General features: G+C 43.6%; 37 protein-coding genes and 3 pseudogenes. 28 read left to right on the top strand and 12 right to left on the bottom strand.

Annotation, left to right across the window (positions count from 1 at the left end; genetic code table 11):
* Positions 1 to 87 (top strand): annotated as a pseudogene (locus B7360_RS24600) (IS5/IS1182 family transposase); the annotation flags it as partial.
* Positions 88 to 92: 5 nt separating this feature from the next.
* Here B7360_RS24600 and B7360_RS14940 read toward each other — a convergent pair.
* Positions 93 to 1,580, bottom strand: a pseudogene (locus B7360_RS14940) (arylsulfatase); the annotation flags it as partial.
* A 393-nt stretch (positions 1,581 to 1,973) separates the two neighbouring features.
* Between B7360_RS14940 and B7360_RS14935 the strand changes: the two are divergent.
* The gene (locus B7360_RS14935; protein ID WP_085343885.1) at positions 1,974 to 4,295 is read left to right on the top strand and encodes a multiheme c-type cytochrome; all 2,322 of its coding nucleotides are present in this window, start codon (positions 1,974 to 1,976) and stop codon (positions 4,293 to 4,295) included.
* 58 nt (positions 4,296 to 4,353) lie between these two features.
* Here B7360_RS14935 and B7360_RS14930 read toward each other — a convergent pair.
* Positions 4,354 to 5,140 (bottom strand): annotated as a pseudogene (locus tag B7360_RS14930) (formylglycine-generating enzyme family protein).
* A gap of 177 nt (positions 5,141 to 5,317) precedes the next feature.
* Here B7360_RS14930 and B7360_RS14925 point away from each other — a divergent pair.
* The 7 genes from B7360_RS14925 (at position 5,318) to B7360_RS14895 (ending at position 13,177) form a co-directional block, all read left to right on the top strand.
* Positions 5,318 to 6,640 (top strand): anaerobic sulfatase maturase, encoded by a 1,323-nt coding sequence (locus tag B7360_RS14925; protein ID WP_085343884.1) that lies wholly within the window; start codon positions 5,318 to 5,320, stop codon positions 6,638 to 6,640.
* 40 nt (positions 6,641 to 6,680) lie between these two features.
* Positions 6,681 to 7,763, top strand: a complete 1,083-nt coding sequence (locus B7360_RS14920; protein WP_085343883.1) for a HEAT repeat domain-containing protein — start codon at positions 6,681 to 6,683, stop codon at positions 7,761 to 7,763.
* A gap of 159 nt (positions 7,764 to 7,922) precedes the next feature.
* Positions 7,923 to 8,924 (top strand): HAD family phosphatase, encoded by a 1,002-nt coding sequence (locus B7360_RS14915; protein WP_085343882.1) that lies wholly within the window; start codon positions 7,923 to 7,925, stop codon positions 8,922 to 8,924.
* A 187-nt stretch (positions 8,925 to 9,111) separates the two neighbouring features.
* Positions 9,112 to 9,885 (top strand): DeoR/GlpR family DNA-binding transcription regulator, encoded by a 774-nt coding sequence (locus B7360_RS14910; protein WP_085343881.1) that lies wholly within the window; start codon positions 9,112 to 9,114, stop codon positions 9,883 to 9,885.
* Positions 9,886 to 9,896: 11 nt separating this feature from the next.
* On the top strand, positions 9,897 to 10,937 hold the full coding sequence (locus B7360_RS14905; RefSeq protein ID WP_085343880.1) for an oxidoreductase: 1,041 nt from the start codon (positions 9,897 to 9,899) through the stop codon (positions 10,935 to 10,937).
* Positions 10,934 to 11,410 carry a heme-degrading domain-containing protein gene (locus B7360_RS14900; protein ID WP_085343879.1) on the top strand — a complete coding sequence of 159 codons (477 nt, stop codon included), beginning with the start codon at positions 10,934 to 10,936 and terminating at the stop codon, positions 11,408 to 11,410. The genes B7360_RS14905 and B7360_RS14900 overlap by 4 nt, the downstream gene beginning before the upstream one ends.
* A 189-nt stretch (positions 11,411 to 11,599) precedes the next feature.
* Complete coding sequence (locus B7360_RS14895) at positions 11,600 to 13,177, top strand: sensor domain-containing diguanylate cyclase (RefSeq protein ID WP_085343878.1); 1,578 nt, start codon at positions 11,600 to 11,602, stop codon at positions 13,175 to 13,177.
* A gap of 51 nt (positions 13,178 to 13,228) precedes the next feature.
* On the opposite strand, the gene B7360_RS14890 is transcribed toward B7360_RS14895, so the two are convergent.
* A complete protein-coding gene (locus tag B7360_RS14890) occupies positions 13,229 to 13,786 on the bottom strand; it encodes a DUF3750 domain-containing protein (RefSeq protein ID WP_085343877.1) in 558 nt (185 codons plus the stop codon).
* Between the two features lie 479 nt (positions 13,787 to 14,265).
* Between B7360_RS14890 and B7360_RS14885 the strand changes: the two genes are divergently transcribed.
* The 5 genes from B7360_RS14885 to B7360_RS14865 all read left to right on the top strand — a co-directional run bounded on the left by B7360_RS14885 (position 14,266) and on the right by B7360_RS14865 (position 18,600).
* Positions 14,266 to 14,628, top strand: a complete 363-nt coding sequence (locus tag B7360_RS14885) for a hypothetical protein (RefSeq protein ID WP_046875214.1) — start codon at positions 14,266 to 14,268, stop codon at positions 14,626 to 14,628.
* 35 nt (positions 14,629 to 14,663) lie between these two features.
* A complete protein-coding gene (locus B7360_RS14880) occupies positions 14,664 to 15,140 on the top strand; it encodes a GNAT family N-acetyltransferase (protein WP_048626344.1) in 477 nt (158 codons plus the stop codon).
* Between the two features lie 240 nt (positions 15,141 to 15,380).
* A complete protein-coding gene (locus B7360_RS14875) occupies positions 15,381 to 16,799 on the top strand; it encodes a DASS family sodium-coupled anion symporter (protein ID WP_085343876.1) in 1,419 nt (472 codons plus the stop codon).
* A gap of 3 nt (positions 16,800 to 16,802) precedes the next feature.
* Positions 16,803 to 18,140 (top strand): sensor histidine kinase, encoded by a 1,338-nt coding sequence (locus tag B7360_RS14870; RefSeq protein ID WP_053807362.1) that lies wholly within the window; start codon positions 16,803 to 16,805, stop codon positions 18,138 to 18,140.
* Positions 18,127 to 18,600, top strand: coding sequence for a response regulator (locus tag B7360_RS14865; RefSeq protein ID WP_047008729.1), 474 nt, complete (start codon positions 18,127 to 18,129; stop codon positions 18,598 to 18,600). The genes B7360_RS14870 and B7360_RS14865 overlap by 14 nt, the downstream gene beginning before the upstream one ends.
* A gap of 128 nt (positions 18,601 to 18,728) precedes the next feature.
* On the opposite strand, the gene B7360_RS14860 is transcribed toward B7360_RS14865, so the two are convergent.
* Positions 18,729 to 20,432 carry a bifunctional diguanylate cyclase/phosphodiesterase gene (locus B7360_RS14860; RefSeq protein WP_006741581.1) on the bottom strand — a complete coding sequence of 568 codons (1,704 nt, stop codon included), beginning with the start codon at positions 20,430 to 20,432 and terminating at the stop codon, positions 18,729 to 18,731.
* Positions 20,433 to 20,918: 486 nt separating this feature from the next.
* Here B7360_RS14860 and B7360_RS14855 point away from each other — a divergent pair, with 486 nt between their 5' ends.
* The 4 genes from B7360_RS14855 to B7360_RS14840 all read left to right on the top strand — a co-directional run bounded on the left by B7360_RS14855 (position 20,919) and on the right by B7360_RS14840 (position 25,616).
* Positions 20,919 to 22,136 carry an HD-GYP domain-containing protein gene (locus tag B7360_RS14855; RefSeq protein ID WP_005394162.1) on the top strand — a complete coding sequence of 406 codons (1,218 nt, stop codon included), beginning with the start codon at positions 20,919 to 20,921 and terminating at the stop codon, positions 22,134 to 22,136.
* Positions 22,137 to 22,328: 192 nt separating this feature from the next.
* Complete coding sequence (locus tag B7360_RS14850) at positions 22,329 to 22,952, top strand: LysE family translocator (protein WP_085343875.1); 624 nt, start codon at positions 22,329 to 22,331, stop codon at positions 22,950 to 22,952.
* Between the two features lie 214 nt (positions 22,953 to 23,166).
* Positions 23,167 to 24,711 carry a YjjI family glycine radical enzyme gene (locus B7360_RS14845; protein WP_085343874.1) on the top strand — a complete coding sequence of 515 codons (1,545 nt, stop codon included), beginning with the start codon at positions 23,167 to 23,169 and terminating at the stop codon, positions 24,709 to 24,711.
* Between the two features lie 23 nt (positions 24,712 to 24,734).
* Positions 24,735 to 25,616: a YjjW family glycine radical enzyme activase gene (locus tag B7360_RS14840; protein WP_085343873.1), complete on the top strand. Its 882-nt coding sequence runs from the start codon at positions 24,735 to 24,737 to the stop codon at positions 25,614 to 25,616.
* 24 nt (positions 25,617 to 25,640) lie between these two features.
* Here the strand turns inward: B7360_RS14840 and B7360_RS14835 are convergent, their stop codons facing one another.
* Positions 25,641 to 26,579 (bottom strand): LysR family transcriptional regulator, encoded by a 939-nt coding sequence (locus B7360_RS14835; protein ID WP_085343872.1) that lies wholly within the window; start codon positions 26,577 to 26,579, stop codon positions 25,641 to 25,643.
* 415 nt (positions 26,580 to 26,994) lie between these two features.
* Here B7360_RS14835 and B7360_RS14830 point away from each other — a divergent pair, with 415 nt between their 5' ends.
* Both B7360_RS14830 and B7360_RS14825 read left to right on the top strand, forming a co-directional pair.
* Positions 26,995 to 27,765, top strand: a complete 771-nt coding sequence (locus tag B7360_RS14830) for a TerC family protein (RefSeq protein ID WP_085343871.1) — start codon at positions 26,995 to 26,997, stop codon at positions 27,763 to 27,765.
* A 160-nt stretch (positions 27,766 to 27,925) separates the two neighbouring features.
* Positions 27,926 to 28,528 carry a 2OG-Fe(II) oxygenase gene (locus B7360_RS14825; protein ID WP_005394168.1) on the top strand — a complete coding sequence of 201 codons (603 nt, stop codon included), beginning with the start codon at positions 27,926 to 27,928 and terminating at the stop codon, positions 28,526 to 28,528.
* 61 nt (positions 28,529 to 28,589) lie between these two features.
* On the opposite strand, the gene B7360_RS14820 is transcribed toward B7360_RS14825, so the two are convergent.
* Entirely contained in the window at positions 28,590 to 29,855 is a 1,266-nt protein-coding gene (locus tag B7360_RS14820) for an HD domain-containing phosphohydrolase (RefSeq protein ID WP_085343870.1), read from the bottom strand.
* Positions 29,856 to 30,479: 624 nt separating this feature from the next.
* Between B7360_RS14820 and B7360_RS14815 the strand changes: the two genes are divergently transcribed.
* From B7360_RS14815 to B7360_RS14780, 8 genes are all read left to right on the top strand, one after another.
* The gene (locus B7360_RS14815) at positions 30,480 to 31,673 is read left to right on the top strand and encodes an iron-containing alcohol dehydrogenase (protein ID WP_085343869.1); all 1,194 of its coding nucleotides are present in this window, start codon (positions 30,480 to 30,482) and stop codon (positions 31,671 to 31,673) included.
* A gap of 139 nt (positions 31,674 to 31,812) precedes the next feature.
* Positions 31,813 to 33,018: an aromatic amino acid transport family protein gene (locus B7360_RS14810; RefSeq protein ID WP_074191420.1), complete on the top strand. Its 1,206-nt coding sequence runs from the start codon at positions 31,813 to 31,815 to the stop codon at positions 33,016 to 33,018.
* Positions 33,019 to 33,291: 273 nt separating this feature from the next.
* Positions 33,292 to 34,416, top strand: a complete 1,125-nt coding sequence (locus tag B7360_RS14805) for an HD-GYP domain-containing protein (RefSeq protein ID WP_085343868.1) — start codon at positions 33,292 to 33,294, stop codon at positions 34,414 to 34,416.
* A gap of 87 nt (positions 34,417 to 34,503) precedes the next feature.
* Complete coding sequence (locus B7360_RS14800; protein WP_005377723.1) at positions 34,504 to 34,722, top strand: hypothetical protein; 219 nt, start codon at positions 34,504 to 34,506, stop codon at positions 34,720 to 34,722.
* A gap of 325 nt (positions 34,723 to 35,047) precedes the next feature.
* Positions 35,048 to 35,812, top strand: coding sequence for an ABC transporter ATP-binding protein (locus B7360_RS14795; protein ID WP_085343867.1), 765 nt, complete (start codon positions 35,048 to 35,050; stop codon positions 35,810 to 35,812).
* Between the two features lie 11 nt (positions 35,813 to 35,823).
* Complete coding sequence (locus tag B7360_RS14790) at positions 35,824 to 36,708, top strand: ABC transporter substrate-binding protein (RefSeq protein ID WP_085343866.1); 885 nt, start codon at positions 35,824 to 35,826, stop codon at positions 36,706 to 36,708.
* Complete coding sequence (fhuB, locus tag B7360_RS14785; protein ID WP_085343865.1) at positions 36,705 to 38,681, top strand: Fe(3+)-hydroxamate ABC transporter permease FhuB; 1,977 nt, start codon at positions 36,705 to 36,707, stop codon at positions 38,679 to 38,681. The genes B7360_RS14790 and fhuB overlap by 4 nt, the downstream gene beginning before the upstream one ends.
* Before the next feature lie 201 nt (positions 38,682 to 38,882).
* On the top strand, positions 38,883 to 41,105 hold the full coding sequence (locus tag B7360_RS14780; RefSeq protein ID WP_085343864.1) for a TonB-dependent siderophore receptor: 2,223 nt from the start codon (positions 38,883 to 38,885) through the stop codon (positions 41,103 to 41,105).
* A gap of 41 nt (positions 41,106 to 41,146) precedes the next feature.
* Here B7360_RS14780 and B7360_RS14775 read toward each other — a convergent pair whose 3' ends face one another.
* The 6 genes from B7360_RS14775 to B7360_RS14750 form a co-directional block, all read right to left on the bottom strand.
* On the bottom strand, positions 41,147 to 41,695 hold the full coding sequence (locus B7360_RS14775; RefSeq protein WP_012841863.1) for a hypothetical protein: 549 nt from the start codon (positions 41,693 to 41,695) through the stop codon (positions 41,147 to 41,149).
* Between the two features lie 252 nt (positions 41,696 to 41,947).
* Positions 41,948 to 43,723: an ABC transporter transmembrane domain-containing protein gene (locus tag B7360_RS14770; RefSeq protein WP_085343863.1), complete on the bottom strand. Its 1,776-nt coding sequence runs from the start codon at positions 43,721 to 43,723 to the stop codon at positions 41,948 to 41,950.
* A gap of 3 nt (positions 43,724 to 43,726) precedes the next feature.
* Positions 43,727 to 45,466, bottom strand: coding sequence for an ABC transporter transmembrane domain-containing protein (locus tag B7360_RS14765; protein ID WP_085343862.1), 1,740 nt, complete (start codon positions 45,464 to 45,466; stop codon positions 43,727 to 43,729).
* 273 nt (positions 45,467 to 45,739) lie between these two features.
* Positions 45,740 to 46,252, bottom strand: a complete 513-nt coding sequence (locus B7360_RS14760; protein ID WP_065646754.1) for a type II secretion system protein — start codon at positions 46,250 to 46,252, stop codon at positions 45,740 to 45,742.
* A 193-nt stretch (positions 46,253 to 46,445) separates the two neighbouring features.
* Complete coding sequence (locus B7360_RS14755) at positions 46,446 to 47,789, bottom strand: sodium/glutamate symporter (RefSeq protein ID WP_047008748.1); 1,344 nt, start codon at positions 47,787 to 47,789, stop codon at positions 46,446 to 46,448.
* 575 nt (positions 47,790 to 48,364) lie between these two features.
* Entirely contained in the window at positions 48,365 to 49,051 is a 687-nt protein-coding gene (locus B7360_RS14750; protein ID WP_085343861.1) for a DNA-3-methyladenine glycosylase I, read from the bottom strand.
* Between the last annotated feature and the right edge of the window lie 74 nt (positions 49,052 to 49,125).

Below are 49,125 nucleotides of genomic sequence, written 5' to 3'. Positions count from 1 at the left end.
CGTTGGGAAAAGAAAATCGAAAACTACGAGGCCATGTTGCATTTTGCTTGTGGCCTCATTGTTTGGAATAAATCCCTTTTGGGATAGGTTCTTAAAGAAGCAGGGTTCATAGTTGTACCGCGTTGCATTGGGTATTCAGGTAACGTTTTAAAGAAGTCGCCAACAACGTCTTGAATTGGTACAAACAACCACATGTTGTCTGCCATCCAACGTAGGTACATTTGTGACTCGCTAGGACCTTTTTCAAATGGGTCAGCACGTAAGTGAATGATCTTAGGCCAGTTTGGTACAGATCGCACGGCGTCGCTTAGGTTTCCTTCCAGAGTTGCAAAGTGAAGTTTCCAGTCATTCCAGCGTACTGCGTTTAGTTCACCATTTGAGGTGAAGTAGAGCAGAGACTCACGTGGTCCTTTCTCTTCTTTTCCCTCGAAGTATGGCATGAAGTTGTAGCCGTCTATATGGACACGCCAGTCTTTACCATTTGCTTTGTAACCTTCAGCAAGCTTTTCTTTCACGTCAGGAACGCCAGCTGCCGCCAACAATGTTGGCAACCAGTCTTGATGAGCCATCATTTCGTTGATTTTCGTTCCTGGCTTAATGACACCTGGCCAACGCACAAGTTGAGGCACACGCATACCGCCTTCCCAAGTCGTGCCTTTCTCACCGTGGAATGGGGTTGCGCCCCCATCAGGCCAAGTCATGGTCTCTGCGCCGTTATCTGTTGTATAAATAACGATGGTGTTGTCAGCAACGCCTAACTCATCGAGTTTGTCGAGCAATACGCCGACTTGATCGTCATGCTCTAACATGCCATCAGCGTAAATGCTAACACCGGATTTACCTCGGTACTTTTCTTGTAATCGGGTCCACACGTGCATGCGCGTAGAGTTATGCCAGATGAAGAAAGGCTTATCTGCTTTAACAGCTTTCTCCATAAACGATAAAGTGCTTTCGAGGAACTCTTCGTCCGCGTGTTCCATGCGTTTACGCGTCATTGGGCCAGTATCTTCAATCTTACCGTCGGCATAAGATTTAATTACACCACGAGGACCATAGTTTTTACGGAACTCTGGGTCTTTAGGGTAATAGTAGGTTTCGGGCTCTTCTTCTGCATTAAGGTGGTACAAGTTACCAAAGAATTCATCAAAACCATGATTGGTAGGTAGGTGCTTATCTTGATCGCCCAAGTGGTTTTTACCGAACTGAGCTGTCATATAACCTTGGTCTTTTAGTAAGTCAGCAATAGTTGGTGCCCAATCTGGAATCCCATGGTCGGAACCCGGCATACCAATTGTCAGCAAGCCAGTGCGAAATGGTTCTTCGCCAGTAATGAATGCTGCTCGACCCGCAGTACAAGACTGTTGGCCGTAATGGTCTGTAAACAAAGCACCTTCGTTCGCGATACGATCGATGTTAGGGGTTTTGTAACGCATCATACCTTGGTTATATGCGCTGATGTTCCAGTAACCGACATCGTCACCGAAAATTGCGAGTATGTTGGGTTTGTCTGCCGCCATCGCTGCGCTGGACGTTGCTAACAGTCCGACGCCTACTGCGATTTTTCTCAATTGGTTTGCCATAAAAAACTCCAGATGGTTGAGAGTAACGAGAAGCACAAGTAAACCTTGTGCTTAGGTGCTGCATAAGTTAATGATGTGTATAGAAAAATCCTCTTATACTCTTTATAACCATAAGTTATTGAGGGTATTTAACTATTTGTTTCTAAAGAAAAATACTTGTCATTCTGATGGTTTGGGGAGGTTTTAAAAATAGAGATGGGTCACTAATGAATACCAGAGCAGGTTGCTGGTGAGACGAATAAAGTTTCAGCAAAAACACCGAGATACTCCCTAATCGGGGGACGAAGAATGGAGCACTCATTTTGAAAGCCTTTCACTTCTAATTATTTGTATAACCAAGGGGTTAGCGACTATATTGATTCAAGTTGCACCATCTAAATACTAAGGATAGTTATGAGTCAGTGGGCAGGTCGGTTTCGGTGTCTATTTCTGGGTATCGTCATGGTGAGTGGTTCGTTTTTTTCCCAGGCATCAGTGATAGAGAGTTCCCAAAATACCACGAAGCTTGGGTTGGAATATGTTGGCACGCAAACGTGCACGGAATGTCACCAACAAGAGGTGGAGGCTTGGAAGGGCTCTCATCACGATATGGCAATGAAACATGCAAACTCAGAATCTGTTCAAGGTGATTTTGATAACCGCACAGTGACGCATGATGGGCAACCCAACCGTTTTTTTAGACGAGGCGAGGAGTATTGGGTCAATATTCAAGGCCCTGATGGTCAATGGCATGATTATAAAATTAGCTACACATTTGGTTGGGAACCGTTACAGCAATATATGGTGGAGTTTGAAGACGGTCGTGTACAGCTCATTCCTTTTGCGTGGGATTCAAGGACGAAATCGGAAGGTGGTCAGCGCTGGTTTCACCTTTATCCAGAGACAGCAACGACAGATGAGTTTTACTGGACTAGCACTGGGCAAAATTGGAATTTCATGTGTGCAGACTGTCATTCGACCAATGTAAAGAAGAACTATGACGCAATCAAAAATACCTACAACACGTCTTGGTCCGAGATCAATGTTGGTTGTGAAGCGTGTCATGGCCCTGCAAGTGGACACATCGAGTTGGCGAAAAAATCCGCATCTACAGGAGGCTCTTTCGATACAGATAGTCACTATGGTTTTGACCGAAATTTATCTAAAGCGGTAACCGAGTGGGTATTTGAGAAGGGCCACAGAACGTTACAACCAAAAGCAATCGCAGAAACAAATCAAGTTCAGACGTGCGCACAATGTCACAGCCGTCGAACGCAGTTAAATGAGACTGGTGATCACATTCAAGGCTCATTTTTCGATAAATATCGGTTAAGCCTGATCACTCCAGAACTCTACTACCACGATGGCCAAATTTACGATGAAGACTATGTTTACGGTTCATTTCTTCAGTCTGAAATGGCTGAAAAAGGCGTAACATGCACCAATTGCCACGATCCTCATTCGGCAAAGCTAAACATCCCAGAAGAGGCGGTATGTTCACAATGTCATATTGCGTCAGAATATACCCCAGAAAACCACACCTTCCATGAAGCGGGATCCAAAGCGTCACAATGTACGACTTGTCACATGCCAGAAACGACTTATATGCAAGTCGATCCTCGTAGAGACCACAGTTGGCACGTACCTAGACCTGACTTGAGCAAACACATCGATACGCCCAATGTATGTACGTCTTGTCATGAGGATAAGAGTAACCAGTGGGCGGATGCGCAGATAGCCGAATGGTTTCCTCACTCTCAATACCGCAATCAACAACACTTTGCTGTCGCGTTTTATGCCGATGCAATTGGGCACAAAGGGGCGGCGAATGCTCTGGCTTACTCTGCTCAGGATTCATCATTAAAAGACATCATACGAGCTTCTGCATTAGAGCGAATGGGCGGCAATACTGACCAAAATACGACTGTTTCGCTCGCAAGGGCCGTTAAAAATGAGAATGAAATGATTCGGCTCGGCGCAGTCGCGGGCTCGTCTGGTTATGAGTTTCATGATCGATGGCGAATTTTAGAACCACTGCTGGATGATCCCGTACTTTCAGTGAGGGCGGAGGCGGCTTCGGTATTAGTGACCAGCTATGCGCAAATGACGCCGTTACAAAAAGATAGGATTCAACCATCGCTTGAAGAGTACATGGACATTCAAAAGTTTAACGCCGATCGTGGTTTTGGTAGAACCAATTTGGCAAATGTATACCGCAGCTTAGGCGAAATCGATAAGGCAATTGCGTTATACCAAGAAGCGATAAGTATCGAGCCTTATTTCGAAAATAGTTACGTGAATTTATCGGACCTGTATCGACGCCTTGGGAAAGAAAAAGCTGCGCTCTGGGTGTTACAACAAGGGATGAAAGCTCAGCCTAAATCCAGCTCATTACCTTACAGTGCCGGTCTTTCTTTGTTACGCCAAGGCAAGGAAGATGAGGCCAAAGCTCTACTTAAACATGCCGCAGAACTAGGAAAGACTAACGCTCACTACTGGTATGTTTATGGTCTAGCTTTGGAAAAAAGTGACGTTCTGGAAGCCAGTAAGGCATTGCAGACTGCGTTTAAAGTTGGTGGGAACCCTCAACATTTATATGCTCAATGCGAAGTTCTAGCGAGAAATCATAAAAAAGGCGCTGTCGCTTTTGCTTTCGATAGGTGTCTAAAAGAGCTGAGTAATTATGCTCCTAAGCAGGCTATTGATCAGCTGAAAGCACCTGTTACGAATCTGTAGAGATTAAACACCAATAGTAAAAAGTGGAGCCTTTATCGCGCCACTTTCTCTACTTAGTTTAGTCTACGTCTTTCGCTAGTCTAAGGCCCATGTCAGACATAATGACGGATTGGCTGGCAAAATCGCGGCGATAGTTTTCAGATTCGTCTGCGTCATAAGCAAAGCTGCCGCCACGTACAGACTTGTGTGCAAGGCTTTCTTTTTCCTCTTTTGCGTTTACCGGATTATCACTGGGCGCTGTTTTGTAATAACCTTCGTCAAAAGCATCAATCACAAACTCGCCTACGTTACCTGTCATATCGTACAACCCGAGCTCGTTTGGTTGCTTTTGACCTACCTTATGAGCCTTATTGTGCGAGTTATTCGCATACCAAGCCACATCGTCAATATTGTTTGATCCAGAAAAAGTGAAGCCTTTACTTAAAATTCCGCCTTTAGCGGCAAACTCCCATTCTGCTTCTGTTGGTAGACGGTAATGCTCTCCCGTTTTTTCATTCAATTTCTTAATGAAATAATTGGCTTGTTGCCAACTAATATTATTGACGGGTGTATTTGGATCTCGAAAGTAGCTCAGAGAGGAGCCAGTGACAGCTTCAAAAAGCGATTGAGTTACCTCAAATTTTGACAAATAGAATCCATCAACGTTAACAGTGCGAGCTGGGCCCTCTGACTTTTTGGCTGATGGATTATCTGCGCCCATCGTAAACTGCCACCTTCGACAAGAACCATATCTTGATCGATTTTCTGAGCGAGAGAGTTTGGTGGGGTTGTTGCACACCCATTAATTATCAGCGTGACCGATATGGCTGGACAAAGGAAATAATTTTACTTTTGGGATGCTTCATTCGGCAACTCCATCAACGACTTTGGTCAAAAAGTCTAGCAAGCAAAACCATAACAAACGGTTATACACACTATAACAAGCGCCGAGAATAATTGAACATTATCATCACACTAGGCGATTAACTCGATGATTAGGTTTGACATCATTGGGGACAGGTTAGCAACTAAGAAGGTGATGAATGCACATAACTCAAGGGCCGCAGTTCAACGGAAAAGCATCTAAGCGTTTACATGTGATGGCAAAGCCCATTGGTGCTGCTTGCAACATCGATTGCACTTATTGTTATTACTTAAGCAAACAAGATTTGTTGGAATATAAGCAGGGCTGCTCGCCAATAATGGATGACGAAACCTTAGAGAGCTATATCCGCCAATACATAGAAGGGCAGAACACACCTGAAATTATCTTCTCTTGGCAAGGTGGAGAGCCAACCATGCTGGGGTTGGATTACTTCAAGAGAATTGTTGAATTACAAGATCAATACCGCCCTCATGGTATTATGATCTCTAATGATCTTCAGACTAATGGCACGCTTCTTAATGATGAGTGGTGCGAGTTTCTAAAAGCGAACCACTTTCTTGTCGGTTTAAGTATCGATGGCCCTGAGATGATGCACAACGCTTACCGAACAAATCGAGCGGGAAGAGGCACATTTAAACAAGTGATGAACGCCGTTGAGCTATTACATAAGCATGAAGTGAAGTTTGCAACGCTCACGTGTGTGAACAACTTGACCAGCCGTAACCCATTGGAAGTGTATCGCTTCTTACGAGATGAAGTACGTTCCCCTCAAATGCAGTTTATTCCGATTGTTGAGCAGAAAACTTTCAGAATAATAGCGCCACAAACTTGGAAGCCCAATGAGCAACTAATGCAAGGTGATAAACGTCTGATTCCCGGCCACAAGGATTCGGTTGTCGAGCCATTTTGTGTGGCGGATGAAGCATGGGGTAACTTCCTTATCGCGATATTCAATGAGTGGGTCGTGCATGATATTGGTAACGTTTTTGTACAGTATTTTGAAGCGAGTTTGGAAACATGGATGGGAAGAAAAAACCCACTATGCACGCTAGGTGAAATCTGTGGCAAAGGTTTAGCAATGGAACCAAACGGTGATGTCTTTGCGTGTGACCACTATGTTTACCCGGAATACAAGATCGGAAATATTCACCACGAAAAACTCGATACTCTCGCTTATAGCCCTGACCAGCAGAAATTCGGGTTTGCTAAAAGTCGTACACTGCCTCAGCAGTGTGTTAATTGCGATTATCAGTTTGCATGTTTTGGAGAATGCCCTAAAAACCGCTTTATTCGCACCAGAAAAGGTGAGCCTGGCCTTAACTATCTATGTGCAGGTTGGAAGAAGTTTTTTGCGCATGTTGACAAATCAATGGCGTACATTTTACGGGCGATGGGCAACCCTGTGGTACACGGCAAATACAGTGATAAGGCTTTGCACCTGAAAGCGTCTAATCAACCTGTTTTTGACACTAAGTTCTAAGATTCAACTGGTCCAGTTTTATAAAAGTAAGGTCTAATCAATGCAAAAGATAACGCATTTTACGAAGTCACTTTTAACGTTCACGATGAGTGTAGCGTTAAGCCAAGGCGTTTGGGCTCAAGATAAACCTCTGCTCAATTCAGATAAAGTTTCACCCGTTGAGATAGCATCTCAAGAAGAACCTATGACGCCAGCACAGCAAGTCGAAAAGTTGTCTTATGATGCACAAAACAAAAAGTTGTCTTCAGAAAAGCGTATTGATGCTTTACGTGAACTGGCCAACTACCCCAGCCAAAACGCTTTGGTTGCCGTTGCTCGTGGTTTGAAAGATGCAGATGCTGGAATTCGTGAAGCGGCAATTGTAGGAGCTCAACCCTATATGATAGAGCATCGCTGGCGTCTGGTTTCCCCGTTGCTAAGTGATGACGATGCAATGGTTCGAATTACCGCAGCGATAAACTTGGTTCGAGATTACGCTAGTTTAAGTTCGGAGCAGCAACAGTCACTCGAAGGCGCGGTGACTGATTTAACATCCTACTTGTCGCAGAAAACTGACAACGTTTCTAGATTACTCCTTGCCGATGTATATCGTTGGCATCGAGAGTGGGACAAAGCGGCATTGATTTATCCAGAGCTAACCAAGCTGATGCCAAGTAACCCGCAAGTCTGGTTAAGCTATGCGGACAATTTTCGAGCGCAACAAAAAGATCGACAAGCTATCAAAGTACTTGATGAAGCAATCACACTTTTTCCTGATAACGCTGCTTTGCATTACTCGAAGTCGTTGGCGCTAGTAAGACTTAGTGAGAAGCATGATGCCGCTAGCGAAATTGAAAAGGCCGCTAATATGGCGAAGAACAACAGTTATTTTTGGTACTTGAATGGTGTTCTGCAAGAAGAGTTAAATCTTAAAAAATCTGTGCACGCTTTTGAAAAAGCTTATTTGATCTCTGGCGCGCCGGAGCAGCTTTATGCAGTGTGTGATATCTACATTCGGTACGATAACCCCAAGTCTGAACAGTGTTTAGCGGAACTTAAGAAAGTGGCTCCGGATTACGTGATTGATGAGCTTAATCAGAAAAAGGGACGTCAAAGTACTTCAGAGCAGGTTGACGCCAGCTAACTAAACACTTTATCAGTAAGCTTCTTTAATTAAAGTGCGTTTCTAGTTACAAGGTCACTTTCTGGTGTCGTTGCATATGTTGCTCTGAATTGCGCTTGTTAATCGTGAACTATACTTTCATTTGGATTTGCATCCCGTACCTCAATATAAGGAATTAAAATGGCTATAAAGTTAAAGGTGATTGTCCTTGCGACAAGTTTTGCTCTGTCTAGCTATAGCATTGCTGCTGATGTGCAAGATCCTCTGCCGTCATGGAACAACACCGGTGCGAAGCAAGCTATTGTGGCGTTTGTTACTAAAACGACGACTCAAGGCTCGGACGCTTATATTCCTGAAAGCCAAAGGATCGCTACGTTTGATAATGACGGGACGCTGTGGGCAGAAAAACCCGTTTATCTACAGCTGTTTTTTGCGATCGATAAAGTGAAAGAGATGTCCTCTGATCATCCTGATTGGAAAACAACAGAACCTTTTGCTTCGGCAATAAAAGGTGACTTGGAGGGGGTTGGCAAGCAAGGCCTTGAAGGTGTGATGCAGCTTGTTATGGCGACTCACTCTGGAATGTCGACTGATCAGTTCCATCAAGAAGTGAAGGAGTGGATGAAAACGGCCGTTCATCCTTCGACAGGAAAGCCATACACTGAAATGGTTTATCAACCGATGCTTGAGTTACTCGACTATTTGAGAGCAAATGACTACCAGACCTATATAATTTCTGGAGGTGGTATTGATTTCATGCGTGTTTGGGCACCAGAAGTATACGGGATCCCAACGCAAAATATCGTTGGGACGACATTAAAAGCGGAGTATCAGGTCGTTGATGGACAGCCAACTATTCAACGCTTGCCAGAAATTGATTTTGTGAATGATAAAGCGGTGAAGCCTGTCACGATCCAGAACTTCATTGGTAAGCGCCCGGTGATGGCATTTGGTAATTCTGACGGTGACTTACAAATGCTAGAGTGGACTAAAGCGGGGTCTGGCCCACGATTTTCAGCGGTTATCCATCACACGGATGACAAGCGTGAATGGGCGTATGATAAAGACTCTCACGTGGGGAAATTAGACAAATCATTTAAAGTGGGTGAAGAGCAAGGTTGGCTGTTTGTCGATATGAAACAAGATTGGAATCAAGTTTTTAAAGAAGCGATGAAAAAATAGCGACCCAGCCAACGTAAACACTACACCAAACATTTTGTGATAGGGGGTGATGAGCAAAACGCTCTTCATCTCCTCAACTTAACAATTCTGTTTGGTATCAGCATAAGCAAATATTGCGTGCGTCCGTATTGGTTATTTGATTGCTGTGTGGCATCATTGCTTAAAACCACTTAAGTGAATTTAAGTAATGACGCAAGAAGAGCGATTGATAGAACTCAGAGCCAAGCTAGAGCTACAAAACAAAATAACGTTATCGGAAGTTTGCGAGTATTTTGGCATTTCGCGAGATTCAGCGCGTCGAGACTTAGTCAAGTTGAGCCAACTACCGGGATTACAAAGAATCCGAGGTGGCGTTATGCTTGCCCCGATATCTTCCTCTACAGAGGCGTACTCTAATCGACCAATTAGTGACACTAAGCATCGCCTCGCTAAAGCGGCCGCTAAGCTTTTGGATGAGCGTGACCACCTTGTTATTGATACCAGTACTATCTTATCTCTGCTCCCACTTTACGTAGAAAAAGCACGCTGTGAAGAAGATAAGCTCAACGTGGTCACCAACAGTATTGACGTACTGCTCGCTGCTGAAAAAAGTGAATCAATGGACGTCCATTTCTTAGGTGGACACTTTGACCCCTACGCCAGAGCGATCTTGGGTGCACAAGCAGAACAGCAAATGAAGCAATATCATGTGAATAAGGCGTTTATTGGTGTGTGCGCGTTGTCATCCCGAGGGTTGACGACAAATAATGAGCTAGAAGCAACCATGAAACAAACTATGATAGAGCAAGCTCAACAAGTCATTGTCGTTTGTGAATCCCGCAAAATTGGAAGCGACAATTTTCACCATGTATGTGATTTGTCAAAGATCGACATCGTTATTACCGATCATGCTCCTCAATCAGATTTTCAACAACTTCTCGACCACAATGATATTGAATGTATTGTTGTTTCACCGAAATAAGGAATCTTAGTATGGCTTACGATCCCGTAAAGACCGCCGTGATTGGTTACGGATATTCAGCAAAAACTTTCCACTTACCCTTCATTAAAGCACTGCCAAACTTGACGTTGAGCGCAATAAGTTCTCGTCAACAGGAAGCGGTCCAAAATGATTGGCCAGATGCTCAGTGGTTTGCTGATGCCAATACTTTACTCGATGACAGTGACGCTGAGCTTGTGATCATCACTGCGCCAAATGACGTGCACTACGAGCTCGCAAAGCGCGCGTTGAACAATGGGAAACATGTCATTGTTGAAAAACCGTTTGTAACGCGCATAGAAGATGGGAATGAGTTGATCGCCTTAGCAGAAGAAAAAGGATTGGTTCTGAGCGTTTTTCATAATAGGCGTTGGGACGGCGACTTTCTCACCGTTAAATCGCTTATCGAACAAGGTAAGTTAGGTGGTGTGAGGTTGTTTGAGTCGCACTTTGATCGCTACCGTCCTGAAGTTCGTCAACGCTGGCGAGAGCAGGCTCAAGATGGCGGTGGTATTTTATTCGATCTTGCTCCCCATCTTCTCGATCAGGCCTTGGTGTTATTTGGTTTGCCAGATGCGATAGACGCACAGTGTCGAATGATGCGTCCGGGCGCGACGACGATTGATTACTACAACTTAGTGCTTCATTACCCAGACCATATTGTGCATTTACATTCAAACTTATACAGCCCAGAACCAAACCTGCGTTATAAAGTATTGGGTACTGAGGCTAAATATGAAAAGTTCGGATTAGATCCTCAAGAAGGTTACTTAAAAGAAGGCCGATTACCGGAGAACGATGCTTGGTCGGAAGAGGACGAGGCGTTATACGGTGTCCGCTACGACGAAGACGGTGCGCAAACCATCAAAACGGAGAGAGGTGCGTATCAAGCTTATTTTGTTGGTGTAGCAGATGCCATTCGTTTGGGTACTGATAACCCGGTTCCTGCCGTTCAAGCAGTACAGAATATCGCTCTGATTGAGATGGCATTGGAAAGCAGCAAAACGGGAAAAACGATTCAGGTGAAATCATGAGCTTAACGCTTGAGCTCGTCGCTCAACAAGAGCATGAGCTTCAATTGAAAGAGTTTAACCACCAAGTTGCGTGGTCTATTGGTTTAGCTTTAAAAGAAGCGGCGGAAGCCTGTGACGCGGCTGTGGCTATTGAGGTCTACGGTTTTGGACAAACGTTATTTCAATACGCGATGACAGGAACGTGCGCTGACCATTTGGATTGGGTTCGTAGAAAGCGAAACTCAGTATTGAGATATGGTCACAGCTCTTACTACCTCTCGCTGTACAATAAGCAAAAGCAGCGTGATTTTGAAAATCAGCCACATCTCGATGCGCGTGAGTATTGTGCTCATGGCGGCGCGTTCCCAATTCGAATCTTGGGTTCTGGTTTAATTGGTGTTGTCACGGTATCGGGTTTACCGCAGTTAGATGATCATCAGCTTGTTGTCGATGTATTAAAGACAATGGTAATGACCAGCACAGAGCTTGCTTAAAGTTGTGCGATATTACAGTGGCACGGCATTTATTTTGTGTCACTGAATTCTCTTATTAGCTCATTTTGTGTTCTATTATGTGAGAAAATATTTAACACTGCTCCCAACTTCCTACCTGAAAATTAAATCAATTTCATATAACCTATACGCTCATTCATACAAAAAGCCATCGAAGCTGGCAGTTGGCAAATGTCCTTTAGAAGAAAAGAAAAACTTAATCTTAGAAACCTTATTGTAATCCTGTGTGTTTTCAGTGTGCTTGTCACTTTGATCAATGCGTTTTATTCGATCTATCGAGTGCAACGAGATCTCATCATCAATAACACGTTAGAGTCCAACCGCGTTTATGCGCAAAAAATGTCAGAAATGACGGACTCTTTCATAGAAAGCTCAATGTCGCAGCTAAAATACAGTGCGAACTTGCTACAAGATAAGATGCACGATGCTCAGTTTCTTGACGAAGAGGCGGAGAGGCTGAGAAAGCAAACCAAATCATTCAACTCTGTGGTTGTCGTTAATGCGAAAGGCGTCATTATTTCTGTATCACCAGAGACACTTCAGGTGAAAGGTGTAAAGCTCGTTGGTGAAAGAAAACGTCAATCTTTAAATGCTCAAGCGCCCGTTGTCACTGAGCCATTCATCTCACCCGCAGGTAATTATCTGTTAACGATCTCATACCCTATATTTTCTCACTCCAATGAATATTTAGGCTATATCGGCGGTACTATCTATTTAGAGAAGGACAATATTCTTGCGGAATTACTTAGCCAGCATGCTTACAAAGATGGCTCTTTCCTTTACGTTGTGGACGAAAGCAATACGCTGATCTACCACCCAGATAAATCGCGGGTTGGCGAAGTGATCAACGATAATATGGCAATTAACGCCGTGACAATGGGTCAGCGTGGTAACAAAGAAATTGTGAACTCTCGCGGTGTTGAAATGCTTGCAGGGTATGCACCAGTTGAATCATCAGGGTGGGGAATTGTCGCTCAGCGCCCGAAATCAATGACGTTAATGGTGCTAGATGAGCAGATGTGGAGTGTATTTTTCAAATCGATTCCAATTGGTTTATTAACTCTGCTGTTAATCTGGTTCTTCTCTCTACTTATTTCAAGACCATTATGGCAACTGGCTGGCGCTGTTCGAGGAGTGGAAGAACACTCTTCATCCATCGATGATTTGAAGCTGGTTAAGTCTTGGTATTTTGAGGCCTCACATTTGAAGCTCAGTTTCCTCAAAGCGTTTGGTATCGTTTCAAAAACCATTGATAAGCTGCAACTGGATACGCTAACAGACGCGATGACTGGGTTGTTAAATCGACGCGGCTTAGACAAAGTTCTAGGCTTGTTTAAGCAAGAAAACACCGCTTTTTCTATTTTAGCTTTGGATATTGATCATTTTAAGAGCGTCAATGATAACTATGGTCATGATGTGGGTGACAATCTACTCAAAGAATTCGCTCAGTTGATGAAAGAGCAAGCCCGAGCGAATGATCATCTTTGCCGTTCCGGTGGGGAAGAGTTCATGATGTTCCTTGAAGCGACGGATGTTCATCACGCGGTTGATGTCGCAGAGCGGATTAGGCATAACGTAGAAAAACACGATTTCCTGGTCGTTGGTAAGGTAACGGTATCACTTGGAGTTTCTCACTGGAAAGGCAACGATATGCCAATTGAAGCGGTAATGAAAGACGCTGACAACGCTCTGTATAAAGCAAAGCGCAATGGAAGAAACAGAACCGAGTTAGGTGAAGACGCACAATAGGTATAGTGCTATGCGCTGAACGTAAAACGCGCCAGTTACCAAGCTTTTGTTTTACTCGTTGGCGTAGCCGCTACCAATTGCTCTAAATGGCAAGTCGAGTTCTAACTCCGGAATTTGCTTGCCCACCCAAGCCGGGAATGTATTGCTATTTGGTCCTGGAAACAACGTGTATTCTTCAGCCCAAGGGTATTGGTTGATAACGCTTTGTATTTTTGGGATAAGTTTATCGGCTTTTTCACCTTGTATTGAGAGTATTTTTTCTGGCTTCGCACCATACCAGTAGCGATCTGGTGTGCCCGTTTGGTATTGATACAGAGCGGGTTGTCCACGATTCACGCGCCACCCGACCACTTCATACACGGTATATTCGTTCGCATTTTCAGGCTTTATCGCAAACCAAGTGTGCACCGCAAACCAGCCTCGCCAACCAAATGCATCTGCGGCATAAAACTCAATTACGGCATGTTTCACATTGGAAGGGTCTGGCGCGATACCGGCAGGTTCTCTGCTTGCGGTACGCCAATCTCCTTGAGTGCATCCACCCATGAAAGCTGCGATTGATATCAAGCCAACTTTTAATAGATGAGTAAAACTGAGAGAGTTTTTCATTGATCGCTCCTAGACCAACCGATGTTGGAAATGCTTTATTGATTTTAGCTATAAAATAGGTGCAAGCCTTATTGTTAAATCTTCCCTTCGTTAAAAAGAAGGGAAGGCTAGCGCCACAATATCGGATCATACGTAATAATGAGGTAAGCAGATTTGTAACATGTGGCATAGAAAATATTGTCTTTCTCTATTAACTTGCTTAGTTGCGTATGAAAAAGTAAGAGCTTGTACGTATATTGCTTACACTATTTAGTAATTTAAAATTAAATAAAAACAATTGCTTGGGTGTTATTGGGGGCGATTAAATAGGCTGGTTTATCCTCAACTGCATTGTGATTCCCCCATTTTTAGCGGAATTTCATCGTACATCCTTTTACTGTATTTAGAGACTTGCGTACACCTGTGGCACAATGGGCGATTATTGAGAGTGCTGTTTGGTAATGCAAATGGCAGAAAAATAACTAGAAATTGAATAACCAATGTTTAAATCAAAAAGTATACTTGCATTATGCACCTTCGCATTTGGCTGTTTTGCCAATCAAGATAGTGAACCAACGTCCGTTGTACTTAACTATGGTGACTCTTCACTCAGCGCTGATATTCAAGCAAATCGAAAATTTCATGTGGTCCAAGATAATGAAAGTGAACATGTGGAGTTTTCTGGAGGAGTCACGAAGGAATATTCCGATTACATTGTTAATATACATATCATCAGAAAAAGCAAAATACGCAGATCAAGTCGAGAGCTGAATACCACCGTATTGATGAACAGCGATCAGCTTGAAAAGCCTTTAGTGGTTGGTATTGAAAATGATGAATTCACCAGTATTACTTTGCGTTAATACTTGGTATTTATCGAATAGGAATGGTTGAACCGATGCTCTCAATACGCCGCTATCGCACAGAGGATGCTCCAATATTGTGGACACTTTTTTACCACACTGTACGAGTCATTAATCGTCGCGATTATACCGAATCACAAGTTTCAGCTTGGGCCCCATCAGATTTTGATCTCAATTCATGGCAACGCACAATGGATGCTATTCAACCCTATATCGCGGAAATAGAAGGGCAGGTCGTTGGCTATTGTGATTTGCAAAGTGACGGCTTGATTGACCATTTCTTTTGTCACCATGAATATCAAGGCCAAGGTATTGGTCGTGATTTGATGTCTTTTCTATTTTCACAGGCGAAAGTACAGGGGATAGAGCGACTGTACTCTGAGGTGAGTATCACTGCACGACCTTTCTACGAGAAAATGGGGTTCACAGTTAAGGTTCAGCAACGTGCTGAAGTTAGGGGAGAAACCTTAACTAACTTTATGATGGAAAAGTATATTTCACTGAAATCGTGAGCATTTAGTGAGCTTGAACACAGATATAAAATGTTTTCCAATGTGAAAACAAGTTCATTGATCTCGCACCAAAGTTTTGTTTGAAAACAGTGTGCATAATCTTCTCTGGAACAAGCCATTACTGCATTTTTCGTCTCTGAAGGCTTAGTCAGAGCCTAAAAGCCTCGGTATTGCGGTGGGTAATGGCGTTCCAAACGCCAAACGTGTCTGGCTAACCATCTCAGGAAGAGAAGTAGTACTATGCGCCCTTATCTCAAATACATTATTCCAACATTGATACCATTGCTTATTTGGTTAATGCCCCTCTCTGCATTCCCATTTGATGGCATTACTATCGTCCAGCAGAGAGTGATCGCAATCTTCTTGCTTGCTGCACTCTGCTGGGTGTTTGAACCTATTCCAATCTACGCGACTTCGGTCGTTATCATTGTGCTCGAATTATTGCTTGTTTCGAATAAAAGCATCGTACTTTTTCGCTTGCAAGAAGGGCAGCCACATTTTGGTGAGCTGTTGCAATATAACGAGATAATGGCGACTTTCGCTAGCCCGATTATTATGCTGTTCCTCGGCGGGTTCTTCTTAGCTATGGCGGCGACAAAGTACAGACTGGATGTCAACTTAGCGCGCGTGTTGCTAAAACCATTTGGGCAAAACCCAAAGTTCGTTATGTTGGGTTTGATGTTGATCACCGCTGTCTTTTCCATGTTTATGTCAAACACCGCAACAACAGCGATGATGTTGTCGATTCTAACCCCTGTGATTGCGGTATTTGGACCTAAAGATCCCGGTCGAATTGCATTTGCCTTGTGTATTCCTGTTGCTGCCAACATTGGTGGTATTGGTACACCAATCGGCACGCCCCCGAATGCTATCGCGCTGAAATATTTGGTTGGTGACAACTTAATTACGTTTGGTGAATGGATGGTATTTGGCGTGCCATTCGTCATTGTGATGATGGCGCTAGCGTGGTTTCTGATTGGCTTTTTATATAAAGCCGAGCAAACCACCATCGATCTGAATATTAAGAGCAAGTTTTTGAAAACACCAAAAGCGATGATTGTCTATGTCACCTTCGCAGGTACGATTATTCTCTGGTTGATGGGTTCAGCACATGGAATGAACTCTTACACAGTGGCATTAATTCCGGTCGCGGTATTCTCATTGACGGGCATTATCAACAAGGAAGATTTGAAGAAAATTTCTTGGGACGTGCTTTGGTTGGTGTCAGGTGGTATCGCTCTGGGTCTTGCTCTGGATAAAACAGGGCTTGCGAAGCTGGTGGTACACAGTATTCCGTTTGATCAGTTCTCGCCATATGTGGTCTTGCTTGGTGCGGCGTTCTTGTGCTTGTTAATGGCAAACTTTATGTCGCATACGGCCACTGCAAACTTACTTATGCCGATTATGGCTGCGCTAGGTACCTCGATGACTTCGTTAACGCCATTGGGTGGAGAAGTGACGCTGATCTTAGTCGTGACATTTGCTGCTTCACTCGGTATGTCGTTACCAATCAGTACGCCACCAAACGCGTTAGCTCATGCTACTGGGCATGTCGAAAGCAGCCAAATGGCTCGTATCGGTGCAGTGCTGGGCGTGATTGGTGTATTACTTAGTTTTGTTATGGTTTGGATTTTACATACCGTTGGGCATATTGGGTAACCCATGTACGAAACGAAACTAGATGCGTTAGTACAACGCTATTTTAACCATCTTGAACGCCGATTAACGGTCCTATCCGGATCGGTACTGATCGAGCAAGCTGGCTACAACGATCGGTTGTACTACGTGCTTTCAGGAGAGTTGGCTGGCTATTATGCGGAAGACGACAAGAAGCCAATTCAGGTATTTTCTGCGTCTCAAGGTGCGTTTATTGGCGTACATAGTTTCTTTTCTGGTACATGGACTGCCTCTTCGACAGTGATTGCTCAAACCGACGTTGAACTGGCTTGGATACAGCGTGATACGCCCGCGGTGGAAGAGGCGACATACGGACCATTGACGACACAATTTATGCCTGTGATGGTGAACGAGTTATCTCGGCGTCAACGGCGTGCAATGCAAGAGGCCTTGGCTAAAGAAAAAGCGTTACAAAAGCTGCATACCGCAGAGCAAATGACAACGTTAGGGCAACTTGCCGCGGGTATTGCTCATGAGTTGAACAATGCTATTGGTGTGGTAAGCAGTAAATCTGAGCGACTCGAGTCGGTCATCATGGAATTGCTTGAAGAAGTTCATCCGGAAGCGAGTCAGTTTTTTGATTTTGGTTTGATGCAAGGACAGAAAGTCTCTTCCAGCGAAGCGAGAAAGCGGGGGCGTCACTTCGAAAAATATTACGGTTTACCTAAGGATCTCGCACGTGATCTCGCACGTGCCGTTCCAAATAATTTCCTGTCGGAGCATTGGTTAAAAAGACCCGAAGAAGCGATACGTTTCTGGCAAATGGGGCGAGACCTTCATGATTTGCGTATTGCCTCTAAACATACTGTTGGCATTGTACGTTCAGTGAAACAATTGGGGCGTACGGATATCGACCTGGATGAAGCGTTTAATATTAATGACTCAATCAATCGAGCGCTGGCCCTATTGCAAAGTGACTTAAGACGCGTGAGCGTACGTTTTAGCCCAGCGGACTTGCCGGACTTTGTCGGCTCTCAAACCGAACTCGTCCAAGTTTGGGTCAATATTTTAAAGAATGCGTGTGATGCACTTGGTCAAACCGAAGATCCGGGGATCGAAATACATACTCGAGAGAGTAAGGGGAAAATTTTGGTCACGATTGCTAACAACGGACCAGAAATCGATGAAGCGACACGCAGAAAAATTTTCCGGCCAAACTTCACCACTAAAAAGGGTGGGTTGTCGTTTGGTTTAGGATTAGGGCTGTCGATTGTGAAACGCATTATCGCCGGATATAACGGCTCTATTGTGGTAAAGAGCGACAGTGAAAAAACAATTTTTAGAATCAAGTTACCAGTAGAGGGTGAACATGGAGAAGCTTAATGTAATTTGCGTTGATGACCAACGAGAGGTATTAAGCGCGGTTCTACAAGATTTAGAGCCGTTACATCAGTGGTTGAATATCGAAGACTGCGAATCCGCAGGTGAGGTTCTAGAACTGATGGATGAGCTTGATGCAGAAGGCGAGATGATCGCATTAATAATTTCCGATCATGTCATGCCAGGTAAAACAGGAGTGGAACTACTGACAGAGGTATCACAAGACAGTCGTTTTGTTCGCACACGTAAAGTGCTTCTGACGGGGCAGGCGACGCACACGGATACCATTAATGCAATTAACTCCGCAGGTATTGATCGCTACTTTGAGAAGCCATGGCAAGCGAGCCAATTGATTGAGTGCGTTAGAAACTTGGTGACTCAATATATCTTTGATATGGGCTTAGATTACACTCAATATCACGAACACTTAGATCAGAGTGTTGTTTTTGAGCGCCTACGTTAATCAAGGCTCTCTAAGGTTGTTTTCGTCACGGCCAGTTAGTGTCTGAAATTTACTGTGAGTAGTTCAGCATGCTTAACGTGGCCGTGCGGAATAGCGTTAATTCTGGGATTATTTCGCCGAAGAACGGTTTAGCTCAATGAATAGCGACTGGCACTGGCAACAGAGAGTGGTTTAGAGAACCAATAACCTTGCAAATAATCGACGCCCATCTCGGAAAAGAAGTCACACATTTTTGCGTCTTCGATGCCTTCTATCACCACTTCAATATTATTTTCCTGACACATAGTGATAAGAAACTTCAAATACTCTTGAGAAGAGCGATTGGTCAGTGTCTTCCATGCCATCGACTTATCAATTTTGATTTGTGTCATCGGCAAGTCGAAGAAGCTATTTAATGAACTGTAACCAGAGCCAAAGTCATCGAGCGAGAGTGCAAAACCTAACTCCCTGAGCGTGCTTAGGGGGGCAATAGCCGTCTGGTTATTATCCAAAATAAACGTTTCTGTCAGTTCCAAAACAATAGACTCGGGGTCAACGCCTGCTTCATCCGCCATGGCTTTAATTCGCGTAGGGAATTCGCTGTTCATCAACTGAAGTACAGAAACGTTCACGTTAACACGAACTTGGTTTTGGTAACGTTCACGGTAGTTTTTGATGAATTCACACGCTTTGGCAAATACTTGATATCCCAGTTCGACGATCAATCCTTTGTTCTCTGCTACAGGGATAAACTCGTCGGGATAAATTTCGCCAAACTCTTTGCTACGCCAGCGCACTAGTGATTCGAAGCTCACCACTTTTGAGCTTTTGGCGTCAATAATTGGCTGGAACTTAACACTTAATGTCTGTTTTTCTAGCGCACTTTTAAGACCTTGCTCAATAAAGAAGTAGCGATCAACGGCATGCTGCGTCTTCTCACTGTAGACCGCGACGCGGTCTCTATTTTGTTCGCTCGCGTACTGACAAGTTCTTGCCGCTTTACGTAAAATTTCCTCTGCGGAGTGACTAGGGTCAATACAAGGATACAAACCAATGCTAATGTTGCTACCTAGGTATTGGCCTTCTTCAATCACCGCTTCATGGTAGGTTTGTTTTAAACTTTCAGCGTAACTCTGTAGCGCTTCTATTGAGCACTCATCGTGAATCAAAATCGCAAAGTCATCATCATGCACGCGATACACCGAGCTGTTTGGAGAGGGCAAGTGACTGAGAGTTTGTAGCAACTTCTCTACTAACCCATCGACCAGTTCACTGCCATATTGATTCAAGTAAGATTTGATGTCTTCGATCTGAATATAACAAATAGACGCGCAAGAATCGGTGGTACGTACACTGTCCTCGATATCCAGCAATAGATGGGCGCGGTTAGCCATGCCTGACGCGTTGTCATGAAATGCAACTTGATGGATGTAACTTTCCATCAGCTTACGCTCAGAAATATCGCGATGGCTGCCAACCATGTAATGGCCATGTTCTGTTTCTTTGGTCATGGCTACGCCTTCTATCCAGACGTATTGTCCATTGGGTTTACGAACTCGGTAAGTGGTTGTAACCCTCGTATTGTTGGTCGTGATGTGCGCATCGACCCTTGTGGACAGCCTTTCTCGATCAAGAGGATGAACAAGTTCTAACCACTGCTCTAAACTGATTCGGCCAGCGTTAATACCGAGCTGTTCATAGAAGCCTTTGTTGTAAAATACCATGGTACCAAACTCATCCATGTAGAAGAGGCCTTCGTTAAATACGTCGAAGATATGAATGAATCGTTCTTCAACGATTTTCAGGAACTCTCGGTCACTATCTGAGGCTTGTTGGTCAAATATGGTGGTCAAGATATTTCCTCCTCGAGCGTGTTAGCATCAGAGATGAGTGTGGGGGGTTGATAACATAGAGTTGATCTGTTGGCGTACATTACAATCACAAAAGTATCAGTTCAAATTGTTTGGCTATCATTTTATGCGCTACTAGGTTAATAACATACTAAGATTAGGCGGCTAATCATCGACATTTATAAAAAATAGTCAACAGTAAAAATCATTTATAAAATACAGTTATTGATGCTGTCCGCAATCTATAAATATTTATGAATAATTATCCTCAAGTTATTTTAAGACGTGTCGGTTAGAGGTTCTGCTCTTGAGTGTCATATCTGTATATTTGCTAGGCTAAAGACCATATTAACAAAAAGGGCTTGGTGATCGCGATGGGTTATTAATTGACAGGATGCTCATTAATAGTAATCAATTCTAATTTATTATCACGCCAATTAATCAAATCTCTTATAATACTGCCGTTAATATCGAGTAAGCTTTCTTTTTATGCAGTACGATCCAAAAAATTCAATCAAAATTGCGCTCGCTGATGTCGGCGTTGGTATGTTTGTTACCGCGATAGAGCACAACAAGCGCGTAAATTTAGCCAATGCAGGGCGGATATCTAGTCCAGAGGGCATTAAGAAGCTTACCGCGAGCGGCGTGAAGTATGTTTGGGTAGATCAAACATTATCTTCTCAGAAGTGTGTCTTTAAGCCTGTGGATGAATCCATTGTTGCCGTAGAAGAGGAGCGAGAGCCCAAGTCCTCTGACTTTTCGAAGGTTCAACGCGCCTATCGCTCGAGAGATGTTCAACATAAACGAGCCAAAAAGCTAATTGCGGAAGCAAAAGATCTGGCGCAGAAACTATTGAATCAAACTTTTGAAGGCAAAATCATTGAAGTTGATGAGGTAGAAGCTTGGGCCGATGATGTCATTGAAAGCGTTTTTATCGACTCAGATGCGTTGCAATGTGTTTCTGCACTCCGAAAAAAAGACTCCTACTTGTTGGAACACTCCGTCAATGTGGCTTGTCTTCTAGTGTCATTTGGTAAGTACTTGGGGTTAGATAAGCAGACATTAAAGCAGCTCGCTATTGGTGGCATCATTCATGATGTAGGTAAAATTAAAGTTGATGACAAGATTTTGCATAAACCAGCAAAGTTAACGCCTGAAGAGTTTGAACACATGAAGCTACATCAAGTGTTCGCTGGTGAAATTATCCTCCATGTAAAGGGCCTTAGTGATGTGAGTCGCGATGTCTGTTTGATGCATCATGAGAAGTTAGATGGCAATGGCTACCCTAGAGGCTTGAAAGGCGATGAGATTCCGATTCACGGCCGCATGAGTTGTATTGTTGATATTTACGATGCGTTGACGGCCGATCGCTGCTACAAAAAAGGCATGAGCTCAGCAGAAGCGTTTAAAATCTTGTTGAGTTTAACGCCATTTCATTTAGATGCAGACCTAGTCTACAAGTTCATTAATTGCGTTGGGATGTACCCAGTGGGCTCTATTGTTGAGTTGAGTGATGGGCGTGTTGGTATTGTTTGGTCCTCAAATGACTCTCAAGCTTTAAAGCCAGAAGTGAAGTGTTTTTACTCACGCAAATATCAGCGTTATATCGATGTGGCGATGGTCGATTTGAAAAATAGCCTACACAAAATAGAAAGAGCAGTCGCTCCGTCATCGTTAGAAATCGATCCCAAGCCTTTTTATGATTAAGAAAAATAAACATGCTTTACAACCTTGCATGCAGAGCGTATTTTGATTGCATAACTATCTATTAATGGTTTCTAAATTATGTAGGGACTAGGTGGTTATTAAAGAATCGAGTTTCATGGATGGAAACTGAGCTAGGAATATCTCAATAAAGATTGAGATATAACCCTCAACTTTTTGCGGAAAGGGATGCCAATGCAAATTGATACATGGATTTTTTACACCCTGGCCATTTTGGTGCTCACTGCATCGCCTGGGCCAAGCTCATTGCTGTGTTTAAGTAAAGGTGTGAGTAGTGGGTTTCGTATTGCCCTCATGACTGCGCTAGGCAGTTTATCAGCGATCACTATTATATTAACGCTTTCTTTTACCGGGTTAGGGGTTGTGATTGCCTCATCTGAGCTGGTCTTCAATATCATCAAATGGTGTGGTGCCGCTTATTTAATCTGGTTAGGCATTCAAGCGCTGCGCTCTTCTCAAACGGATTTTGACAAAACGGCAGCCGTCCAAAGCTCCTCGAATGCGCTCAGCGCGTTCACCAGTGGTTTTATTGTTGGCGCTAGTAACCCGAAAGCGATTGTCTTTTTTACCGCTTTGTTTCCTCAGTTCATTGATCCCTCTGCGCCTTTGTTGGCTCAATACGCGATTTTTGCATCTACATTTGTGGTGTTTGAGCTAAGTTGGCTAACATTTTATGCATTATTAGGTGTAAAAGCTTCAGACTGGCTGTTTGTCGCTGGAAGAGCCAAGTTGTTCAATCGCCTGACTGGCGGAGTATTTATTAGCGCGGGCGTCATGTTGTCGACGGCAAACCGATGAGAAAGCGCGTGTTCGGTGCATGGTTGGGTTATTTCAATAGCGTAAGTTGCAATAACCTAATTTAGCGTTAGCTTATTTCCATTATGGAAATAGACGTTTTGTTTATTTTCATTAGTGGCAACAGGTAAGCCGGAGTAAAATCACGTTACTCTTTAGGGGTAGAATCCATGTTTTATCTTGTGGGTTTGTGGTTACTTTTTCAGGGACATCTCAGATGAAAAGCCTTTCTGAACTACAACAACGTTTTCTAGACATTGCGACTGATGTTCGTCTTTCTCCAAAACAAAAGTCGAACTTTTTGGCCTTGGAGGCGGAAGCATGTATTCCTTACATGTCGATTTCCCCATCGCTAAGACAAGCAATGGATGAAGGAATCATCTGTGATATGTTTGAAGGCCATGCACCTTTCAAACCACGCTATGTGCTGCCTGATTACGCTAAGTTCCTATCGCAAGGCTCTGAGTATCTAGAGTTGCTTCCAGCTGCCGATTTCGATGATGCGCTGAATATGCTCACCATCATTTACCATCATGTTCCATCGGTAACGAATATTCCGGTGTATTTAGGTCAGTTGGATGATGTCTTATTGCCTTACATAGGCGACCTGACAGAGAATCAAATTTACAAAAAGTTAAAACATTTTTGGATCATGTTGGATCGCACATTGCCAGATGCGTTTATGCACGTGAATGTCGGACCGACAGACAACATTATTTGTCGCACTATTTTAAAGGTGGACGCCGAGCTCAAGCAGATTGCGCCAAATCTTACTTTCATGTACGACGAGTCGGTCACGCCTGATGATTTACTTCGTCAAGCGACGCAGAATATTTGCGAGTGTAGTAAGCCTCATATTGCCAATTACCCTGTGCACTCGAAAGCCTACAGCGGTTCACGTTTTGGTATTGTAAGTTGCTACAATTCGCTGCCACTGGCTGGTGGTTCAAACACGCTGGTGCGCATGAACCTAAAAGAAGTCGCAGAACGAGCATCGGATTGTAACGACTTCTTAAACAGTGTTTTACCTCTATACCATCAATTAATGGTTGAGTTGATGGACGCTAGAAGTACGCACTTGCATGAAAAGTCCAATTTCTTTCAAGGATTTTTGACGCAAGAAGGGTTGATTGAAGAGTCCCATTTCGCACCAATGTATGGCATTTATGGTATGGCAGAAGCGGTGAATCTTCTGTTCGAAAAAGAAGGCCAAACGGGGCAGTACGGACAAGATGAGCGTGCGAATGCCTTTGCTCATGATGTTTCAGCCACACTGGCGAAACTAGTGGAGTCAACCCCAGTGAAATATGGTTTGGATGGCAAAGCGCTCTTACATGCTCAAGGTGGTATTAGCTTAGATCTTGGCGTTACGCCAGGTGTGCGTCTTCCTTATGGCACGGAGCCAGACCCTGTCACTTATGTACAAGCAACAGCTGAGCATCACCAGTATTATCGTGCAGGTATCAGCGATATTTTGACGATTGATGAAACGGTGAAATCAAACCCAGAAGCGATGTTCAATTTGTGCAAAGGGGCGTTAAATGCTGGTTATCGTGAGTTTACCGCGAATGTGGCCTCAAATGATTTGATTCGCGTTACGGGATACATGGTTAAACTTTCTGATATCGCAAAATATGATGCAGAAGGTTCGAGAACCAATACGACGTTTCTGGGAGCAGAGGCGGCAAAAAATACTGGGATTTTAGATCGCTCACCACGTGTGGTGAGTCATGAAATGACACCGACCTACACGCAGGCGTAAAGGTCGGTTTAGGAAAGAACAAGATGTCTAGACGAAGTGGAAGCCTTTTGGCAAAAGTCACTCGTATCCTTCCTTTCTCTTGTGTTGATGGGCCAGGAAATCGTCTAGTCATCTTTCTACAGGGTTGTAACTATCAGTGTTTGAACTGTCATAACCCTCATACAATAAACCATTGTAATCACTGTGGTGATTGTGTGAGTGAATGTCCGGCAGACGCACTGAAGTTCGACGAAAACAACAACGTTGTTTGGCTTAAAGAGGAGTGCACCCACTGCGATCATTGTATAGAGATATGTCAGAACCAATCTAATCCAAAAATTACTGACTACTCTGTGGTAACAATGCTCGATTTGATACGCAAGCATCGCTTTTTCATCAGTGGTGTTACAGTATCCGGTGGGGAATCTACCTTACAACTTCCTTTCATTATTGAGCTGTTTAAAGGGATCAAGCAAGATCCTGAGTTACAGCACCTTTCTTGTTTCATCGACAGCAATGGCTCTTTATCAGTGACAGGTTGGCAGCGTGTGCTTCCTTTTCTGGACGGTGCGATGATCGATTTGAAATCGTGGCAGACAGAGACGCACCAGTGGCTAACTGGGCGTGATAATCATCGTGTATTCAAAACGCTTCAGTACCTCACAAAGCATGAAAAATTGTATGAAGTTCGGTTACTGCATATTCCAGGGAAAAGTGATTTAGATATAGAAATCGTAGCGATTGGGCGCTATTTGAGTACTTTACCTGAATCGGTGCTTATCCGTTTAAATGCATTTCAACATCACGGAGTCATGGGGGAGGCGCTAACTTGGAATGCGTGCTCTCGCCATGATATCGAACGCTTAAAATCAGAACTTTTACGTTACGCGAGTAACCCCATCGCAGTGCCGACTGTACTCACGTAATGCAGTTTTGATTCGTTATCTTACTCACGTATCGCACGCGTCTAGCATGGCACAGGCATCGAGCAATTGTTTTTGTAGCCATTTTAAAGCCGGATCGTTCAAGCTCGCTTTGTTCCAGACGAGGCTGTAGGCTACCTGTCCATAATCGAATGGAAGGGATTGTTCAACCAAGCCTTTTGCTTGCATGGCCGCCCTTGCCCAAAGTTTGGAACAGGTGAACAAGTAATCTGAGTGCTGACACATCACCGCAGCTGAACCAAAATCCGCTACACGCATAGCCATATTTCGCTTCGAGTGCCTTTGTGTGAGGTTCTGCTCGAAATAAGGTTGTGAGAGATCTTTATCATGAATCCCAATGTGTCTTGCACAGAGGTAGCTTTCAACAGACAAAGGCTGTTTAGAGAGTGGATTTGATGGTCCCATTAAACAAACCATTTCGTCTTTCAGAATGGTTTGCCATACCAAGTCTTTGTTTTGCGTGGGCGGCTGACTAAGATCGTGTGGAAGCAGCAAAAAGTCCACTTGGCCTCTTACCAACGCATCGAAACTCATTTCCTCTTTTGCATGCACATTCAAATGTGCATGATTGCCGAGTTGCTGAGATAAATGCTGTAGAACTGGCGCAAAAAGCTCAAACGAACTTTCGCGCATAGCTAATGAGAAACTGCCCTGATAGTAAGCTGGATTAAATGAGCCCTGATGTAATAATCCATTCATGCTAGAGAGTATGCCATGGATCGAGGGGCCAATGTGCAGCGCAAATGCCGTTGGTACCAAGCGAGTACCATCGCGATAGAAAAGGTCATCTTTCAGCGTTTCACGTAATTGCCCAAGTGTTTTACTGACGCTCGAAGGTGTTACACACAGGCGCTCTGCGGCAAGCGTAACACTGTGAGTGGTTAACAACATATGCAATACAGTGAGATGTTTTAGGCTAATGCGTGAAAGAGCAATGTAGTCCATAAATAGCATGGTTTCTTATGATTTTTGGCAGTATATCAGGATGAAACAAATTTTTACTATTGTTTATCTCGTAAATGAGCATCTTTCGCTTTGAGCTCAATATATTTAACGTGTTGCGTAAAAATAATTTGAGCTTTGTAAGATTAAAGAACTCTCTTGGATTTGTTAGGTCTTTGGCGTTTTCCTTTCTTCAATTTTAGAATTTCTATTTTATTTATCTTTCTAGTGCGAGGGCTGAATAGTTTGTGTACGAATGAAAAGCCGTCATTACCTATTAAAAATAGCCATTGTGTTGTTGATTGTTTGGTGATTTACTCAAGATCCTTAAGTAACAGAGGTATAAATAATTAATGGACGACCCCTTTAGTCGACAGAACCCTTCACCGTATGTCTTCCCATCACTGGAGGCGTACTCATGTTAGAACTTTTCATGCAACCAGAGGCTTGGGCGATTTTTGCCACTTTGTTTGCGCTTGAAGTTGTCTTAGGCGTTGATAACGTCGTTTTTATCTCCGTCCTATGTGAAAGATTGCCACAGCACCAACGTAAACTGGCAAGAAACCTTGGCATCGGCCTTGCTGTTATTGCTCGTATTGCATTGGTTTTTTCTATCTCTTGGATTATGCAGTTGACTCAACCACTGTTTTCCGTCGCAAACCAAGCGTTTACCGGAAGAGACGTGATCATGATCGCGGGTGGTGCATTCTTATTGGCAAAAAGCCTGAAAGAGTTGTGGAGCTGGTTAAATCACAATGAATCTGGCCACTCGACTCATGCTCGTACTGGATTAGCGGTAGTACTGCTGCAGATTGTTGCTGTGGATGCGGTATTCTCAATGGACTCGGTGATAACCGCCGTCGGTTTGACAAGTGATGTCCCGCTTATGGTCGCGGCGATTGTCTCGTCTGCAATCGTGATGGTAATGACTGCTGAAAAAATCAATAATCTGGTGACGCGCTATCCCGGCTTTAAAACGTTGGCATTGCTGTTCCTGGTTTTATTGGGTGGCTTATTGATGGCAGAAGGCTTCGCAATTCATATCAATAAAGGTTATGTGTACTTTGCGATGGCATTTGGTTTGATTCTGGAACTTTGTCATATCCAGCTAAAAAACAAACAGCGTCCTAGCATTAAGCGTCTTCGTCCGTTGCGAATTCGAGCAACGAGATTAGAAGCTCGTCAATAACAAACGACATTGCCGCTCACATGAGCGGCATTTTTGTATCTTGTATCGTCTATTTTAATTCTCGTTTTGCTTCATTGTCGTCTCGATAAAAAATCGCATTTGTTGTTGTGTCGCAGATTTTTTATATAGAGCGCCCAACTAACACGAGTGAACGAAAATAATGAATAAAATGATCGATGCGTTAGCAACCAATGGCTACTACATCTGGGATGATTTTCTTTCTGAACAAGAGGTGGCTCAACTGCGAGATTGCATTCCAAGCAATTGGAAAAAAGCACGTATTGGTCGTAACGATGATGTGACTCGTATTGAATCTATTCGAAGTGACAAGATTCAATGGTTATCGCCAAATATGGGGCATGCTGTTGCTTCTTACTTGGATAAAATGGAAGAGATCCGCCAAGAAGTGAACCGTCACTTGTTTCTTGGACTTTTTGAGTACGAAGCTCATTTTGCCAAGTACGAGAAAGGGGACTTCTACCAAAAACATTTAGATTGCTTCAAAGGTAACGAAAACCGTCGATTGACGACCGTTTTTTATATGAACGAATCCTGGACGGAAGAAGACGCGGGTGAATTAGTAGTATACGATTTGAATGACAATAAAATTGCAACCATTCCCCCACGCTCAGGGCGTTTGTTCGTATTCTTATCAGAGCAGTTCCCACATGAGGTGTTACCAACTAATGCCGAGCGTTTTAGTATCGCTGGTTGGTTCAGAATCAATGGTGTGCGAGATAATTTACTTGATATTGCTAGGTAACTATTTGTCGGCCTAGTTTTATCATCCTAAAAAAGGGGGCGTGTGTTCGCCCCTGTTTTGATTAAACGTCGGTTGAGAGTTCGTAACATTCTGTCATGTTTCGTTCTAATACCGCATAAACGTCAGAGCAAAGCTCCTCTTTGGCTATTTGCTCACCCATAATGTCGGCGATCTGTGTTTGAGTCATTCGTCCTCGATAAGGGCGATCTTGAGACAGGGCTTGGAAGACATCCGCGACAGCAATAATACGCGATGGTACATCGAGCTCGTCGCCTGTTTTGTGATAGGGATAGCCCGACCCGTCTAAACGTTCATGATGATTGGAAGCCCACTCCGCTATTTTCGCGTTAGGGAAGACCTTATGCAATGCGAGCTGAGTATCAATGGTATGGCGTTTAATGCGTGTGTACTCTTGTTTGTTTAGAGAGCCTTCTTTGTGAAGGATTTCATCTGGCGTTTTTAATTTTCCAATATCATGCACCAGCCCTGCAATATATAACATTTCTTGGTCGTGCTCGTTTAGCCCAAGCTTAATTGCTAGATAACGAGATAATTCCGCTACTTTTTGTGAATGTTGATAAGTGAACGGGCTCTTTGCATCGACAATTTGAGCGATAAACATTCCCAAACTGTTCATATCTTGGATGGTTAATTGTTTTTGAAGCCAATCAATGCTTTTAAAATTTAGGCCTATGGTTTCAATATTTTCCGACTCCATCGCGAACCAAAACGCGTCGGTCATGACGAGTTTAACCATTGCTTCGGCCATGCTTGGATTAAACAAGGTTCCAACGTTTGCCATGATGCACTCAGCAATCAATTCTTCATGAAGCGTGACAATGTCACAGTGGCAGTTCATGACGTATTTTGAGCGCATAAAATCAAGGCGGTCCGATAAGTAGAGCAGGGCGGCCACCTCTTTTTCAAAAGGCGGTAAATCGAGCTCTTTTAGTTCGCTCCAATGTGTATGGTGGTAAAGAACTGGTGTCGCAAATTGGCGCAACAAACGACACTGCTTGAGGCTTCGGTACCCTCTTAAGCAGTGTGTTTTCACGTCTTGTGGCACGAGCTCTTCAAGTAACATTTTATGTTCTTGTGTTTCGGAGACTCCACAGTCGTGGATCATACCTGCGAAGTAACAAAACTCCGCTTTTTCTGGCTCCCAACCCATGACGCGAGCACATTGGTAAGCGATATAAGCGACACGATGGCTGTGGTGAGTATCGTCAACACCGACATAATCGAGTGCTCGAGCAACCCAGATAAGTGCTTGTTTTAGATCGACTTCAAAGCCCGTGTCCGTATGGGAATGGCAAGAATGATTCATGGTTTATACCGACATTGCTAATTAGCCCACACGAAACCCAAATCAGAAGGTGATAGGAAAATTGGGTACGACAGCGAATAGACCCCAAAAAGGTGGGCGTTTAGACGTAGTTTTAATTATGGGGCGGATAATAATCCTAGTTGCATAACAATATCACCTGAAGCTCATGATTAAGAGTCAGTTATTTGAACTAAGTATTAGTTTTGAAAGATTATTGTTGCTTTTATTGACTTATTTGAAAACGACAATAAATCATGATGTAACGCATTCTTATTTGTATTTTTATAAGTGATGTTCGGATTAGATTACTGATATACCGTACCGTTATGTGATTAAGCAGAATCCATATTTTTGAGTTTGTATGAATGATAAGGCATCTTCAATAACCACTTTATGATCGGCTAAGCCGAAGGGGGGGAGTTATTAAGGTAACGCTAATGGCAAATCATAAAAAATAATTTTCTCTACAGCTCACGTGGTGTGGGGAGATCAAGATAACGGTATTGCTCCCTCAGCGGCATTTATGTGTTGATGAAATGACTTAATTAAAAAATGTGTGATTGCAAAGTAAGCATAGGTGATAAAAGTAGCTAGAATGATAGCTCTAAATGAAAAGGATTTCGTATGTTGAAGCATCGCTTATATCGGACTTACACCGCAGGGCTAAAAATAGCAGCTCTTATCCTTCCTATGCCGAGACCAACTTTGTTTTCCGGCCCTGGTTCGATGAATGAGCTATTAGAATCGATGACCGAACTGGGATTTAAGCGCGTCTTATTAGTTACCGACGAAGGGTTAGTCCAAGTCGGTATTGTCGATAAGGTGCTCAAGGCGGCAGCACAACTCGATTTACAGTTAGATGTTTTCTCGAAAGTGCAGCCCGATCCTACCTATGATCAGGTAGAAAGCGGTCTAGAGGCTTACCATCGTTTTCATTGTGAGGGCATATTAGCTTTGGGTGGTGGCTCGGCAATGGACTGCGCAAAGGTCATTGCTGCGAAAGTTACCAATAAACGGCCAATAAAAAATTTAGCTGGACTATTGAAAGTATGGCGAATGCCAGCGCCTCTGTTTGCTATTCCAACGACCGCAGGAACAGGAAGTGAGGTCACCATCGCCGCGGTCGTATCAGATCCCTCCTCACACATTAAAACCCCTTTGATGGATCCAAAGTTGGTGCCACTAATGGCAGCTTTAGATGCGAACTTAATGATTGGTTTACCTCCTAAGATCACGGCTGATACTGGCGTTGATGCATTAACTCACGCTATTGAGGCGTATGTGTCGAGAAATGCTACTCAAGAAACTAGGGCTTACTCTGTTGCCGCCATTAAGTTAATTTTTAAGCATCTTCCTCGGGTCGTAGCGCAAGGGGATGATGTTGAAGCTCGACATAAAATGGCCATGGCATCCTACTATGCAGGTTTAGCATTTACGAAAGCGAGTTTGGGTTATGTTCATGCGTTTGCTCACACATTCGGTGCGAAATATGGAATACCTCATGGCATGGCAAACGGACTAGCCTTATTACCTGTGCTGCGCTTTTCATTATCAGAGATAGAGCCTCAACTAAGAAAACTCGATGCGTTGACGGCCGAAGGGCAGTCAGGTGAGGCGAGTGCTCAACACTTTTTGACGCATGTGGAGTCTTTGTTTGCAAGCATTGATATTAAGCAGACAAGTGCACTCATTCAGCGCGAAGATGCTGATGCGCTTGTAGATTTAATTCTGAAAGAGGCGCACTGGAATTATCCTGTCCCTAAGTTCATGAGCAGGGAAGAATGTACTCAGCTATTGTTGGATATTAGTGGTGTGTAATTTTTTATTTACACTTTGCTTGATCTTCTGCTGAAGATCCTACAATATCGACAGCATTACAAATATGGTATTGGTTTCGGTACGCCGTTGCCCGATTTAATACCGATAATCTCTAATTAAGTGTAAAGATAAATATACAATGAGTCGTTCTAAAGTATTCGGTAGTACTCTAATTATCGCGGGAACTACAATAGGTGCTGGCATGCTAGCCCTTCCACTTGCCTCTGCCGGTATTGGTTTTTCAACTTCAATCATCATCATGCTCAGTTTATGGGCTCTGATGGCTTTCACTGCCTTACTCATGCTAGAGCTTCATCAGCATGCAGAAAGTAGTGCAACTCTTCATACTTTAGCGAAACAGATCCTGGGCCAAAAAGGCAAGTGGGTGGCAAGTTTTGCGATGTTGTTTCTGTTCTACTCATTGTGTGCAGCGTACATCGCTGGCGGTGGTGCTCAGTTCGGAGACCGCCTTGCACAATGGTTTGACCTTGATATTTCAGGGCCTACATCAACGATAATCTTTACCTTGATTGTGACTTTAGTTGTGACAGTTGGTACAGGTACGGTCGATAAAGTTAACCGCGTGTTGTTCGCGATGAAACTTGTTGCGATGGTTGCTGTGCTTTCTTTTCTTGCTCCAAACGTTACGGAATCTTACTTATTGAGTATGCCGATTGAGCAAGGTCTTATTGTAGCGGCGATTCCTGTTATCTTTACTTCGTTTGGTTTCCACGGAAGTATTCCGGCAATTGTGAATTACTTAGATGGCGATACTTCTTCTTTGCGCAAAGCCGTTATTATTGGCTCGACGATCCCGCTCGTGATTTACATCTTTTGGCAGATCGTGACATTGGGTGTGGTTAGCCAAAGTACGCTTATTGAAAACGGCGGGTTGAGCGCCCTTATTGGCCAACTATCGCAGACGGTGCACCAATCAAACTTAGGCAACATTGTCGGTGTATTTGCTGATTTGGCACTGTTAACGTCATTTCTTGGTGTGAGTTTAGGTCTATTCGAGTTTTTGGGTGACACCATCAAAGGGAGCAACGATAAGCCTAATCGCTTGGTTGCGGCACTCGTGACGTTTACCCCACCGCTGGGCTTCGCACTTTTTTACCCTCAAGGCTTTATTATGGCTTTGGGTTATGCAGCGATTGCATTAGCGATTTTAGCCATCTTTTTGCCTCTGGTTATGGTGATCAAGGTTCGTAAATCGGATGATTTTACGGGGGAGTACCGAGTTGCTGGTGGCCAAGGAGCATTAGTGATAACGGGTATCGCTGGCACAGGTATCGTATTAGCTCAGGTGTTAATTACGTTGGGTGTGCTTCCTGCTTTGGGCTAGTTGTTTAGAACGTTTTCTGAATAACCTCTAGTTACTGAATTCATCGTAATCAATCAGTATTGTTAAGCCAACGAGTTTCGCTCGTTGGCTTTTTTAATCTGGATCAAATTACCGTAAGATATTCGGTGAAAGAATTGGTAGAAATGTGCTTTTATTTCGTACACTTAAGTTGTGGTATATCGATAATTTAAGTGGAGAAAACCGCTCAAAATACCATTGAATTTGCAACACAATGAGCTTCTCTTTTTTCTCTGCTTGGGTGTGGAGGTAAGTATGGCGCACCGGAGTTTTTACCCGTTTGCAAAACCGCTTAATGAGCAACTGCAAACGCTAAAGGACAGGATGCAGGCGCACTTGCCGTGTATTGATAGGGTGTCATTTGCTAAATATCACCCAGACCAAGATGTGCTCAAATCATTTGCAGAAAGTGAGTTCGACACTTGGTGTTTAGCCCACCATGAGTCAGCATTCCGTAAACTCCACCACCTCAATATTGCCTCCAAAAACGCGATTCCTCGCATCGTCGAAGACCTTCACGATATTAATCACTGTCCTCGGGTTCAAACCTTACTCAAACACGGATACCAGTCGTCGGTTGCAATTCCTTGTTACGACAATAAAGCATTTACTGGCTTTGTGTTCTTAAATTCCACTCAGCCCAATGCATTTAGCTTAGAGGCGTTGAATAGTCTTAAACCTTATTTCGAAATGATTCAATTTGCGGTTGAATCAGAAGACCACGTCGTTAGCGCGATAGAAACGTTGGCGAACCGAATGCAATGTATGATGCCAGGCTACTCCCCTGAGTTTTACGCGCATACCAAACGAATGAAGTACTATAGCCAAGTCATCGCAACGCAGTTAGCGGATCGTTATCACCTGAATGATGAAATGGTCGAAGATATTGGTATTTTTGCTCAATTCCATGCGCTCAGTGATGTTCAGCTGCCAGTTGAAATTGCTAGTCGCCGAACAAATTATACTCAAGAACAAGAGGCGATATTGATTCAACATATTGAGCGTTGCATCGACTCGGCCGATGACATAGTGGCTCGTATCGGAAATCCGGTTCACCCGAGTGTGACTTTGTTTTTGCAGATGGTTACTTATCAATACGAAAACTTAAATGGTACTGGTTATCCGTATGGTTTAACCGGTGGCGATATACCAATAGCCGCGCAAATTACGGCTGTCGCGAATGCCTTTGATTTTATGACGACGCACCATCCGTACAGACAAGCGTGGTCCATCCCATACGCATTGTTAGAACTTGAAAAATGGGTATATCAGGGATGGTTATCTCGAGAATGTGTTAATGCTCTGCGAGAGCATCAAGGTTATATAAAGCAAATCATCCACAAATATCCGGAGCACTATACAGGCTTGGGGTTAATGTGAAGAGCAGTAACGAAGTTGAAATGTTGACGAGGAGGAATATTTAAACAATACTGTTTTTATATACAGTAATAAGTTTGGAGGTGAAGTATGTTGTGGGAAACCCTTGAAAGAGTAAACCGCTTACGCCAACAAGCACTTGCAAATCCTGAGTTTGTTGAGTCAGCAAAAGAGCACGAACAAGCACTTCAGGAGCAAGAATACCATTATCAAACGAAGAAAAAGCGTTCAGCCAAAGACAAACAAGGTAAAAAGTCGCTGGCCGATATCTATAAAGAAGTAGAGTTTGGCGCTGACGCTCGTCATTAATTTATTCACTGCGGCATTTCTCATTTCTTCATGCGCCGCAGTATTCATTCAAATTTATGCGAGGGCAGTGGTAGACCGCTGCTCTCGTTGACCTGCCGACAATCCACTAATGAAGTCATCCGCAACAAATAATCATTAACGCTTAGTAATTCTCTCAATGATTTTGTTGATGTAATGATAATGACAACGGTTTGCATTTGTATCTTTGTTGTTATATAAAACCTCCCTTATTAATCGTTCTGTTGAATAAGAACGGCAAACGTGATGAACGAATGAAAGCGATTGATTAGCTTTCATTTGTGAATGGCTATTAGGTGAAGTAGGGATGTTGGAAGCTAAAGCACTCCAGTTTGAGATTGAAGGCAAGTCATTGCTAAAAGCGTTTGATGTGACATTTGAACTTGGGAAAACATACGCTCTTGTTGGGCACAATGGTTCAGGAAAATCCACATTGTTAAAGTTGCTGGCACAGCAACAGCCATACACCGCTGGTGACGTGGTTCTGCATGGAACGAGCATTAACGATCTCTCAGCGAAAAAATTCGCCCAACACATTGCCTACTTGCCTCAGCATCTTCCGGTGACCGACAGTATTTTAGGTCGCGATTTAGTCGGTTTTGGTCGTTACCCATGGCATGGTTTACTTGGTCGTTTGAGCAAGAAAGATCATGACATTGTTGAAGAATCAATGGCGATGACAGGAACACTAAAATACGCAGGTCGTTTAGTTGACACGTTATCTGGAGGGGAGCGTCAACGTGTGTGGCTAGCTATGCTATTAGCGCAAAAAACCGAGTATTTGCTTCTTGATGAGCCTTTGTCTGCATTAGATATTAGCCATCAAGTCGATATGTTGAAGCTCATCTCTAAACTCAGTAAAGAGTTGGGTTTGGGCGTTATTATCGTATTGCACGACATCAACTTAGCGGCGCGCTTTTGCGATCATATCGTTGCATTACATCAAGGTGATTTGATTGCACAAGGCAATGTTGAACAGGTGTTTACTGAACCTAAGCTGAGGGACATATACGGGATAGAGATGAAGATCTCTGACCATCCTGCGGGTTATCCGGTGGCGATGCCAAGCTAGAGGTTGGAATAATGAGCAGTACAAACACTCGACTTAAACATTTCTCTTTCGCTCTCTCACTTAGTGCGCTTTTGGTCAGTTCCTTTCAAGCAGTAGCTGAGGCGTCACCTCGGGTGATGTCGGTTGATTGGACACAAACTGAAACGATGTTGGCGTTAGGGGTCGTGCCCGTAGGCGTCGCTCAAGGGCAAGATTACGATGCTTGGGTAAAATCGCCACCGTTACCACCTCAAACTAAGGATGTAGGGTTAAGAACTCAACCCAATATAGAGCGTATTTACGAGCTCAGACCTGACCGTATTTTTATTGCCCCGTACTTCTCCTCAATGAAGCATCGCTTAGTCGATATCGCCCCCGTTACCACGATTGACTTATATGAAAGCGGGATTACAGATTGGTCGGTACTTACTCGTTTCACTCGGAGGTTTGGTGAAGAGCTAGGAAGAGAAGCGGAAGCTGAGGCACTTATACAAAAATATGAAGAACGTTTCTCTTTATTAAAACAGCGCATAAACAAAGACCAGCCGCCGCTTTTAATGATTCAGTTTATGGATACGAAGCACGTTCGTGTTTTTGGTCAGAATAGTCTTTACTCTCAGGCTATCGAAAAGATTGGGCTGAGTAATGCGTGGAACGAAGAGACAAATAGCTGGGGCTTCAGTTTAGTCGGCATCGATAAGTTAGCAGGTATAAGAGCCCAAATTGTTATCGTTGAGCCATTGCCTCACGGTGGCGAAAAGCAGCTCTCTCAAGATCCGTTTTGGCAATACGTTGTTCAACAGTCTGGTGAGAAGGTCATGCAAGTCGCGCCTGTTTGGAGTTTTGGTTCTATGCCTTCAGCGCTTCGGTTCGCGGAGTTAGTTACGGCGAGTAAGGTCGAGGAGTTAGAACAATGAAAGCCATGCCTTTAAGCCTTGTGGTGTTACTTTCGGCATTTACCTTTTCTATTGGTGCTTTCCAATTGTATCAAGCAAGTTCATTCTCACTGGCTCTTAGCAGTTTATGGAAACCTAACTTTCAATCTATCGATTCCGTCTTACTTCACTTTAGCTGGTGGCCTCGAGTCTTCACCACGATTATATCTGGTGCTGGATTAGCGGTTGCTGGGGTATTGATGCAGCAAGTTCTGCGTAACCCTCTCGCTTCACCCACGACACTTGGTGTGGCGAGCGGTTCAAGTTTTGCTTTGATGTTAGCTACGCTATTTGCCCCTTGGATGTTGGATATAGCACCTAATTTGGTTGCTCTCATCGGCGGTGTGACATCGATGGGGTTGGTGATGCTGTTGTCATGGCGACGAGCGTTATCTCCAACGGTTGTCGTCGTTTCTGGGTTAGTGATAAACCTGTACTTTGCATCATTAAGTACGGTTATTCTGATGATGAATACCGAAAAGCTGAATGGATTAATGATATGGGGAGCAGGCTCGCTTGTTCAGAGCGGATGGGGTGATTTCTCGTATCTTGCACCTCGAATCGCACTTGCTACGGTTATCGCATTTGTGTTTGCAAAGCCGTTAAGCTTATTGGAGCTCTCTGAGCAAGGTGCTAAAAGTTTAGGTGTCTCGCTAGCCAAACTGCGCTTTGTCTGTCTTGGGCTTGCGGTACTAATCACTTCTTGGGTCGTTTCTGCAGTTGGAATCATCGGTTTCATCGGGTTAGCAGCGCCAGCGATTACTCGATTGATAGGTATCAATAAAATCCAGCATAAGCTTTGGGTATCGATGCTGATTGGTGCCATGTTATTGACTTTAACCGATTTGGTTATTCAGCAACTGCCAGGGCTAATGGCGAGTTTTATACCAACGGGAGCAGCAACCGCTGCACTGGGCGCTCCGCTACTGTTATGGCTGCTACCTCGCTTATCACAAAAGACGCAGGGTCATACTCAAACGGTGTTAACTCGACATCGTCAACATGTTTACAAGCTAAACCCTAAAGCGATCTCATTGGCGTTGATCGGCACATTAATTTCCGTTGTTCTTTTTGCCACGGTTGCTGTGCAAAATGAAGGGTGGACAAACTTGTTTGCTAGCCAAAATTGGATTTTTTTGGAATGGCGCGCACCTAGATTATTTGCAGCAGCAATTGCGGGGGCAATGTTAGCGATTGCTGGCACCATGATTCAACGCCTAAGTGGAAACCCAATGGCCAGTCCAGAAGTGATCGGCATCAGTTCAGGGACAGCGATGGGATTGATCATCGCGATGTTTACTGGGTTAGGTTCGTCAATTTTCACTCTTTCTTTAGGCGGGCTTGTAGGTGCATTAGCGACGGTATTGGTCATTGTGCTGCTAAACCGTAAATCAGGTTTTCAGCCGGAGCGCATTTTGTTGACTGGTATTGCTATTACCGCACTGATGAATGCAATACAGAGCTTTATTCTAGCCACTGGTGACCCAAGAAGTTATCAAGCATTGGCTTGGTTGTCTGGGTCTACCTACTATGTTTCGGTTGAAACGTTACTCCCATTGTCTTTATCTGCGCTTGTTTTTATAGGGTTGAGTTTTCTCTGCGTAAGATGGCTAGATATTCTTCCTGTTGGCGCCGCTTCCTCTAAAGCACTTGGGATTCGCGTTGATCGTTCACGCTCGATACTGCTGCTTTTAGTTGCTTGTCTCACGGTCAGTGCGACATTGGTTGTTGGTCCTATTAGCTTTGTTGGGTTACTGGCTCCGCATTTAGCTCGCTTATTTGGCTTTAACAAAGCGTCACAACACATGTTATGCGCCGCGATATTGGGTTCCGGCGTGATGTTGTTGGCCGATTGGTTGGGACGACAAGTTCTTTACCCGCAAGAAGTACCAACAGGGCTTATGGCGTCTCTCATTGGCGGTTTGTATCTGATGTGGGGATTACGTCGTTTGTAGATACGAGCTACGTCTCAACCAAGAAAGTAATTATACAAACAAGCACTCGCAGTGGCATTCGCAACCTATGCGAGTGCTTTATGCAAAACCTCTGGTTTGTCTTTTATGGAAACAACTGGTGATGCCGTAACTCGCTTTTCTTTCAGCGATCGCTGAAGTCATGAAGGGTTGGTTTGGCTGCCGACAAAAAAGGAGAATAATATGACTCGGCAGTTTATGCTGACACCAACGTCAATGGCGGTTGTATTAGCGTTATCAACGCCAAATGTCTTGGCTCAGGAAGATGAAAATATAGTTGTGATTGGACAGCAGCAAGACAGTGCAGTTGGTCCTGATTTTAGTTATCTTGGAGCGAAGAGTCGGGCAGCGACGAAAACTGATATTGCCATCAATGAAACCCCAAGAGCGGTATCTGTTGTTACGCGAGAACAAATGGATGATCGTGCCTCTATTAGCATTTCTGACGCGCTACAGTACACACCAAGTATTCAAACTAATTATTTCGGCGAAGATAACAAGCAAGATTGGTTTATTATTCGTGGTTTTAAACAGGCGAACAGCGGGCTGTATCAAGATGGTACCCGTTTATATTCTTCTGGTTTCTATAGTTGGCAAATAGATCCGTTTACGTTAGAAAGGGTTGAAGTGTTACGTGGTGCAGCGTCTGTTCTTTATGGGCAAAACCCTCCTGGTGGGGTTATCAATGTCGTCAGTAAGCGACCTCAATTTGATGGAGGCTCAGGGCTTGTATCTTTGGAGTACGGTTCTGAAGACCGTAAACAACTTTCTCTTGACGTAAACTCTGAGGTGAGTGAGCAGTTAGCTTTCCGCTTTCAAGGGTTAGCGAGAAAAAATGGGACGAGAATTAGTGGGGTAGAAGCAGAGCGCATTCTTCTCTCTCCATCAATGACGTACAAATTTAATGAGACGTCTGAAATTACCTTTCTAACGAGCTATCAAAAAGACGACTCAGATCCTTATCTGCAATTTTTGCCAGTTGAAGGAACGTTAACGCCAAACAAAAATGGAAAGATCAGTGATAGTTTAGCGATAGGTAATCCTAACTGGGAGACCTTTGAGCGTGAGCAGGTGTCTTTAGGCTATGAGTTTTCTCATGCGTTTAATGATACCACTTCATTTGTTCAAGCAGCTCGTTACAGTGAAATGGATGTTAAGTTGAGACAAATGTATTCGTACGTTTACTCGGCTGATGTGCCTGGGTTGGGGGCGATTTTAGATCCATCAAATGAACGCAAGACCATACTTCGGGGCGCTTCAACAGAAGATGGGTCATCCGATGCTTTTAATATCGATAATCGTTTGATGCACCAAGTAAATTGGGGAAGTGTTGAGCATAACTTAATGTTGGGCATAGATTTTCAAATGATCAGTATCGATGGTAAAGATTTTGCCAATGACCCTATCGTTGCTAATGGTAGTGCATTATTAAACACACCAATGGGAGCTTTGCCCGATCCTAGGTTTAATGTATTTAATCCTACTTATTCGGATAACATAATGTTACTCGATCCGAATACGCTACAACCATTGAGCGAAACCGATAAGCAAAGAACGAAAATCGATAATCAGCAGCTCGGCGTCTACTTTCAAGATCATATGCTGATCAACGATAAATGGGCGATGTTATTGGGCGCACGTTACGACGATACAAGTAATGAAGTACATAATGTTACCACGGGTGCTCGCACGAAAGTCGATAATGGAGAGTGGACGTTTAGCGTGGGAACGGCTTATATTTCTGATTCTGGCTTCACGCCATACTTTAGTTACTCTCAGTACTTTGATCCAATTATTCAAGAAGACAGCAATGGTAAGCCAGCGAAGCCTGAAAGCGGTGATCAATTTGAAATCGGTATGAAATACCAACCGGATTCATTCGATGGCTATTTCAATATTGCAACGTATCGGGCAACAAAAGAAAACTTGGCTCGTATCTACTTGAGTGAATTAACGCAAATAGGAAAAATAGAAAATAACGGCGTTGAGTTTGAAGTTGTAGCTAATGTGACACCATCCTTAACATTAATCGGAAACATAGCCTATGTTGATGCAGAGATAAAAGAAGACGTCAATAAGACATGGGTTGGCAAAACACCTTCTCAAGTCGCGAATACCGTATCATCAGCTTGGGCACATTATCGTTTCTTTGATGGACCTCTTGATGGCTTTGCTGTTGGCTTAGGTGCGCGCTATACAGGTGAGTCATACGGAGATAATGAAGAGAGACTAAAAGTACCAAGTTACTTTTTAATGGATGCGACGGTCAGCTATCGCGTTGGAGATTACAAGCTACAAGTCGCAGCTAAAAATATCACTGATAAAGAGTACATAGCGACATGTGATGGTTTTTGTTGGTATGGCGACCGACAAAATGTTATTGCCAGTTTAACTTACGATTGGTGATTTAACGGATAAATAAACACCCCTAGTGTAGGGGTGTTTATTTAGAAATCGGCTTTGCGGACAAAATGTGGGTTTTTGTACTTTTTCTGCGGACCAAACGATGATACGACGAGCTTGTTCCATAACGTTTTGTCAAACTCACCCTTTGGAATCGAAGGGTAGAGGGTTTCCTCTTCTTCTCTTGCAAAGTTCATGTACTGTTTCTTCTTAATTTGATTGTACTTTTTGGCGATCTGGTTATGTTTTCTTACCCACTCCAGTTTGTAATTGTGGAGCACTTTTTCACCTTCTTCCGCACTCATTCGAGATAGGAATAATCGCTTGTACGAGACCTTTCTGTCCAACATTGTGCGCATGACGGTTTGGATATATTTACCGTGGTGCGTGACAGTAATATCTTTTTCGTCAATAGGAGTGACGCACCAGCCTTTAGGTAAAAAGTCTGGCTTCTTAAACTGCTTATTACGCTCCATTAGCGCCTGATGTAAAATCAAATCAGAGGTACCGCGGAACGTTTTTTGCCATTTACCGATACGAATTTGAATCGAACCAGGCAAGCGATAGATGTTAGTAAACTTATCTTTGTCCATGGACTTGTGTCATGAGATTAATATGCATTATTAGAAAGTGAAAAACAGTCTAGTGCAAAGGGCACCAGACTGAAGTACCGTACGATTTTACAACGACCTTGCGTGATATAGCGAGGGGTTATGTCAATAATAGGTAAGAAATAGAAAATTAGTTCACATTATGAAGAAATTGGAAGCTAATCAGGCTAACTTTTGAAGTTGGGCCGATTATGCCCATGCCTACCAAATAAAAAGAAGGCATGGGTATAAAAATCACACCGCTTCTTCGAGTTGCTTGGTTTCTTCTTCAATCTGCTGTAAATGTCGGTTTGCTTGCTGTAACTGATACATTTGGGCATAACGACCATTTTGTTTCAACAGTGCTTTGTGTGTGCCTTTCTCTACTAACTCCCCATGATGAAGAACAATGATTTGGTCCGCATCCAAAATAGTTGAAAGTCGATGAGCGATAACGACTAGTGTCATGTCTTGTCTGAGTACTGCCAAGCTCTTTTGTATTAAAGCTTCTGTTCCTGAGTCAATATTGGCCGTTGCTTCATCTAATATCAATATTTTAGGTTTTACCACAAGCACACGCGCTAACGCTAAGAGCTGTTTTTGTCCAGCAGATAGATTGGTTTCACCTTGACCTAACTGCGTGTCTAGCCCATTAGGATAACGGTGAATTTGCTCTGCCAAACCTACCTTGTCTAACGCATCCCATATTTGAGGATCGTCAACCGCTCGACCAAGAGAGATGTTTTCTCTGACTGAAGCAGGGAGAATGTGCGGATCTTGCTGAACCATTGCCACATCTTTACGAAGGACGTCTTTCCCTAGTGTTTTAAGTGGACGACCATCGATGAGCAGTTCACCACATTGCGTTGGATAAAAGCCCATCAATAGTGACGCTAATGTGCTTTTACCGCTTCCTGTATGCCCGACAAGTGCGATAAAGTCTTGGTGGTTGGCCTTCAACGAAATGTCTTTTAGGACGTCCTGTTTACCATCGTAGCTAAATGTGAGGTCTTTAAGTTCGATAGCACCTGACCTTAATGGCTGATGGTCGTCCCCATAAGTTTGTTCTTTCGCATCAATCAATTCAAACACACGTTCGCTTGATACTAACGCTTGCTGAAGTAGAGCAAGCTGCTGAGTCATTTCAATTAATGGCTCAGTAACGCGCGCAAGATAACTGATAAACGCATACAGTACCCCCACACCAATCAACTCAATACCGTTAAAGCCAAAGATCGCAACCAAGCAAAGTAACGCGAGGCCAGCGAGCAAGTCCATCAATGGTCTTAGCAGATAGCCGTTTAGCCGAATCACTCGTTTAGATGCCACCAAATGCTCTGCGGTTAGCTCGTTGAACTGTTTATTAAAACGCTCTTCTTGTTGCATTAATTGAATGACACTCATACCTTGAATGGATTCACTCAGATTCGCATTTATATCAGTCAATAGGTCACGCATCTTTCGGTAGCTTTCTGTACTTAGCTGCTTAAATAAGTACATAAAGCCGATGACGATCGGTAGCAATACAAGCACAACAAGTGTGAGTTTCCAGCTCATGAAAAACATAACGCCAAGCATCACCACAATCATGACCACGTTTTTCACCACGGTCGCGATCAAGAGCTCATAAAATTGCTGTAGAGATTCCGTATCGTTGGTGATTCGCGATACCAATTTCCCCGCAGGAGTGTAATCAAACGCAGATAACGGCTGCTTAATCACACCAGAAAATACTTGCTTACGAATCGTTTTGATCGTGTTAGCCGCGACAATGCTAAATTGCAATGACTGAAAATACTGAAATGTTGCCGATACCATCTGAAGAGCGATATAACCTACTGCTAGCGAAATCAGAACATTCTGTGAATAGTCACCTTTAGCGATGTGCTCATCAATGAAATATTGAATCAACCAAGGGCCGCCAGCGCTGGCTAACGCTGCGATAAACAGCAAAGCAAGTCCTTTAATCATTGGCTTTGGTTGAGATAATGGATAAGACATCAACCGTTTAAACGTACTGGTCTGGTTCATTCATTATTCCTCCATCGCCTGTTCTAGTTTTTGGTACTCGAACATTTCGGCGTACCATCCCTGATGCGCTAATAAAGCGCTATGTTGCCCACGTTCAGTAATGTGGCCGTGATTCAAGACAATGATCTCGTCTGCTGCTTCCAATGCGGTGAGGCGGTGTGCAATAACGATTAGGGCTTGATTACGGTAGTGTGTTTCCAAATTCTTAAGGATTTGATGTTCGGTCCGTCCATCAACAGCGGAAAGTGCATCGTCCAAAACCAACACTTGGGCATTCAACAGCATAGCGCGTGCTATCGCAATACGTTGTTTTTGCCCGCCGGAGAGTGTAATGCCTTTTTCACCGACTTCTGTTTGGTAGCCTTCAGGAAACTTCTCAATATCGTCATGTATACAGGCTAACTTTGCTGCTCTGTAGACTTCTTCCTTTCCCGCGTTAGGGTTGCCTAAGGCAATATTGTCAAAGATAGATTTTGAAAATAGAAACGGGCTTTGATTAACCACGGCAAAGCGGTTGCGCCACTGAGGAAGTAGGGCATCTTTAATCTCAACATCCCCGAATGTAATTGAACCGTTTGTTAGGTCGTGCTGACGCAAAAGCAGCGTTAGCAGGGTTGATTTTCCGCTTCCGACAGGGCCAGCTACTCCCAACATTTTACCGGGCTTGAGCTCGATTTTTATTTCGGCTAGAGCTGGTGGTAAATCACTGGACCAGTGGAAAGCATCGATATCAATTTTTAATGGCAGTGGTTTATCTTCTAATGGTTTATTTCCACTGACAATCTCTGGTGTTTCATCAAAGATCTCTTGTAGGCGATTCCATGCTGCGGAGCCTCGCTCTAAAATATTAAATAAGAAAGCGAAGGCCAGCATAGGCCATATCATCAACCCTAAATACATCGTAAAGGCTGTTAGATCACCGAGCGTGATCTCTCCCTTATCGACAAGGTAAGCACCAGCAGCGACACTGAGAAGGAAAGAGAGGCCGATGGTGAGTTGGATAGCTGGATCAAATCTCGCGTCGACTCTAGCGACGGCGATATTTTTCTGACCGGTATCATCGACTACATCTTCAAAGCGCTGTTGTTCTTGATTCTCTAACCCAAAAGCTCGCAACATTCGCACGCCGTTAAGTGACTCTTGCGTCATGTCTGACATGGTAGAAAAGGCTTCCTGAGCAATGCGGAAGCGTTGATGCAGTATACGGACAATAAAAAAGATGATGATTGCAAGAAACGGCATTGGAAGAAGTGCCATAACGGTGAGCTTCCAGCTAACTTGCGTTACCATGATGATTAAAACTGCAATACCCGTGATCAAGGAATCGGCTGCCGTTAAAACCCCTTCGCCGGCTGTCATTACGATGTTACGTACATCATTAGTACCACGCGCCATCAGATCACCGGTCTTATAACGTTCGAAAAATCGGGGTGGTTGTGTCGATAAGTGCCTATAGAGACGATTACGTAGAATGGTTCCGAGTTCCCAGCTTGCGCCGAAAAGCCAAATTCGCCATAAGATACGGCATCCATAAATGGCAAAGATCAGTGCAGTGAGTCCCAAGAGCCACAGAATCAGCGTATTTGTATCTAACGTGTTATCTACGACCCCATCAACGATGATACCGACCGCTTTAGGAGGAACAAGTTGTAGAGTTGATATCACAGCGAAAAGCAAAATCGATCCGACATAATGCTTCCACTTTTGTTGGAAATACCAACGTAACTGCCAGAATATTCTCATCACGCCTCCCGCTTTAAATTATTGAATTTGTTATAGAACTATTATTGAGCGAAATGATGAGTTTACAAGCACAAATTATTGGCGGTCGGAAAAACGATAGATTGTTTCGATTACGGGCGTGTGCGGTCGCGAATTACTTGTTTTCTCGCTGCAAGCTAACTATGAAACAACATTATGTGAAATAGTTGTTAATAATGGGTTTTGGGGCCAGTATTCTGCTAAAAGCGATGAAAGCACCAAAAGTGCAACTGTTACTTTCACTCACTAGGGGAACTAGCAGTCGTCAGTTTGTATTTTGTAGCTGACTTGGCCACCTGGAGTTTCTGGGTAGTAAACTTCGACATAACACATATGGTCTGGACCAACAGGTTTGTTTGCAAAGCCGATAAGGAAATAGGGTTCGTCCGGGCTGTCTACCCCGTACCAAGTATTGATAGTGAGTTGAGGATCGAAACCTGCCAGCTCTTTTGCGGGAATGACATTCTTAATGAATCCAAAGTAACCAATTAGGTCGTTATTGCCGTCATTATCTAGATCAATGTTATATTGTTTGTCGCCATCTACCGTCTCTTGAGATTGAATAACGGCTTTGGTGTACACAAAGTTGTTTGCAGTCATGAGCGCTTCCCTCGCGCCATATAGAACCGCCACTCGAGCATCTTTTTGCAGACCAAGAAATTTAGGAAGGGCAATAACACTAACGACACCAAGGATAATGATGCACACAATGAGTTCAATGAGGGTAAATCCTTGAGAGCGATGCACTGCCTTTTCTCCATGAGTCATGAATAGTTTGGCGGCTATTTTGATATAAAAATGCGCAGGTCAAGTATTAAAAAAGGATGGGAAGGAGTGACCAAGCTTGCAGATCTTAAATATAAAACAAGTTGCTTATTTGTTACATGCTGGTGGGAGGCGGCTATCGAATAAGGGGAGAGAGTTAAATTCGGGAGGATAAAATACCTCCCGAAATGATCAATTAAGACTCGTTTGCGACGGCTTGACCGCTGCGCTTAAATACAAATCGCCAAATGAATAAGACAACGGCAATATAGGTTAGACCAACACCTAACGCTTGCCAGTGCATGCCGTTATACATTGCGATTGGCATAAGCGAGATGATGAAAATGTCCGTAATTGAGCCTGGAACATAAGCGATAGCATAGTCGTCTAACACTTTACTGCGCATTTTGGGGTCGACAATGCGTAATAACGCGATACCCATAGCGACTGTACCTGTTAACCATCCCCAAGAGAAAATGCCTTTCTCAAACCAGTCATCTCCCATGATGCGAGGTGCAACCCAAAAGATAAGCCATAGCGTGAACGCGATACCACCAATTGCGAGCACTACCATTGGCATTAAATACTGCGCTAGAACCGTGATCTTAATCGCTGAAATACCAAAGATGATCAGGTAATCCGTACTAATACCCGCTGCGTGTTTGAATGCGCCGTCACATAGGTAATGAGATGCCTTGGTTTGCTTAGCGATAATTCGAACTAACATACCGCCCAGAAAGCCAGTAACGAAAGTCGGAATTTGTACCTTATCGTGGAAAGAAGATAAGTAGTTGGCTGCTACATAAGAGAAAGCCGTTACCACTACAACCAGCGCCGCGTGAATCGCGAAAGAATCGACTGACAATGATGACATCGTATCTTTCATCACAGGTTCTTGATCGTCAGGCTTCACTAAGCCTTTGCGTTCGTGTTCGTCCATGCTGTCGAATGTCGTAAAGCTACGAATCCAGCCCATTTTCAACGCAAACTGAAGCATTAACATGCCCACAGAGATTGAAATAAAGATCCCAACTGTGGCGAACGTTAAACCGAGCGTGAAGCCATCTTCCCAACCAAGTCCCGTGAAGATTTCACCGACTACAGATGCTGAACCATGTCCGCCCATGAATCCAGCGGACATGGTTACGCCAAACCCAGGATTAATCTCAGGCCAAAAGAAGGTGGTAAGTACTAAACCAAACATTGCTGCAAACAGCCATTGCGACACGGATGCAATTTGGTTAAACGCCCACAATGAGCCTGCTCGTTGAGCAACCACTTTTGGTGACGGGACATCTGTTGCTAAACCCAACGCAGAAAAAAGTGCAGCAGTTAAGAGGCTTGCGTTTGCGGTAAAAGTATCTGTCCAAGGTAATACGTTAAGCAGAGCTGGGCCAAAAATAAGACCAAATAACCCAGCCAATACAGCTGATGGAATGTACATGCGTTGTAGTAAAGGCATATGTACACGAATTACTTTTGCTGCAATTAATAGTAAGCCAGCGATGGCTAAGTCAGTCAGCATTAGACCTTTTGGCATTTCTTGTCCTCCAGTAAATGCGTTCAAGGGGCTCATCCTTTTAACCAGCCTTGATGTAATAAATAACTTCCAGCACAAAACCACGAAAATAGTCACTCATGTGACATCGCGTCATGGTTGTTCTAGTCAGCACTCTATTGCGCTGTCGAATTTGTATTAACGGATCTGTTGATCCTTAAATCTATAAAGTGAGTGCAATTGTTGTGAGTGCTCACGAAGTGTTGAGAAATTTGAATAAATTCCTCGATCAAGTTTCTGATAGTTCACTCAGGAAGGGCGTGTATCCTAGTCAGTTTGTCAGCGCAATGCAATTGAGCGTCATCAATATTTAGTGCCTAAAAACTGGGCACTTGTAATTAAATATTTGATAAATAAAAATATTGAACAAGAAAAATAATTTGTCGATATGATAACTTTTTGTGATTTGAAGGGGGATTTTGCCACTTTAAGGAGGGATTTTTTGGAGGAATCGAGAAAGTAGTAATATCAGTAAGAGCTAAAGTAGAGTGATTCGCGCAAATATCATGCGTTATAGGGGGGCCGGAATTTCGCCCCCAGAGCTACAAAGTGCTTGTTTAAATTCGGTTGTCACCAGTACTAAACGCGATAATTTGACTGATTTCGGTCAAGCTTCTTCCACTTTCTTGCTGCCACTGAATAAAGGCTTTATTAGCAGAGTCCAAGGACTTTTTCGTGTCTTTGCCGCCTTCAATGATCTTGCAGTTGCGTAAATAAGCTTCGACATCGTTAGACAGAATAAAAGTGTCCACGCCCATTTGGCGTAAAGTGTAAGGGCCTGTATTTCCACCCAAACGACTACCATGCTTCTTCAAGTAGCCCCATAGATCCGTGATCTTTTCCCGAGGCCATTCAGCAATCATGTTACTGAACGAGGCATGTTCGATTCTTGCTTCATGGATCATGCGAGCATTGGCCGGAATCGACATGACTTTTGTGAGGTGGCGAATAATGCGTTTGTCCGTTGCTTTGGTTTCCCATTGTTCGTCAGACAGCATCAATAGTGGCTCAATCTTAAATCCGAAGAACACTTCTTCGAAGTTCGGCCACTTGTTGCGAACCACGCTCCACGAAATCCCACTTTGGAACACCTTCATCGAAAAAGCGGCGAGCCAACGGTCATCGGGAATCGCTGCTAATTCCTCTTTACTTAATGGGTGAGACAATAGCGCTTCAAGCTGATCTTTTCCGCCTTTTCGCTTAGCAGCACGTTGATAAATCGCGTCAAATTTTTCGATACTCATAAAAGAAGTTAGTCCTAGTTTATGTCGATATTTGCGAAACATACTACGCTTAAGTAGCTGAATCGTAAATTGAT

Source organism: Vibrio sp. ArtGut-C1, assembly GCF_002105475.1.
In the GTDB taxonomy this organism is placed as follows: domain Bacteria; phylum Pseudomonadota; class Gammaproteobacteria; order Enterobacterales; family Vibrionaceae; genus Vibrio; species Vibrio diabolicus.
Note: the sequence above shows the minus strand (reverse complement) of the source record. Positions and strands in the feature narration are given on the sequence as shown.

Bases quoted from the DNA above. Each gene is read 5' to 3' on its own strand.
- B7360_RS14795 (WP_085343867.1), top strand. From the start codon at position 35,048: ATGTTGGAAGCTAAAGCACTCCAGTTTGAGATTGAAGGCAAGTCATTG.
- B7360_RS14840 (WP_085343873.1), top strand. From the start codon at position 24,735: ATGTCTAGACGAAGTGGAAGCCTTTTGGCAAAAGTCACTCGTATCCTT.
- B7360_RS14935 (WP_085343885.1), top strand. From the start codon at position 1,974: ATGAGTCAGTGGGCAGGTCGGTTTCGGTGTCTATTTCTGGGTATCGTC.
- B7360_RS14770 (WP_085343863.1), bottom strand. From the start codon at position 43,723: ATGAACCAGACCAGTACGTTTAAACGGTTGATGTCTTATCCATTATCT.
- B7360_RS14870 (WP_053807362.1), top strand. From the start codon at position 16,803: ATGTACGAAACGAAACTAGATGCGTTAGTACAACGCTATTTTAACCAT.
- B7360_RS14885 (WP_046875214.1), top strand. From the start codon at position 14,266: ATGTTTAAATCAAAAAGTATACTTGCATTATGCACCTTCGCATTTGGC.
- B7360_RS14755 (WP_047008748.1), bottom strand. From the start codon at position 47,789: ATGCCAAAAGGTCTAATGCTGACTGACTTAGCCATCGCTGGCTTACTA.
- B7360_RS14760 (WP_065646754.1), bottom strand. From the start codon at position 46,252: ATGACTCATGGAGAAAAGGCAGTGCATCGCTCTCAAGGATTTACCCTC.
- B7360_RS14925 (WP_085343884.1), top strand. From the start codon at position 5,318: ATGCACATAACTCAAGGGCCGCAGTTCAACGGAAAAGCATCTAAGCGT.
- B7360_RS14900 (WP_085343879.1), top strand. From the start codon at position 10,934: ATGAGCTTAACGCTTGAGCTCGTCGCTCAACAAGAGCATGAGCTTCAA.
- fhuB (WP_085343865.1), top strand. From the start codon at position 36,705: ATGAAAGCCATGCCTTTAAGCCTTGTGGTGTTACTTTCGGCATTTACC.
- B7360_RS14765 (WP_085343862.1), bottom strand. From the start codon at position 45,466: ATGAGAATATTCTGGCAGTTACGTTGGTATTTCCAACAAAAGTGGAAG.
- B7360_RS14915 (WP_085343882.1), top strand. From the start codon at position 7,923: ATGGCTATAAAGTTAAAGGTGATTGTCCTTGCGACAAGTTTTGCTCTG.
- B7360_RS14780 (WP_085343864.1), top strand. From the start codon at position 38,883: ATGACTCGGCAGTTTATGCTGACACCAACGTCAATGGCGGTTGTATTA.
- B7360_RS14910 (WP_085343881.1), top strand. From the start codon at position 9,112: ATGACGCAAGAAGAGCGATTGATAGAACTCAGAGCCAAGCTAGAGCTA.
- B7360_RS14830 (WP_085343871.1), top strand. From the start codon at position 26,995: ATGTTAGAACTTTTCATGCAACCAGAGGCTTGGGCGATTTTTGCCACT.
- B7360_RS14775 (WP_012841863.1), bottom strand. From the start codon at position 41,695: ATGGACAAAGATAAGTTTACTAACATCTATCGCTTGCCTGGTTCGATT.
- B7360_RS14790 (WP_085343866.1), top strand. From the start codon at position 35,824: ATGAGCAGTACAAACACTCGACTTAAACATTTCTCTTTCGCTCTCTCA.
- B7360_RS14825 (WP_005394168.1), top strand. From the start codon at position 27,926: ATGAATAAAATGATCGATGCGTTAGCAACCAATGGCTACTACATCTGG.
- B7360_RS14850 (WP_085343875.1), top strand. From the start codon at position 22,329: ATGCAAATTGATACATGGATTTTTTACACCCTGGCCATTTTGGTGCTC.
- B7360_RS14865 (WP_047008729.1), top strand. From the start codon at position 18,127: ATGGAGAAGCTTAATGTAATTTGCGTTGATGACCAACGAGAGGTATTA.
- B7360_RS14845 (WP_085343874.1), top strand. From the start codon at position 23,167: ATGAAAAGCCTTTCTGAACTACAACAACGTTTTCTAGACATTGCGACT.
- B7360_RS14750 (WP_085343861.1), bottom strand. From the start codon at position 49,051: ATGAGTATCGAAAAATTTGACGCGATTTATCAACGTGCTGCTAAGCGA.
- B7360_RS14890 (WP_085343877.1), bottom strand. From the start codon at position 13,786: ATGAAAAACTCTCTCAGTTTTACTCATCTATTAAAAGTTGGCTTGATA.
- B7360_RS14880 (WP_048626344.1), top strand. From the start codon at position 14,664: ATGCTCTCAATACGCCGCTATCGCACAGAGGATGCTCCAATATTGTGG.
- B7360_RS14875 (WP_085343876.1), top strand. From the start codon at position 15,381: ATGCGCCCTTATCTCAAATACATTATTCCAACATTGATACCATTGCTT.
- B7360_RS14810 (WP_074191420.1), top strand. From the start codon at position 31,813: ATGAGTCGTTCTAAAGTATTCGGTAGTACTCTAATTATCGCGGGAACT.
- B7360_RS14855 (WP_005394162.1), top strand. From the start codon at position 20,919: ATGCAGTACGATCCAAAAAATTCAATCAAAATTGCGCTCGCTGATGTC.
- B7360_RS14805 (WP_085343868.1), top strand. From the start codon at position 33,292: ATGGCGCACCGGAGTTTTTACCCGTTTGCAAAACCGCTTAATGAGCAA.
- B7360_RS14820 (WP_085343870.1), bottom strand. From the start codon at position 29,855: ATGAATCATTCTTGCCATTCCCATACGGACACGGGCTTTGAAGTCGAT.
- B7360_RS14895 (WP_085343878.1), top strand. From the start codon at position 11,600: ATGTCCTTTAGAAGAAAAGAAAAACTTAATCTTAGAAACCTTATTGTA.
- B7360_RS14905 (WP_085343880.1), top strand. From the start codon at position 9,897: ATGGCTTACGATCCCGTAAAGACCGCCGTGATTGGTTACGGATATTCA.
- B7360_RS14815 (WP_085343869.1), top strand. From the start codon at position 30,480: ATGTTGAAGCATCGCTTATATCGGACTTACACCGCAGGGCTAAAAATA.
- B7360_RS14800 (WP_005377723.1), top strand. From the start codon at position 34,504: ATGTTGTGGGAAACCCTTGAAAGAGTAAACCGCTTACGCCAACAAGCA.
- B7360_RS14835 (WP_085343872.1), bottom strand. From the start codon at position 26,579: ATGGACTACATTGCTCTTTCACGCATTAGCCTAAAACATCTCACTGTA.
- B7360_RS14920 (WP_085343883.1), top strand. From the start codon at position 6,681: ATGCAAAAGATAACGCATTTTACGAAGTCACTTTTAACGTTCACGATG.